A 56,061-nucleotide genomic window follows, 5' to 3' on the forward strand; every position below is an offset into this window, starting at 1 on the left:
GGGGCGGGGGTGGTGTTTGGGGTGTCCCTGCTCCCCGTCTTCCGCGGGCTGCCGGGGGCCGTGCCCACGCACCGCAACGCTTGCCGGCCGGCCCCGGGGGGGGGCCCCCCGCCCCCGGGGGCCCCGCCGCCGTCGTCTCCGCCCCAGGTTTGCGCACCGGCGGGGCGGCAACCCGGAGGCAGACATGGCCAACGCATCAGAAACCCTGCGCCTCGCCTGTGAGCAGCTTTCCCAACTCACGGGGCAGGCCCCCGAGTCCGTGTCCTCCTTCCAGCGCACGGACGACGGCTGGCGGTTGACCGTCGAAGTCGTCGAACTGTCCCGCATCCCCGACACCACCAGTCTGCTCGCCTCGTACGAGGTGGAGCTCGACGAGGAGGGCGAACTCACCGGGTACCGGCGGGTCCGCCGGTACGAGCGGGGCAAGGCCGATGACCGGTCCCGCTGACCACCGATCAGAGACGGAGCAAGCACATGACTGTTGAGGCAAGGACCGCCCCGGGCGGTTCCGGCGGTTCCAGTGGCCTGTACGACGTCCTGGAACTCGTCCTGGACCGCGGGCTCGTCATCGACGCGTTCGTCCGCGTCTCGCTCGTCGGCATCGAGATCCTCAAGATCGACGTGCGCGTCGTGGTCGCCAGTGTCGACACCTACCTGCGCTTCGCCGAGGCCTGCAACCGCCTCGACCTGGAGTCCGGCCCGCGGAAGAACCCGGGCCTGCCCGAACTCGTCGACGGCATGACCGAGTCCGGCGCGCGCGGCAAGACCAAGGGCGCGATACAGGGGGCGGCGCAGTCGCTCTCCGACACGCTCGGCGGCCGGTCGTCGTCCCGGTCCACGTCGTCGTCCCGGTCCACGTCGTCGTCCGGCAAGAAGGAGGAGCAGGAGAAGTGAGCACCTACGTCTACGGCATCACCCGGCGGTCGCACCCCGCGCTCCCGGAGAAGGCCGACGGCATCGGCGAACCGCCCCGCCCCGTGCGCGTCCTCACCCACGGCGAACTGGCGGCCCTCGTCAGCGACGCCCCGGAGGACCTGCGGCCCAAGCGGCGCGACCTGCTCGCCCACCAGGGCGTGCTCGCCGAGGCCGGCTCGGCCGGCACCGTACTGCCGCTGCGGTTCGGCGGGGTGTCCCCCGACGACGACGCCGTCCTCGCCGTGCTGCGCGAACGCGAGTCGCACTACCTGGAGCGGCTGCGGGCGCTCGACGGCAAGGTCGAGTACAACGTGAAGGCCGTCCACGACGAGGAGGCCGTGCTGCACCAGGTCCTCATCGACAACCCGGAGCTGCGCGCCCTCAGCCAGGAGAGCCGGTCCGCCGGCGGCGGCTCCTACGAGCAGAAGCTGGCCCTCGGCGAACGCGTCGCGGCGGCGGTGCGCGCCCGTGAGGCGCACGACTCGGTCCTCGTGCAGGAGGCCCTGCAGGAGGCGGCCGCCGACTGCCGGCCCGCCCCCGACACCGGCCGCCTCGCGAACCTGTCCTTCCTCGTGGAGCGCGACAGGGCCGAGGAGTTCACCGCCGCCGTCGACGCCTTCCGCAAGGAACACGGGCACCTCGTCGTGCAGCTGAACGGGCCGCTCCCGCCGTACAGCTTCGTGGAGTAGCCGCCATGGGCCTGCTCGGAGAGCTGCTCATGCTGCCCGCGGCGCCACTGCGCGGCACCGCCTGGGTACTGCGCCAGGTGGTCGAGGAGGCGGAGCGGCAGTACTACGACCCGGCGGCCGTCCACCGTGAACTCTCCCGCCTGGCCGAGCGGCTGGAGGCCGGCGAGATCGACGAGGCCACCTTCGACCGCCAGGAGGACGAGCTGCTCGACCGACTGGAGAAGGGCACCAGACAGACATGACCACCCCCGGCCGCCTGCCGGCCTCCTACCCGTCCGACAGCGGCGGCGGGGCCAACCTCGCCGACATCCTCGAACGCGTCCTCGACAAGGGCGTCGTCATCGCGGGCGACATCAGGATCAACCTGCTCGACATCGAGCTGCTGACCATCAAGCTGCGGCTCGTCGTCGCCTCCGTGGACCGCGCGAAGGAGATGGGCATCGACTGGTGGGAGAGCGACCCCGCACTCTCCTCGCACGCCCGCCGCGACGAGCTGGCGAGTGAGAACGCGGAACTGCGGCGCCGTCTCACCGAACTGGAGGAGCGCACGTCATGACCACCCCGACGAACCCGCGTCTGCGGTACGTGTACGCCGTGTGCCGGCCCTTCGACGGCGTCCTCCCCGAGGGTGCCGCCGGGATCGCCGGGGACCCTCCCCGGCTGCTCCACCACGACGACCTGGTCGCCGTGGTCGGCTCGGTGCCGGCGGAGGAGTTCGACGAGGGGCCGCTGCGCGCCCGTCTGGAGGACCTGGACTGGCTGGCGGACACGGCTCGCGGCCACGACGCGGTGCTGGCCGCGCTGACCACCGTCACCTCCCCGCTGCCGCTGCGGCTCGCCACGGTGTGCCGCGACGACAGCGGGGTGCGGCGGCTGCTCCAGGAGGGGCACGACCGGTTCGTGCGGGCGCTGGACCGGCTGGACGGGCGGGTCGAGTGGGGGGTGAAGGTGTACGCGGAGCAGGTGGCCGACGCGCCGGCTCCCGCGACGCGGGAGCCGGTGCCGGCGGGCGCCGCGGGTGCGGCCGGCTCCGGCCGCGACTACCTGCGGCGCCGGCTGCGCGAGCGCAACGGCCGGGAGGACGGCATGCGGCGCGCGGACGCGGTCGCGCGCACGCTGCACGAACGGCTCTCCGGCCACGCCGAGGCCGCCGCCCTGCACCAGCCGCAGGACCCGCGCCTGGCAGGCGGCACGGCCGGGGTGAACGTGCTCAACGCGGCGTACCTGGTCGGCCGGGACCGCAGCGAGGCGTTCGTCGGGCTCGTCGGGGAGTCCTCCGGGGACGGGGTGCGCGTCGAGCTGACGGGGCCGTGGGCGCCGTACTCCTTCGCCGGGATCGCGGAGGAGGACCCGGCGTGAGCATCGAGCAGCGCAGGGTCGCCCTGGTCGACCTGTTGGACCGGCTGCTGGCCGGCGGGGTCGTCATCGGGGGCGACCTCACCCTGAGCATCGCCGACGTGGACCTGGTGCGCGTCGACCTGAAGGCCCTGATCAGTTCGGTCAGCGCCGAGGTGCCGTCGCCGTGGGGGCGGCCGCTGTGAGCGGCGGCGAGCCGCGCCGCCGCGTGGAACTCGACCCCGACAGCGTCGAGCGCGACCTGGCCTGCCTGGTCCTCACCGTCGTCGAGCTGCTGCGCCAGCTGATGGAGCGGCAGGCGCTGCGCCGGGTGGAGAGCGGGGAACTGAGCGAGGACCAGGAGGAGCGGATCGGTCTCACGCTGATGCTGCTGGAGGACCGCATGGAGGTCCTCCGCGACAAGTTCGGGCTCACCCCCGAGGACCTGAACATCGACCTGGGACCGCTCGGCCCCCTCCTCTGACCCCCGTTCACCGTCGGTGGCACACCGCCGACCCGCACCTCCGACACGGCGCCGCCGCGGACCCCCGCGCGCGGCGCCGTCGGCGTGCGTGCCAGGCTGGCGCCGGACGACCCGACGAAGAGAACGCGGAGAACGCATCCCGTGCACGTGCCGAGCCTGCCCGAGGACCTGGACCGCCCCGCCCGCGTGTGGGCGCGGGCGGTGACGCTCGCCCTGCTGGAGCGGGCCTGTTCGCGGCGGAGGGAACACGACCTGGACGACGAGGGGGTGTGGTGCCACACCACCGGCGCCGGCGGTTGGTGGCGGGTCACGCTGCTCGACGCCGACCGCGCGGTGATCTGCGGCCAGGACCCCGACGGGAGCCACACCCACGTGGGCGGCGAACAGATCGACTTCCTGGCCGGAGGGCCCGACTGGCTGCCGTGGGAGCGGCTGCGTGACGACGCCGCGGGCAACCTCCTGGGCTTCGTGTACTGGTGGGACGGGGGCGCCTGGCACCGGATCGCGTACCCGGAGGAGCTGTGCGAGGACGGCATGATCGGCACCGCCGCGTGGGCGGGGACCGCGGACGAGTTCCTCGCCACCGCCCTCGGGGAGTGCCGTGACGGGATGGCGCCCGGGCAGGAGGCCGTCTTCACCGAGACCCTGTCCGCGTTCCTGGCACGGGCGGAGGAGGGCGCGGCCGACGGCGGGGCCGTCGCGGCCCTGCTGGCGGCGGCCCGCCCCGGCGGGGTGTCCGACGAGCCCCTGCGGGAGGCCCTGGACCTGGCGGACCGGGCGGGCCTCACCGGCCGCCGCCCGCTCGGGGCGGCCCGCTGACGGGAAGCGGCGTCAGCGGCGGACGCGCGCGGTCCGGTACAGCTCGGCGGTGAGGTCGGCGGCCTCGGTCAGGGAGCCGCCGGGACGGTTCACGAAGGCGACCGTGCTGTGGTCGGCCCGGACGCGGTACACCTCCTCCTCGGTCCTGCGGTGTGCGGGGTCCGTGGCCGTCTCCTTGACGGTGACACGGCGGCAGGTCATGACCGCCCCTGCGAAACCGGGGAGGGGGAAGGACCGCGGCGGGCCCGTCCCGCGCTCCCAAGCGGAACGAGGGGTGCTCGTTCGCGCGCAGGGAGCGGAACATCCGGCCCACGGCCGCGCCGGGGTCGGGAACCTCGCCCTGCAGTCCTCAGCTCAGGTACGACGCGTCCTTCGCGTCCGGCTCGCCCCGCCGGTAGAGGGCTCCGCCGCCCACCGCCCCACGGACGATCCTGCCGGCGGCCCCGGGCGTGATGCCGATGCCCCGGACCTCGGTGGCGTACGGCTCGCAGTCGGTGTCGGAGGGTTGCCCGGAGCAGCGGATCCTGCCGACGTGGGTGTCCCGGAAGACGCGCTCCGCCCGGTAGTCGCCCACCCGGTCGGGGGGTGCGAGCCGGTGACCGCGGGTGTCCGCTTCGGCCTCCGCGGACGTCGCGGTGTGGAGGAGGAGGCCGGCCAGGACGGCGAGCGCCGCGGCGCCCGCGGCCAGCAGCACGCGCGGGCGCCGTACGGCGGTCGCGGACGGCCTCGTGTCGTCGGTCCCCATGGCGGGCCCCTTTCATCGGTCCACGCGCTTCGACCCGCGCGGGCCGGTGATGGTTGCCCTCAGGGGCGCCGCCTGCCCGCTCACCCTTCGCGGTCGTCCTCCCGGGGGTCCTTCTCCACCCCCGCGAGCGCTTCGCCGCCCGCCGTGCCCTCGCCGGGACGGTAGCCCTCCGCGGTGCTCGCCGTGCCGGGCACGTCGCGGCGCCCGGCGTCGCGCTCGGCCCCCGAGCCGGCCCCCGGTGCCTCCGCGGCCCGCTCGCGGGCCCGCTCCGCGGCCCGGTCCGCGGCCCGGTCCGCGGCCCGCCCGCGGGATGCGTCGTCGCGTGCGGCGTCGTGGTCGTTCATGTCGCCTCCCATGTCGGTGTCGGCCCCGCCGGGTACCCGTGGACGGGAGCCGGTACGCCCCCGCCCCCGACACACCCGGGCCGGCGGGCGGGAGACCGGGCGGACACGACCTAACGTCGGTGCCATGACGTGGCTGCGCGCCCTCGGGGCGACCGCCCGCTCGGGCCTCGCCGTACGCCGGGGGCGGCTGGAGCCGCTCGTCGCGCTGCGCGCGGCCGCCGGGCTGGCCCTCGTCGTCGCGGCGAGCCTCGCCCTGGGCGGGCCCGGCATGGCGGCGAGTTCGGCGTTCGGGGCGTTCCAGGCGGCGATGGCCACGTTCCAGCGCAGCTGGCGGCCCCGGCCGACGCTGGCACTGGTGTCCGGGACGAGCCTCGCCGTGTCGACGTTCGCCGGCTACCTGTGCGCCGCTCACCTGGTGGGTTTCCTCGCGTTGCTGGTCGTGTGGACGTTCCTGTCGGGGCTGGCCTGGAGGGCGGGGCCGACGGCCGGGCTGATCGCCTCGTCCAACGTGGCGATCATGCTCGTGACCGTCACCCTGCCCACGTCGGTCGCCGACGCCGCGGTGCACGCCCTGGTCATCGCGGCGGGCGGCCTCGTCCAGGCGGGACTGATCGTGCTGCTGCCCGTCCGCCGCTGGGGCCCGCAGCGCGACGCTCTCGCCGACGCCCTGGCGGCGGAGGCGGACTACGCGCGGCGGCTGCGCCACGACCCGTACGCGCCCTTCGACCCGGTCCCGCTCATGACCGCCCGGAGCGCGGCGGCGGTCACGCCGCGCCAGGCGCGCCGCCGCCCCGCCGAGCTGCACGGCGCCCGGGGGGTGGCCGAGCGCGTCCGGCCCGTCCTCGCCTCGCTCGCCGACCCCGCGGTGGGCGTACCGCCTCAGGGCCCGGCCCGTGCCCGGGTGCGGGAGCTGCTCGACGCGGCGGGGGCCGTGCTCGACGCGGCCGCCCGGTCGATCCGCGCGGGCACCCCGCTCGACGTGCCGCCCGGCGCCCTCGCCGCGCTGCGCACGCCCGACACCGGGGCGCTGCTCGGCACGGCCCCCGCACGGCGGGCCGCGGCGCGGTTGGCGGCGCTCCTGGAGGACGTGGTGGAGGCGGCCGCCCCGACGGGCCGCGGGCCGGGCCCCGACGAGCTGCGCACCCGGCCGAGCCTGGTCAGCCTGGTCCCGGTCGTCGCCCGCGACGTGCGCGACGAGTTGCGGCGGCACGACTCGCCGTACCTGCGGCACGCCGTGCGGCTCACGGCGGTGGCCGCCACCGGGTACCTCCTCGGCACGGCCCTGCCGTTCGGGCACGGCTACTGGGCGCCGCTCGCCGCCGTCATGTCGATGCGGCCGGACTTCGGCCAGACGTACGCCCGTTCGGTGGCCCGGTTCGCCGGGACGCTGGTGGGCGTGGCGCTGGCGACGGCGGTGGTGCGGGTGACCGGCCCCGGCACGTACACGTCGGCCGCGCTCGCCGTGGCCAGCGCGTTCGGGGCGTACCTGCTGATGCGCAGCGGGTACGCCGCCGCGCAGGTGTGCATCTCGGCGTACGTGGTGTTCCTGCTGGGCATGGCGGGCGAGCAGTGGACGCAGACGGTCCCGGAGCGGGTGGTGCTGACGCTGCTGGGCGGGGTGCTCGCGATGCTGGCGTACGCCCTCTACCCGGCCTGGGAGACGCCCCGGTTGCGGGCCCGGCTCGCGGAGTGGCTGGTGGCCGCGGGGCGGTACGGGTCCGAGGTGCTGGAGCGGTACGCGCGTCCGGACCTGCCGCCGCGCGGGGCGGTGCGCGAGGCGCTCCTGGGCGCCCGGGCCGCCCGCCTCTCCTGGCAGGAGGCGGTCGACCGCGCGGCCCACGAACCGGTGCGGCACCGGGGGTTGTCCGACACGGCCGCCGACGCGGCCGGCGCGGCCCTCGCCCGGTTCGCCCGGGCGGCGATGCTCCTGGAGGCCCACCTGCCCGACCCCGCCGCCGCCACCTCACCCGGCGCCGCCGCACTGGCGGAGGCGGTGCGGCGGGCTGCCGAGCACGGTGCCGGCGAGGTCCGCGAGGGGCGGGTGCCGGACTGGGGCGACGTCCGCGCGGCGCTCGACGCGGCGGGACCCGAGGTCGACCCGGTCGTACGGGCAGGTGCCCGTCAGCTGCTGGAGGCGCTGGAGGAACTGGCCGAGGCGCTGGAGACCGCCTCCTGACCGCTCCGCGCCCCGCGTCGGACACCCGGCCCGCGGGCCGGGGAACCTGACGGGCCGTCCGCTCATCCTCCACGGCGAGACGACGTCGACGGAAGCAGCGGGGCGAGGACGATGGAGCGGACGCGGGGGCGCGGGGCAGCCGGCACGGGCCGGGAGGACGGTGGCACGGCCCCGGGGAGCGGTGGGGCGGCCTCCGTGGCCGGCGGGAGCAGCCGGCGGCGGGTGCTGGGCGCGGGTGCCGCGGCCCTGTCGGGGGCGTTCCTCACGGCCGGGATCGTCCCGCCGGGGGCGGGGGGCGGGTCGCCGGCACCCGCGGCGGGACGCGTGGCGCGTCGGCCCGCGCGCACGCCGCGCAGGCCGGCGCGGGCCGCGGACTGGGCTGCCCTGGCGCGGGGTCTGGACGGGTCGCTGGTGCGGCCGGGTGACCGCGCCTACGACGCCGCGCGGACGCTGTTCAACCCGCGTTTCGACGCCGTACGCCCGGCGGGTGTCGCCTACTGCGCGCGGCCCGAGGACGTGCGGACCTGCCTGGAGTTCGCCCGCCGCCACGCGGTGCCGGTGGCGGTGCGCAGCGGCGGCCACTCGTACGCGGGCTGGTCGTCGGGGCCGGGGCTCGTGGTGGACGTGCAGCGGATGGCGTCGGTGACGCTGTCGGGGGGCGAGGCGCGGATCGGCGCGGGGGCGAAGCTGATCGACGTGTACGACCGGCTGACCGCCCGCGGCAGGACCGTACCGGCCGGCTCGTGCCCGACGGTGGGCGTCGCGGGGCTCGCGCTGGGCGGCGGGATCGGCGTGGTCAGCCGGGCGTACGGGCTGACCAGCGACAACGTGACCGCTGCCCGGATCGTCACGGCCGACGGTCGGGTGCGGGACGTCGACGCCCGGCACGACCCCGACCTGTTCTGGGCGCTGCGCGGCGGCGGCAACGCCCGGTTCGGCGTGGTCACGGAGCTGCGGATGCGGACGCACGCGGCCCCGGAGTGCACGACGTTCTTCCTCCGCTGGCCGTGGGCCCGGGCGGCCGCCGTGGTCCGGGAGTGGCAGCGCTGGGCGCCCACCGCGCCGGACGGGATCTGGGCCAATCTCCACCTGTCGGCCCCGGTGGGCGGGCGGCCGGGTGCCGTACGGGTGGGGGGCCTGGCCCTCACGGGCCGCGCGGACCTGGAGAACCGGCTCGACCGGCTCGCCGACGCGGTCGGCACGGCGCCCTCGTCGTCCTCGGTGCGGACACGGCCCTTCATGGACGCGATGAAGGTGATGGGCGGCGTGTCGGGGTGGACGATCGCGCAGGCCCACCAGAAGGGCGACCTGCCCGGCCGCACCGCGCAGGGCAAGGTGGCGCGCGAGTCGTACGCGGCGCGCTCCGACTTCTACACGCGGGCCGTCCCCGCCGACGGGGTCGCGGCGCTCCTGGCGCGCGTGGAGCGGCTGGCCCGGCTGGGTGGGGGCGGGGCGGGCAGCGTGGCCCTGGACGCCATGGGCGGCGCGGTGAACCGGGTCCGGCCGGGTGACACGGCGTTCGTCCACCGGGACGCGCTCTTCCTGGCGCAGTACATCGTCTCGTGGCCCGACCGGGCGGCGGCGGGCACGGTCGCCCGGCACCGGGCGTGGCTGGACGGCACGTACGACGCGATGCGCCCGTGGGCGAGCGGCCGGGCCTACCAGAACTACACCGACCCGGCGCTGCGCGACTGGCGCCGGGCCTACTTCGGCGCGAACGCCGACCGCCTGGCGCGGGTGAAGGCGGCCTACGACCCGGCGCGGCTCTTCCGCCACCCGCACTCCTTCTGACCGCTTCGGCGTCACCGGTTCGTCCGTCACGGGGCGCGGGGGGAGGGCGGCGGTGCGACGCTGGTCCCGTGGGCCCCGCCGCACCCGCGGCCCCTCCCCGCCCGTGACGGAAGGAACCGCGCCGTGATCACCACCGACTTCGTCCCCGGATCCCCCTGCTGGCTCGACCTCGGCGCGCCCGACGTCGGCGCCGCGGCCGCGTTCTACGGGTCCGTCTTCGGCTGGGAGTACCGGTCCTTCGGAGAGGAGGCGGGTGACTACGGCTTCTTCCAGCTGAACGGCAAGACGGTGGCCGGGCTCGGCGCGCTCTCCGAGGAGGGCGCCCGTTCGGCGTGGATGATCTACTTCTGCACGCGGGACGCCGACGCGACGACGGAGGCGGTGCGCCGATCCGGCGGCTCGGTGCGGGTGGAGCCGACGGAGGCCGACGGTGAGGGCCGGATGGCGCAGTACACCGACCCGCAGGGCGGACAGTTCGCCGTGTGGCAGCCCGGGACGCACAAGGGCCTCGACGCGGTGGACGAACCGGGGTCGCTGTCGTGGGTGGAGCTGTACACGACGGACGCGGCCGCCGCGAAGACGTTCTACGGCGACCTGTTCGGCTGGCGGACCCAGGACATGAACCTGCCCGGCGGGGGCGGCACGTACGCGCTGATCACACCGGCCGACCTGCCGGAGGAGCGCATGCACGGCGGTCTGATGGAGCTGCCGGCGGAGCAGCTGCAGCCGACCGGCGGCCGCCCCTACTGGCACCCCGTCTTCGCGAGCGAGGACTGCGACGCCACCGTCGCCCGGGTCACGGCGGCCGGCGGCAGCGTGCAGATGGGCCCCGAGGACGCGGAGGGCGTCGGGCGGCTGGCCGTCTGCCTCGACCCCGCGGGCGCGGACTTCGTCGTCCTGACGCCCTCCCCCAGCTGAGCCGGTGGGGCCGGAAGGAACGGCCCCGCCCGGCACCCGGACCGCGGGCACCCGCCCGCCGGACCCCGGCCGCGAAAGGCCGCGGCCGGCCTCCCGTACGAGGGTGATGGCGATGGACACGCCGCTGCGAACGTTCAGCGAGAGCCCGGAGGACCCCTTCGCGCTGCACCGCGCCGCCACGGCCGTCCTCGACGGGCGGGGCACGGTCGTCGGCTGGAGCCCCCTCGCCGAACGGCTGCTGGGGTACCGGCCCGAGGACGTCATCGGCCGGCGGGCGCTGGAGGTGCTGGTGGACGGGGCGGACCGGACGGCGGCCGTCACGGCGATCGGCGCGTGCGTCGCCGGGGGCGGCTGGTTCGGCGTCCTGCCGGTGCGGCGCCGGGACGGGCGGCGGCTGCGGATGGGGTTCCGGTCCCGGCTCGTCGTCCGCGCCGGGCACGGCGAGGAGTGGTTCCTCGTGGGCGCCCCGGCGGACGACGTCATCCAGTGGGAGACGGACCGCTCCCTGCTCGACGGGATCTTCCGCCGCTGCCCCATCGGGGTCTCGGTGCACGGCCCCGACCTGTCCATCCTGCGGGTCAACCGGGCCATCGCCACGTTCGGTGGCGCGTCCGCGGAGGACATCCGCGGCCTGCGGATGGGCGACTTCCTGGTCGCGCCCGACGCCCTGACCGCCGAACGGGGGCTGCGGTCGGTGCTGGAGACCGGCCGTCCGCTCATCTTCACCGAGCAGCCCTGCCGCCTGCGCACCGATCCGCCCGGCCGGGAGCGGGTCGTCGCCGTGTCGGCCTTCCGCATGGAGGACCCCGCAGGGGAGGTGCTCGGCGTCACCCAGTTCATCGAGGACGTGACCGACCGGGAGCTCGCCCGCCGGCGGCTCGCGCTGCTGAACGACGCCAGCGCGCGGATCGGCACCACCCTCGACATCACCCGGACGGCCGAGGAGCTGGCCCGCGTGGCGGTGCCGGGCCTCGCCGACTGCGTGGCGGTGGACCTCCTGGAGTCGGTGGTGCGGGGCTGGGAGCCCGCGCGCAGCGCCTCGGGGCGGCTGTGCCGGGTGGCGCTGGCCTGCGTCACGTCCGAGCCGCCGCCGGCCGCCCGGCGGGCCGACGGGGAGGACGCCTTCGCGCCCGGTTCGGCCCAGGCGCGCGCCCTGCGCGAACGGCGGCCCGTCCGGGAGGCGGTGGTCGGCGCGACTGCGGCCGGTGGCGCCCCGGAGGCGGCGGGGCACGCCTCGGACGCCCACTCGATGATGGCGGTCCCGCTCACCGCCCGGGGGGTGCTGCTGGGGGTGGTGAGCCTGTGGCGGGCGTACCGGCCCGAGCCGTTCGAGGACGACGACCTGACGCTGGCGGCGGAGTTCGCCGCGCGGGCCGCCGTCTCCATCGACAACGCGCGCCGGTTCACGCAGCAGCGCGAGGCGGCGCTGTCGTTGCAGCGCAGCCTCCTGCCGTCGGACGTGCCGGAGCACCCGGCGGTCGAGGTGGCGCACCGCTACCTGCCGGCGGGCGGCGCCACGGAGGTGGGCGGGGACTGGTTCGACGTGATCCCCCTGTCGGGTTCCCGGGTCGCGCTCGTCGTCGGGGACGTCGTGGGCCACGGCGTGCCGGCGGCGGCGACCATGGGGCGGTTGCGCACGGCCGTGCACACGCTCGCCGGGCTCGACCTGGAGCCGGACGAGGTGCTGTCCCAGCTGGACGACCTCGTCGGCCGGATCGCCCGGGAGCAGGAGGCGACCGGCCCGGTCACCGGGGACCAGATCGTCGGCGCGACCTGCCTGTACGCGGTGTACGACCCGATCTCGCGCCGCTGCGCGCTGGCGCGGGCCGGGCACCCGCCGCCCGTCCTGGTCACTCCGCGCGGGCGGGCGGCCCTCGTCGACCTGCCGGCGGGGCCGCCGCTCGGACTGGGCGGACTGCCCTTCGAGGCGGCGGAGTTCGAGCTGCCGGAGGGCAGCCTCATCGCCCTCTACACGGACGGCCTGATCGAGTCGGGCCGGCACGACGTGGACGAGGGCCTGCGGCTGCTGTACGCGGCGCTCGACGCGGCCGAACCCGACCTGGACGCGCTCTGCGGGCGGGTGACGCGGACCGTGCTGCCGGACCGCCCCACCGACGACGTGGCGGTGCTGCTGGCCCGCACCCGCGTGCTGCCGCCGGAGAACGTCGCCACGTGGACGCTGCCGACGGACCCGACGGCGGCCCAGCTGGCCCGCCGGCTGACGGCGTCCCAACTGGCGGAGTGGGGGCTGGAGGAGTACGCGTTCACGACGGAGCTGGTCGTCAGCGAGCTGGTCACCAACGCCTACCGGTACGCGGCCGGCCCGGTGCAGCTGCGGCTGATCCGGGACTCGGCGCTCGTCTGCGAGGTGTCGGACGCCAGCACGACCGCCCCCCACCTGCGCCGGGCGCGCAGCACCGACGAGGGCGGCCGCGGCCTGTTCCTGGTCGCCCAGCTCACCGACCGCTGGGGTTCCCGGTACACCCGCGACGGCAAGACGGTCTGGACGGAACAGTCCCTGGACGGGCGCGCCGAGGCCCTCGCCGCCCTCCTTGCCGACGCGTGACGGTACGTCAGCGGCCGCTGCGCCGACCGTGGCGAGTCCCGACGTCGTCCGCCTCCGCGCCGTCCGCCCCCGCGCCGTCCGCCGGGTCGGCCGGGGCCGGGTCGGCCGGGGCCGGGTCGGTGTCGTAGGCGCGGGCGAGGGCGCGCACCGTGGCGGCCATCGCCCGGCGCAGCTCGGGGGGCGCGACGACCTCGACGTCGGCCCCGAGTCGGAGCAGTTCCCCGCAGGCGTGCTCGACGCCCTCGGTCGGGACGACCGCCTCCACCCAGCCGTCCTCCCCCACGGGCACGGCCGTGGCGTCGACGGCCCGCACCACCTCCGGCGGGGCGTTGTCCGGCAGCCTCGCCCGGCCGCGCGGGGAGAACCGCACGGTCGCCGTACCGGTGTGGCGGCGCGCCGTGAAGTCCTCCAGGTACGCCGTCCAGTACGCCTCCAGGTCGAAGTCGCCCGGCCGGTCGAAGACCTCCCCGGTCGGTACGGCGTCGAGCACCCGGTCGACCCGGTAGGTCCCGACCCGGCCGCCCGCCGCGACGAGGTACCAGGTGCCCGACTTCAGCACCAGCCCGTAGGGGCGCAGCCGTCGGCTCACCTCCTGCGGGGTGCGCCACCGCCGGTAGCGCACGTCCACCGCCCGGCGGCCGAGGACCGCGTCGACCAGGACCGGCAGGTGCGGGGCGGGTTCGGGCGCGCGGTACCAGCCTGGGGCGTCCAGGTGGAACACCGCCGCGGTCCTCGCCGCCTCCTGCCGGTGCCCCGCCGGCAGGGCGGCGAGGAGCTTCAGACGGGCTGCCGCGACCTCCGCCCCGAGCCCGAGGTCCGCCGCGGGACCGGGCAGCCCGGCGAGGAACAGGGCGCGCGCCTCGCCCTCGCTGAGGCCGGTCAGCCGGGTGCGGTAGCCGTCGACGAGCCCGTACCCGCCACCGGGTCCCGGTTCGGCGTACAGCGGCACCCCGGCCTCGCGCAGGCGGGCGAGGTCGCGGTAGGCGGTGCGGACGGAGACGTCCAGCTCCTGCGCGGCGTCACGGGCCGTCACCCGGCCGCGGGACTGGAGCAGCAGCAACAACGAGAGCAGACGGCCGGCGGACATGCCGGTGATTGTGCCGGGGAACCCTGACAGACCCTGGCACGCCCCTCCCCTACCGTCGGGCCGCACACCGGCGTCGACGAGGAGACCACCGTGCCCGAATCCCCCCTGCCCGCCACCGGGGCGCCGGCGGCGCCCGCCGTCGGGCCCCGCTGTCCGTCGGTGGTCGAGCTGCGCCAGTACACGCTGCGGCCGGGTCGCCGTGACGAGCTGGTCGAGCTGTTCGACCGGGAGTTCGTGGAGCCCCAGGAGGAGGTGGGGATGGCCGTCCTCGGCCAGTTCCGCGACCTGGACGACCCGGACCGGTTCGTCTGGCTGCGCGGCTTCCGCGACATGCAGGAGCGGCACCGGGGGCTGGGCGCCTTCTACGGCGGCCCGGTCTGGGAGCGTCACGGGCCGGCGGCCAACGCCACGATGGTGTCCTCGGACGACGTGCTGCTGTTGCGGCCCCTCGCCGGGGCGGGCCCCACCGCGCGCGTGGCGCCGCGGCCGGCCGTGGGGGCCCCGGACCCGGGCGGTGTGGTGTCGGCCGTGGTGTGGTCCTTCCCGCCCGGTCGGCGCGAGGGCGCCGACCTGGTCCGTGACGGGCTGTTGCCGGCGCTGCGGCGGACCGGCCCGGCGCCGGTTGCCGCGTTGGCCACCGAGCCGGCGGCCAACACCTTCCCCCGGCTCCCGGTCCGGACCGGGGAGAACGTCGTCGTCGCGCTGACCCCCTACCCCGACGAGGCGGCCCGGCGGCGACATCTGGCCCGTCTGCACGGGGACCGGGGCGCGCGGGACGAGGTGCTGGGCCCCCTGGAGCGGGAGCTGACCGCGCCTCCCCAGGTGCTGCGGCTCGGGCCGACGGCCCGCTCGCTCCTGCGCTGACCCCACGCGCGCGTGCCGGCCGGTGGCTCCCCGCCACCGGCCGGCACGCGCCGGCCGGTCCGGCGCGCGGCCCGGCGGTCACGCGCCGGCCGGCCGCGCCGTCAGTCGGTCCTGCGGCGGCGGGTGGAGAGGAAGCAGACGGCCGTGATGCCCACCGCGGCCACGCTGGCCAGGGTCTGGGGCAGGACGGTCCGCTGCTCGCCGGGCAGGTCGCCGCCGTGGCCGTGGTGGCTCACGGTCGACTTGGACAGCCCCGCCTCGATCTGCTTCTCCGTGGGGGCCTGGGGTGCGGCCGCCGCGGCCTTGGCGTAGGTGACGTCCGAGCAGCTGTAGAACGCCTCCGGGCTGTCGTTGCGCTGCCAGATCTTGTACAGCAGGTGGCGGCCGGTGCGGTCGGGGAGCGTCCCGCCGAACTCGTACCAGCCGCTCGGCGCCGTCCTCGCCACGTTGGCCACGGCCACCGGCTTCTCGTCGAGGTCGGACCACTTCAGGGGCTTCGTGGGGTCGTAGCCCTCCTTGGTGATGTAGACGGTCATGGTGCCGGGGTGCGCGGCCGTGACGCGGTACTTGAAGGCGAGCGGGCCGGCGGAGACCGGCGTGGCGGCCCAGTCGGTGCGCGCCCAGTCCAGCGCCTTGTACTTCTCCCGGTTGGCCGAGCAGAGCTTGCCGTCCGGGATCAGCTGGCGGTGCTGGCCGTTGGCGTTGGCGATGTTCACCTCGTTCCAGTCGTAGAGCGGCTGGGTGCCGCTCGTCGCGACGAGGTCCTTGCAGACCTGGGTGTCCGGGTGCTCCGGGCCCTCGGCGTAGCACGTCGCGACCCGGCTGACCGGGCCGTACATGGTGCCGTGGGCGCTCGCCTGAGTGGGGGTCAGGACGACGAGCAGCGGCACCGTGGCCGCTACCGCCGCCAGGCGGGTGAACGTTCTCGCTGTCATGTGGGGGGTCCCTTCTTTTCCCCGGGGGACACAAGTGGGGCGGCTCACCAGCAGCTTGGCATTGGACTAGACCAAGTTCAAGGGGTGGTGCGGCACTCGGACCGTGTCGTCGCCTCCCGCCGGTCGTTGCACATCGCGGCTGGAAGACCACCCATCCCGCCCGTACTTCACGTACCTCACGTACTTCGTGTACCTCACATCAGGAGCGACGCATGAGCATCCGTACCGGCACCCGCCTCCTCACGGTCTGCGCCGGCATCGCCGGTGCGGGAATGGCCGCCGCCGTCCCCGCCACGGCCGCCGAGGCGCCGCCCGCGTCGGTCGGCGCGCCGGTGGTGTCCGACCTCAACGCCACCGGCCTCCTCGGCACCCCCGCGCAGGGCGAGGGCGCCCACGCGGGCAAGCCGGCCGGGCTGCCGATCGGCGGCGGGCTCCTCGGCGGCGGGCTCGGCGGCGGGCTCCTCGGCGGCCTGCCCATCGGCGCCCTGCCCGCCCTCCCCATCGGCTGACCACCCCTGCGGGCGCCCGGGACGGGCCCGCCCGCGGGCCCTCGGCCGAGCCCCCGGGCACCCGTCCGGACCCGTCGTACGCGGCGGCGAGGGGGGTGTAGGGGTGGGCCAGGGGTTTCCCTCTTTCCCGGTGCGGGCGGCGCGCGCTTCACTGGCGGTCATCCCAGCGGGACACGCACCCGTCCCGCCGGCCGGCGTCCGCCGGGCCCCTCCCCGGGGCCTCCCCGCGGCGACGGAGGGCGGCGAACGGGTGAATGCCGGGCCGGCACGCGGTTCTCCGCGTGACGTGCGGCCCGGTCGCCGGTTGGGCAGGGGGACCCGGGGACCGGGTCCCCGACACGAAGGATGAACCATGATCAAGAAGGTGCTGGCCACGGCCGGTCTCGCCGCGGTCGCCGTGGGCGCCTGGGCACCGGCGGCCTCCGCCGTGGGCGACGACCGGGTGAGCACGCAGCTCGGCAACCACTCCGAGCAGTCCTACGGCAACACCGGTACCGACGAGGCCGAGACCCCGCTCCGCACCGCGGAGCCGGCACAGGCCCTCCTGCGGGCGCTGCGGTGAGGAGGGCCGCGCGGGCGGCCGGCGGATGATCCCGCCGCCCTCCGCGCGGACACCGTGAGCGCCGATGCCCGGCCCCGGTCCCCCGTGAGGGGGGCCGGGGCCGTACGCGTACGCGCGGGGGCCCCGGCCGCACGGACGGTGCGGGGGCACCCGGGTGGGTGACCCGGGTGGTGGCGGGCGCGCGGGTGTGCGGCGCTGGTAGCGAGGTGGAGGCAACCTCGGCGGCCCGGCCCGCATCTTCCCCGTGCGGCGGGTACCGGAGGGGCGTCCCGCATCGGCGTGCATGGAGTGGGTCAGCAATGGTGGAGATCTCGGTCGTCGTTCCGTGTTTCGACGAGTGCGAGGTGATCGACGTCTTCCACGAGGCGGTGCTGGCCGCGCTGGAGCCGACGGGGGCGGACTTCGAGCTCTGCTACGTGGACGACGGCAGCCGCGACGCGACCGTCGACCGGCTGCGGGAACTGGCCCGCGCCGACGCGCGCGTCCGGTACACGTCCTTCAGCCGGAACTTCGGCAAGGAGTCGGCGATGCTCGCCGGGATGCGGATGGCGCGGGGCGCCGCCGTGGTGCTGATGGACGCCGACCTCCAGCACCCGCCGGAGCTGCTGCCGCGCATGCTGGAGCTGCACCAGCACGGCTACGACCAGGTGGTGGCCCAGCGCGACCGGTCCGGTGAGGGCGCGGTCCGCAGGGCGTTCAGCCGGACGTACTACCGCCTGGTGCGACGGTTCATGGACGTCGAGGTCGTCGACGGCGCCGGTGACTTCCGGCTCCTGTCGCGCCGCGCCGTCGAGGCGGTCCTGACCCTCCCGGAGAGCAACCGGTTCTCCAAGGGCCTGTTCTCGTGGATCGGCTTCGACACCGTGAGCTTCCGCTACGAGAACGTGGAGCGGGCCGCCGGAGCCTCCAAGTGGGGCGGCAGACGGCTGCTGAACTACGGCATCGACGGGCTGCTGTCGTTCAACAGCCGGCCGCTGCGGCTGGCCATCCACACCGGGCTGTGGCTGTTCCTGTCGGCGTTCGCCTACGCCCTGTGGATCGTGGCGAACGCGCTGCTGGACGGGGTCGACACCCCCGGCTACGCGACGCTGATCACGGCCATCGTGGGGCTGAGCGGGGTGCAGCTGGCGACGCTCGGCGTGATCGGCGAGTACGTCGGGCGGATCTACCACGAGGCCAAACGGCGCCCGCACTACGTGGTGCGTGAGACCGAGCGGGACGCCGGGCGCCGGCCGGGCGCCGGCCGGTCCGCGGCCCGGGCGGGCCGCCCCTGACAGGACGGCCCGCTCCCCGGGGGCCCGCCGGACACCGCCGGCCCGCCGGGTCTTCCCGGACGGGGCCTACGGGGTCGGTCCGCCGTAGGTGACCCGGTCGAGGTGGTAGTAGTCGGCGACGCACCCCGCCGGCCACCGCTTCTTGCCGCCCGCGCCGAACGGCTCCAGCATCCGGGCGACGGAGTTGGGGGTGTACGGGGCGGTCCGGGCGCCGCTCGCGGCCTGTTCCCGCAGGTAGTGGTCCTGCCGGTCCCAGCGCTCGGCGCGCGCCCGCATGTCGTCGCCGAGGTGGTGCAGCGGCACGGCCAGCCCCAGGACGGTCGCGGCGCACACGGCGGCCGAGGCGGCCGCGGCGGCGAGGAGAACGGGCCGCCGGGCGCGGCGCACGGACCGGCCCAGGGCGGCGCCCGCGGCGACGAGCAGCAGCACGTACAGCAGCAGGTAGTCGTTCCAGGTGCGTTCCGTGGTGAGGACCCGGGTGCCGAAGACCGGGTAGGTGATCACGGTGCACAGGTACCCGCAGACGAGGACGACCAGGGCGCCGAGGGAGAGCAGCCGCACCGGCCGCCAGGGCAGCAGGACGCCGGGGCCCGCGCCCGGGCGGCGCCGCACGAGCAGCCCCAGCAGGACGCCCGCGGCGACGGCCCCCGCGTACTGCCAGGTCGTCAGGACGGTCTCCGCGATCCGGGCGAACAGCTTCAGCGAGGTGACGAGGGAGTCGGGGGCGAGCATGGACACGGTCTCGGCGTCGTAGCGCTCCCTGCGGTTGCGCGACCCGGGCGAGGTGACCAGCAGCAACGTGCCGACCGCGACACCCGCCATCCCGGTCAGCGCCCAGACGCGGAACGGGCGCCGGACACGCTCGACGAGGACGAGGGGGGCGAGGACGACGGCGGCGGCCAGGACGACGAGGGCGACGACCGAGGCCTCCTCCGACAGGGTGCCCATGAAGACCCCCGCGAACAGGACGGTCACGAGCGCCGCGATCCGGCCGCGACGGCCTCGGGCGCGCAGCAGCGGCAGGGCGGCCGCGGCGGCCAGGACCGGGGCGAGGGTGTGCGAGACGGAGGCGGCGGGCCAGTAGAAGGTCTTGTACGTGTTGGGGGTCGCGAAGAGGAACACCGCGGTGGTCATCCCGGCCACCGCGAGCGCCGTGCCGCGCGGGGCGGCGAGCCCGGCGCGGCGCAGGAGCAGGGCCGTGAGCGCCCACAGCAGGCCGAGCATCAGGGCGCCGCTGACGGGGCCGTACCACTGGTGCCCCGCCACGGGGAACTCGGCGTAGAGGCCGACGAGCAGGCCGTTGGCGAGGCGGCCGTTGTCGGTGACGTAGAACTGTTCGACGAGGCCGGCGATGCCGTGGTCGCGGACCACGGGCAGGAAGCACCACTCGTCCGCTCCCGGGCGCACGTGGCGGCCGAGGACGGAGGCCATCACCAGCAGCCCCAGGGGCAATGCGGCGAGGGCGAGGACCGCCGCCGGCACCGCGCGCCCGGTGGGCGGCGGGCCGTCCCCCCGCCCCGTGTCCTCGTCGTCGCGGTCGGTGACGCGGGGCGCGCCGACGGCCATTCTCACCACTGCCTTTCGGGGGGAAACACTGATCCGCCACCGTAGAGGGCATTTGCCGCGCTCCCGTTCCGTCCTGGCGCGGCACGCCGCTTCGCCGGTGCGTCGGTGCGTCGGTGCGTCGGTGCGTCGGTGCGATGAAAGGAGGCGAAAGGGGCATTCGGCGTGTAAACGGTGGAAGGATGGAGTGCGGACGCGACGCGCGAGGCGACACCGGGACGGTTGGCACCACATGACGACAGAACCCACACCTGCCGCGACAGAGGCGGCGACATCCAGCAGCACGGTCTACGGCGCGCCGTGCTGGGTCACGCTCATGACCCGGGACCTGCGCGCGGCGCACGACTTCTACGGGGCCGTCATGGGGTGGGAGTTCCGCCCCGCGCGGCTCGGCGAGGGGTTCAGCGTCGCGCTCTCCGGCGGCCGGGCCGTCGCCGGGATCGGCGCGCTGGCGTCCGCCTTCCACGTGGCGGTGGCCTGGACGCCGTACTTCGCCGTGCGGGACGCGGACGAGACCGCGGCTCGCATCCGGGAGCGCAGCGCGACGGTCGCGGTCGGTCCCGTCGCGTTCGTCCTGGGCCGCGGGGCGCTGGCGGCGGACCGCGACGGGGCGGTGTTCGGCATCTGGGAGGGCGAGCTGCCCACCGGGTGGGAGGCGTGGCGGTCGGCGGCGCCCGCGTGGGTGCGGCTGCACACCCGGGACGCGTTCGACGCGGCGATCTTCTACGGGGAGATCCTCGACTGGGCGTGCGGGCGGCCCGGCTGCTGCGACGTGGAGTACGTCGGCGACGAGGTCGTGCTGCGCAGCGGCGACCGGGCGGTGGCGCGGCTGTCGTCCGGCGCGCTGGGCGAGGCGCCCGACCCGGCCATCCGGCCGCGCTGGCAGGTGCACTTCCCCGTGGCGGACGTGGAGCGGGGCGTCACGGTCGCCCTGCGGCACGGCGGCACGGTGATCACCCACGAGCCGGGGGTGCAGGCGACCCTGCGCGACCCGGACGGCGGGCTGTTCACCCTGACGGACGCCGCGGCGGCCGACGGCTGACGCTGACGGCCGACCGCCGGTGACGCGCGGTTCTCGTCCCGGCGGCCGGCGCGCCGCCGGGGCACAGGGCCGAGCGGTCAGCGGCCCCCGCGTCCGTGCAGGGGCGCGGTCGGCATGCCGGCCCCTTCGCGCAGGCCCCGGAGCAGTTCCCCGACCGCTTCCAGGGCGGTGTACCGGGGCCGCCAGCCCAGCTCGTCGCGGGCACGGGAGGCGTCCATGAGCGGCAGCCGCAGGAAGGCGTCGAACAGCTGCGGCGAGGACCGCGCCAGGCGGAGCCGCCAGGCGGCGCTCAGCGCGGCGCGGACGGCGGGGCGCGGCAGGCGGACCACGCGGGCGTCGAGGAGGGCGGCGAGCTCCTCCGGGCCGACGGGGGGCTCCGCCGCGAGGTTGTACGCGCCGCGGGCGTCGTCGTCGAGGGCCGCGCGGCGGTAGGCGTCGGCGGCGTCGTCGGTGTGCAGGGCCTGGAAGCGCAGGCCCTCGATGTCGGGCACGACCGGCAGGAACCGGGGGCTCGCGAGGCGGCCGGGCACCCACGGCCCCGCGAAGATGCGCAGCTGTTCGAGGGCGGCCGCCTCCTTGAAGAGGAAGGCGGGGCGGAGGCGGACCACGCGGATCTCCGGGTGGCGCGCCTCGAAGCCGTCCAGCACGCGCTCCAGGTACGCCTTCTCGCGGCTGTACGCGGCCTCCGGCCAGCCGTGGGTGGGCCAGGACTCGTCGACGTACCGGTCCTTCGGCCCCGGCGAGTAGGCCCCGACGGACGAGGCGTGGACCAGCACGGGCACGCCCGCCTCGGCGACCGCGCGGAAGACGCGCATGCCGCCCAGGACGTTGGTGCGCCAGGTGGCCAGCGGGTCGTGGGTGGGCTGGAACGCCCACGCCAGGTGGACCACCGCGTCGGCGCCGGCGAGGAGTTCGGCGAGCTCCCGGTCCCCGTCCTTCTCGATGTCGGCCCGCGCCCATTCGGTGCGGGGCGGTGACCAGTCGGGGCTCCGGCGGGCGAGCCCGAGGACGGACGCGACCCGGTCGTCCGCGGTGAGCGCGGTGACGACGCTCGTCCCGACGTTCCCGGTGGCACCGGTGACGACGATCCTCTTGCCCTGGGGTGCGGTCACGGCTGCGTCCCTCCGTCCTGGTCCCCGGGGCGCGCGGACGCGCGCCCCGGGGGTGTTGAGTACCCGGTTCGCGCCGGTTCACCTCCGGTGGCACGACGGGTCGCGGCCGGGCCCCGGAGCGCCGGTCCGGCGGGTGCGTCACAAGGGATCCGGCCAGGGTGGCCGGAAGCCCGTCGGCCGCAGGCATATGCCGTGAGCACCACCGGATCGAGTGTGGCGAAATCCCTTACGACCGGTCCTGAGCTGTGTCAAAGTCGATAGCCGGTCCTTGCTCTCCAGGCCCCGGCCACCGCGCCCGTATCGGAGTACCAGATGCCGTCCCCCCTCTTCGCGGACCGTCCCCACCCGCAGCCGCCGCAGCGCGGCGCGGTGGACGCCCTCATCTCGCAGACGCGCCGTCTGCGCGGCGAGGTGGACGCCGTGCGGCGGGACGCCGGGGCCGACGAGGACGACCCCCGGCTCCGCTGGCGGCGCGCCCTGTGCGACCTGGCCGTCCACCAGCTCGACGACCTGCGGGCCCACCTCGGCCAGCTCAGGGACGGCGCCCCCGAGCACCTCACGCCCCAGGGCGTGGCGGGGGCCCACGGCTCGGGGGCGAGCGCCCGGGACGGCCGCCCGTCGGGGGAGGCGGCCACCGGCTCCCTGCTGAGCCGTGTCGGCAGCGCCGAGTGGAACCTCCTCACGGACGAGGTCAGGTGGTCCGACGAGCTGTTCGCCATCTTCGGGCGCCCGCCCGCGGCGGGCCCGATGTCGCTCGACGAGCTGCCGTCGGTGGTGTTCGCGGAGGACCAGCCGGGGCTCACCCAGCTGGTGACGGGCTGCCTGGTCGACGGCAAGCCCATCGACGGGGAGTTCCGCGTCGTACGGGCCGACGGCCGGGTGCGCACGCTGCACATGGTCGGTGAGCCGGTGCTCGACGGCGACGGTCGCACGGCGTCCATGTGGGCCGTCCTGCGGGACGTGAGCGAACTGCGCCGCAGCGAGCGCGCCGTCCGCGAGTCGGGGGACTCGCTGCGCCGCCGGCGCGAGGTCGAACACGCCGAGCACCGCGCGGCGGTGGAGCTCCAGGAGGCGGTCCTGCCGCCGTGGCGCGGCCTCCTGCCGCTCGCCGGGGACACCTCCGCACCACTGGACCTCGCCGGGCGCTACCTCCCCTCCGCCAGCAGCACGCGCATCGGCGGCGACTGGTACGACGCGCTGGAGCTCCCCGACGGGGACGTGCTCCTCTCCGTCGGCGACCTCACGGGCCACGGGGTCCTCGCGACGTCCGCCATGGCCATGCTCCTCGGCGCGCTGCGGGGGCTCGCCGTCGCCGGCATCGAGCCGGGGGCGCTCCTGGGCCACCTGAACCGGCTGATGGAGTCCTCGGCCCAGCCCGCGCTCGCCGGCGCCCTGTGCTGCCGCTACGCACCGGGGACGCGGACGCTGCGCTGGGCGCAGGCCGGGCACCCCGCCCCGCTGCTCTTCCGCGACGGGACGGGGTGCGCGCTGACCGCCCCGAAGGGCGTCCTGCTGGGCGCGACGTCGGGCTCCGCCTACGAGCAGGCCGAGGCCCGGCTGCGCCCCGGTGACGTGCTGCTGCTCCACACGGACGGGCTCACCCGCGGCGCGGCCGGACCCGGACAGGACACGCCGGGTACGGAGCGCCTGCTGGGACTGGCCCCGCGGTTCGCCCGGGCACGCGACGCGCAGGAGTGCGTGCGGGCGGTGGTCGAGGAGTTCGGCGACGGGGAGCGCGTGGACGACGCCTGCGTCGTGGTCGCCAGGATCGGCGACCCGTCGTAAGCCGGCCGCGCCTCCGTCTGTGGGGGACGGCGGGCGTGCGTGGGGATGGCTGTGGTGGTGGGCGTGCGGGTGGGTGCCGGGAGCGGGCCGGTGGCCGTCCCGGCTAGACGGAGCGCGGACCGAGCTTCCTGGCCTGGTCCTTCGGCAGGGCCACCTCGATGCGCTCCCGCAGGTCCTTGATCTTGGCGTAGTCCGCGTACCGGGCCGTGAGCCGGTACATCTCGCGCAGCCGGTCCCAGGTGCGCTGGGAGGAGTTGGCGCCCATCGCCGACAGGGCGAGGCGGGCGTACCGGTCGGCCTGCTCCGGGTCGTCGGCGATGAAGCAGGCGGAGGCCATGGACAGGTGGTCGAAGATGAGCGACCGTTTGCGGTGGTCGACGCGCAGTTCCATGGCCTTCTGGGCGTAGTACTGCGCCTGTTTCGCCGCGGCCGGCTCGTGCTCGGCGAGCGTCCGGTAGGCGAGCGCCTGCATGCCGTACAGGTCCTCGTTCTTGAAGGTCTGCATCCAGCTGGGCAGCGGGACGTCCCCGCGGTCGGAGACGAACAGGTCCTCCGCCTCGCCGAGGGTGCGCCGCATGGCCTGGCCGCGGCCCATGGCGGCCTGGGCCCACGCCTCGATGGTGTGCAGCATCGCCTGCGTGCGGGGCAGGACCTGCTCGCCCGAACCGGACTTGGCGAGCTGCATCAGGTCCAGCGCCTCGTCGGGGCGGCCGAGGTGGACCATCTGGCGGGCCGCGCGGGACAGGGCCTCGCCCGCGCGGGGGAGGTCGCCTCCCTCGCGGGCCGCGTGCGCGGCGATGATGAAGTACTTCTGCGCCGTCGGTTCCAGGCCGACGTCGTGGGACATCCAGCCCGCCAGGACGGCCAGGTTGGCGGCGACGCCCCACAGGCGCCGCTGGATGGGCTCGGAGTGGCGGTAGGCGAGCATCCCGCCCACCTCGTTGAGCTGGCCGACGACGGCCTTGCGCTGGAGGCCGCCGCCCCTGGCCGCGTCCCAGGCGCGGAACACCTCGACGGACGTCTCCAGTTCGTCGATCTCCTGCCACCCGATGGGAGCGGCCTCGTAGCGGTCGTGTCCGGCGGGGTCGGCGTGCAGGGGGTCGGACAGGTGGTGGCCGGGGGTGTCGGTCTTCCGGGGGTCGGTACGGAGCCAGTCGTGCAGGGAGCTGGCGATGGCGGAGCCCGCGGTGAGTGCGGCACCCGCGCCCACCAAGCCGCGTCGGTTGAGCATGAGGTCCATTCCCGTGAATTCGGTGAGGACCGTGGCCGTGCGTTCGGGCGCCCAGGGCAGCTCGTCAGGGTTGTCGGTCTGCCTGACGTCCCGCCGTTTCCCGGCGCGCCCGTGCCGTACGAAACCGAGGTCCTCGATGGTCACGACACGGCCGAGTCGCTCGGTGAACAGGGCCGCCAGCACCCTCGGCACCGGATCGCGCGGGATCTCCCCCATGTCGATCCAGCGCCGCACCCGCGAGGTGTCCGTCGCCAGCTGCGGGTGGCCCATGGCCGCCGCCTGCCGGTTCACCAGCCGCGCGAGTTCGCCCTTGGACCAGCCGGCGAGGCCGAACAGGTCGCAGAGGCGGGCGTTGGGTTGTCCTGTCACGTCAAGCCCCCAGGTTCTCGGCTGAGTTGACAGTAGCCCGCCGCCATGGGGGTGGCGACTATTCGCCAGGGTTCGCCAGGGTGCGCAAGATGGTTAGCCACCCGCGGACGGGTGTCAGGTAGGAAAGCGCCACCCCGTCCCGGCGACGGCCCTCATTCCCCAGGGTGTCGACCGGCGACGGGACGGGGCAGCGTACGCAGTCGTCGGCACACGAAGGGATCTGTTCCGCCCATGTACACAGCATCGTCCTCCGTGTCCGCCCCGCCCCGGCCCCGCACCGTCCCGGTCGGCGGCGGACCGTACCCGGGCCCCGCCCAGGCGGGCCGGGCCAGGCGCTGGGCGGGGACGGTGACCGGCCCGCTCAGCGGCAGGATCGACCTGTCCGGTCCGCAGGGGGCCCAGTTGCGGAAGGCCATCGCGTCGGTCCACCGCATCTGCCCGGAGTTCAACCCGGTGCAGGTGATGCGGCGCAGCGGGCGCTCCGTCCTGTTGGTCGGCACGACCGGTCGGGCCACGGCGGTCGCGAAGTGCCTGCTGGACCACTCCCCCGTGTGGGTCGAGCGCTTCCAGCACGAGATCGCCGCCTACCGGACCTTCGTGCGGCACCGTCCGCCGGTGCGCGTGCCCCGGCTGATCGCGGCGGACCCGGAGAACGGAACACTCGTCATCGAGCGGATGCCGGGACGGGCGGCGGCGCTGAGCCGCCACCCGGTCGAGGCGCCGCCGCGGGCGGACGTCCGCGCCGTCCTCGGCGCGGTCGCCCGGCTCAACGCGTGGCGGCCGCCGGCCGGGACGTTCGACGCGCCCCTCGACTACGCGTCGCGGATCTCGCGCTACCACGAGCTGGGGCTCTTCACCGATCGGGACCGCGACGACCTGCAGAAACTGCTCCACGGCCTGGCGCAGGCCGGCGGCCGACAGGGCATGGGCCAGTTCTGCCACGGCGACGCGCTGCTGTCGAACATGCTGCTGTCGCCGGCCGGCCTCGTGCTCGTCGACTGGGAGCACGCGGGCTGGTACCTGCCGGGGTACGACCTGGCGACCCTGTGGGCCGTGCTCGGGGACGCGCCGGTGGCGCGGCGGCAGATCAGCCAGCACGCCCAGGCGGCCGGGCCCGCGGCGCGCGACGCGTTCCTGGTGAACCTGATGCTCGTGCTGACGCGGGAAATACGGACGTACGAGACGGCGGTGCAGCGCACCATGCGGGAGGCACCGCCGGCCGGCTCGATCCCGATCCAGCCCGGGGCGGTGTCCCCCGGGGAGGAACAGCGGCTGCTGCTGCGGCGGCTGCACGACGACTGCGCCCTGGCGCGGCGGGCCGTGCGGGCGGCGGTGGGCACGCGCTGAGACCGCACCGCGCGGATGGCGCGCCGTGCGCCCGGTGACCCCCCACCACCGGGCGCACGGCGCGCCGCCGTGCGCGGGCGCCGATCCGGGGCGGAGGGGAGGCGGGGGCGGAGAGCCGTGTCCCGCGGGCGGTGGCGCTCCGCGGGTCCGCGCCGGCCCCCGCGGGATCGTGACCCGCACCCCGATGTCGGCGTTCATACGACTAACGCGCGCTTCGCGTGGGTCTCCCGTGCCACGGGTAGGGGCTCGCGCGGTAGGGCTACGTACATCGAAAGGCATGACACGCATGGCACAGCCGTTCGCACTCCCGGAGTTCTACGTGCCGTACCCGGCACGCCTCAACCCCCATGTGGACGCGGCCCGCGTGCACACCCGGGAGTGGGCCCGCCACATGGGGATGCTGGAGGGATCCGGGATCTGGGACCAGGACGACCTGGACTCCCACGACTACGCGCTGCTGTGCGCGTACACCCACCCGGACTGTGACGCGGAGGCGTTGTCGCTGGTCACGGACTGGTACGTGTGGGTGTTCTTCTTCGACGACCACTTCCTGGAGACGTTCAAGCGGACCCTGGACCGCGCGGGCGGCAAGGCGTACCTGGACCGGCTGCCGGCGTTCATGCCGACGGACCCGTCGGCGCCGGTGCCGGAGCCGGAGAACCCGGTCGAGGCGGGCCTCGCCGACCTGTGGGCGCGGACGGTGCCGGCGATGTCGTCGGCGTGGCGGGAGCGGTTCGCGGTGGCGACCGAGAACCTCCTCAACGAGTCCCTGTGGGAGCTGTCGAACATCGACGAGGGGCGGATCGCCAACCCCGTCGAGTACATCGAGATGCGCCGCAAGGTGGGGGGTGCCCCCTGGTCCGCGGGGCTGGTCGAGTACGCGGCGGGGGCCGAGGTGCCGGCCTCCGTGGCGGGGTCCCGGCCCCTGCGGGTGCTGCGGGACGCCTTCTCCGACGCCGTGCACCTGCGCAACGACCTGTTCTCGTACCAGCGCGAGGTGGAGGACGAGGGCGAGAACAGCAACGGCGTGCTGGTGCTCGAACGGTTCCTCGGCTGCTCGACGCAGGAGGCGGCGGACGCCGTCAACGACCTGCTGACGTCGCGGCTCCAGCAGTTCGAGCACACGGCGCTCACCGAGGTCGCCCCGCTCTGCGCCGAGAAGGGGCTCGACCCGCGGGAGACGGCGGCGGTGCTGGCGTACGCGAAGGGGCTCCAGGACTGGCAGTCCGGCGGCCACGAGTGGCACATGCGCTCCAGCCGGTACATGAACGAGGGAGCCGTCGGCGCCGACCCGGGCGGCGGCGCGTTCGGCATGGCGGCCGCGTCGATCCGGCTGACGCCGCGTGCGGAGGCCGCGCGGTGGCGCGGCTTCTCCCACGTGCCGTTCCAGCGCGTCGGGCCGTCCCTGCTGCCGCACATCGAGATGCCGTTCCCGGTGACGCACAACCGGCACCTGGAGGGCGCGCGGGGACGGTGCGTGGAGTGGGGCCGTGCCATGGGCTTCCTGCGGGAGCAGCCGGGGCAGCCGGGATCGGGCGTCTGGAACGAGCGGAAGATCGCCGGGTACGACCTGCCGCTGTGCGCGGCCGGGCTGCACCCGACGGCGAGCGCCGACGACCTGGACCTCGCGTCGCACTGGCTGGCCTGGGGCACGTACGGCGACGACCTGTACCCGGTGGTGTACGGCAGGACCCGGGACCTGGCCGCGGCCCGGGCGCAGAACGACCGTTTGAAGTCCCTCATGCCGCTGGACGCCGCGGCGGCCGACGTGCCGGCCCCGGCGAACGCGCTGGAGCGGGGGCTCGCGGACCTGTGGCCGCGGACGGTCGGCCCCATGGCGGAGCGGGACCGGGCGGCGTTCCGTGACGCCGTCTGCGTCATGATCGACAGCTGGGAGTGGGAACTGGTCAACCAGGCCCACCACCGGATCCCGGACCCGGTCGACTACATCGAGATGCGGCGGGCCACCTTCGGCTCCGACATGACGATCGCGCTGTGCCGGATCGGCCACGGCAACCGCGTGCCGCCGGAGGTGTACCTCAGCGGCCCGGTGCGGTCGCTGGAGAACGCGGCGATCGACTTCGCGACGCTGCTGAACGACCTCTACTCGTACCAGAAGGAGATCGAGTTCGAGGGCGAGGTCCACAACTGCGTGCTGGTCGTCCAGCGGTTCTTCGACGTCGACCACCCGACGGCGGTGGCGATGACCGGGGAGCTGATGAACTCCCGGATGCGTCAGTTCCAGCACGTCGCCGCGCACGAGTTCCCCGTGCTGTACGAGGACTTCGGGCTGGACCGGGAGACGCGCGCCGTCCTGGACGGGTACGTGCGGGAGCTGGAGAACTGGATGGCCGGCATCCACACCTGGCACCGGGACTGCAAGCGGTACCAGGAGGAGGTCCTGCTCCAGGACCGGGCCGAGGCCCTGGCGGGGGCGCCCTCCCTGGGCGGGCCGACGGGCCTCGGCACCTCCGCGGCCCGCGTCGCGGCGCTGCTCGCCCCCTAGTCGGGGCGGGCTCCGGGCGGCCGGTCCGTGCTGGCGGCCGGCTGAGCTTCGGGCGGCGGGCCGCCTCCGGGTGGCCGGGGTGGTTGCGCCGCCTTCGGGTGGCCGGCCGTCTACGGGCGGCCTGGTTGCGGGCTGCCGGGCTGTCCACGGGCCGCTCGGCCGTTCACGGGCGGCGGGCGCCGCGCAGCTGGTCCAGTTCGCGGCGCTCGCGCTTCGTGGGGCGGCCGGCGCCCCGCTCGCGGACGGCGGCGAGGGCGACGTGCTCACGGGGCGGCGGGGCAGGGGTGCGGTCGGTGTACGCCTCGGCCGCCACGGGGGCGCCCACCCGCTTGGCGAGGGCCCGCCGGACCTCGACGACGCGCTCGCGGCCGGCGTGGAACACGCGGACCTCGTCGCCCGGCTTGACCGTCTGGGCGGGCTTGGCGCGGTCGCCGTTGACCCGGACGTGGCCGGCACGACAGGCGGTGGCCGCCTGCGAGCGGGTCTTGGTGAGGCGCACCGCCCAGATCCAGCTGTCGACGCGCACGCCGGCGTTCGCCTGGGCCTCGTCCGTCACTGCCATGGGTTCGGTCCCCCGTGGGGTCAGCCCTGCTGGAAGAGTTCCGCGGGGAGGGGCTTGAGGAGCGCGTACAGGTCGTCGGTGATCGGGCGGTCCCAGCTCGCGATGGTCACGAGGACGTTGTCGCTGCGGTCGAACTGCACGCAGGAGATCCGGCTCTCGGTGAGCTTCAGCCGGCGCACGATGAGGAGGTTGTCGCCCTGCATCACCGGGACGTCCTCCGTCTCGGCGACCTCGACGTGGTCGTCCATGTCCAGTGCCGCGAGGAGCTGGGCCACCTCGAAGGGGATCTGCCCGTCGGCGATGTCCCGGGCCGGGGAGCCCTCCGGGAGGTTGCCGATGATCATCGCGGGGCCGCGACCGCCGAAGAGGTCGTAGCGGAGGAAGACGCCCTGGCAGCTGCCGTCGGGGGCGGGCAACAGGCCGGCGCCGAGATTCCCGGGCCAGTCGCCCGGATCCATGGCCAGGACGTCGAAGTCCGGGCCCGCGGGTGTGGCGGGGCTGCGGCGGCGGAGGAAGGACATGGAGCCATGGTACGTGGCCGGGACCGGCGCGCGGCGGGTGGGGCGGCGGCGGGGGCGGGGCGCCGTACCGCCCGGACGGCCTGTCGCCGCCGGGTGGTTCACCGGTTCGGGGGACGGCGTGCAGGGCCGGGCGGGGGGGCCGGGGGCGGCCGGACGGCGGCCCGTGCGGCCCGCGGGTCGTGCCCCGGGTCGGCGGGTGGGGTCCGGCCGCCGTGAAGTGCCGGAGCGTGGTCGTGGGGACGTGGGTCCGTGTGGCTTCCTCGGGTCCGGGGGCTTGCCGCTGCGGGGGGCGGCGGGGTAGGTGGAGGTGTGGCGACCGAACGGTCGGTTGCCCGGACGGAGGGACGGCACATGGTGGAGGACCTGCGCGACGCCGGGGAGCGGATGGGCCGTGACGAGCTCGCCGCGGTGCAGCGGGAGCGGCTGCGCGCCACCCTGCGGCACGCGTACGAGAACGTGCCGTTCTACCGGCGGGCGTTCGACGCGGCGGGGGTGCGGCCGGAGGACTGCGCGTCACCGGCGGACCTCGCCCGGTTCCCGTTCACCACCAAGGCGGACCTGCGGGACCAGTACCCGTTCGGGATGTTCGCGGTGGAGCGGTCCCGGGTGCGACGCCTCCACGCGTCGAGCGGCACCACCGGGCAGCCGACGGTGGTCGGATACACCGAGCGGGACCTCGACGTGTGGGCGGACGTGGTGGCCCGCTCGATCCGCGCCGCCGGTGGCCGCCCGGGGCAGGTGGTGCACGTGGCGTACGGGTACGGCCTCTTCACCGGCGGGCTGGGCGCGCACGGCGGGGCCGAGCGGCTGGGCTGCACGGTGGTTCCGGCGTCCGGGGGGATGACGGCCCGCCAGGTGCGTCTGGTCCAGGACTTCCGGCCAGAAGTGATCATGGTGACGCCGTCGTACATGCTGACGCTGCTGGACGAGTTCGAGCGGCAGGGTGTCGATCCGCGCTCGACGTCGCTGCGGGTCGGGATCTTCGGGGCGGAACCGTGGACCGAGGAGATGCGACGGGAGATCGAGGAGCGGTGCGCGATCGACGCGGTCGACATATACGGGCTGTCCGAGGTGATCGGGCCGGGCGTCGCCCAGGAGTGCGTGGAGACGAAGGACGGGCTGCACGTGTGGGAGGACCACTTCTACCCCGAGGTCGTCGACCCGGTGACGGGTGAGGTGCTGCCGGACGGCGAGCGGGGCGAGCTGGTGTTCACCTCCCTCACCAAGGAGGCCATGCCACTGGTGCGGTACCGGACCCGCGACCTGACGCGGCTGCTGCCGGGGACGGCCCGGCCGGCGTTCCGACGGATGGAGAAGGTCACGGGCCGCAGCGACGACATGGTGATCCTGCGGGGCGTGAACCTCTTCCCGACGCAGATCGAGGAGGTCGTCCTGCGCACCCCCGGGCTGGCGCCGCACTTCCAGCTGCGACTGACGCGCGAGGGCCGGCTCGACGCGCTGACGGTGCGGGTCGAGGCCCGTCCCGGCACGGCGCCGCACCGGCGGGTCGAGGCCGCCCGCGAGGTCGAGGCGGCGGTGAAGGACGGCGTCGGAGTGACGGTGGCGGTGGACGTGGTCGACCCGGAGACGTTGGAGCGCTCGGTGGGGAAGATCAAGCGGATCGTGGACCTCCGTACCCGGGGATGATCGCGTATCCGTCCCAGGGAGGATGACACCGGGCCGTCACGGATGAGTGCATGGATCAACTGACCTCGTCCGCAGTTCTGTTGGGAGGCACGGTGCTCCTCCGCACCCATCTGAGACGTCTGCTGCCGGCCGCCGTCGCGTTACTGGCGACCGCCGCGACCACGCTTCCGGCCACCGCGGCCGGACCGCCCGCCGAGGGGAGGAACCCCTCGGCGGGCGGCCTGTCGGCCACGATCCGCTACACCGAGTACGGCATCCCGCACATCCTGGCCCGGGACTACGCCGGGCTCGGCTTCGGCACGGGCTGGGCGCAGGCCGCCGACCAGGCGTGCGTCCTCGCCGACGGGTTCGTCACCGTGCGGGGTGAGCGGTCGCGGTACTTCGGGCCGGACGCCGTACCGGACGGATCGCTGTCGTCGGCCCGCAAGAACCTCTCCAGCGACCTGTACTTCACCGGGGTGCGGGACGCGCGGACCGTCGAGCGGCTGCTGGAGCTGCCCGCGCCGGCCGGTCCGAGCAGGGCGCAGAAGGAGCTGATGCGCGGCTGGGCGGCCGGGTACAACGCCTGGCTGGCGAAGAACCGGGTGACCGACCCGACGTGCGCGGGCAAGCCGTGGGTCCGCCCGGTGACCGCGCTGGACGTCGCACGGCGGACCTACGCCCTCGCGGTGATCGGCGGCCAGGGGGCCGCCGTGGAGGCCATCACCGCCGCCGCCCCGCCCGCCGCGGGCCCGGCCGCGGACCGGACGCCCGACGCGCGGCGCCTCGCCGAGGCGGCCCGCGAGATGTTCGACGAGCGGAACGCGACGATGGGCTCCAACGCCGTCGCGTTCGCCGGCGGCACCACGGCGAACGGCCGGGGCCTGCTGCTGGGCAATCCGCACTACCCGTGGCACGGCGGGCGGCGGTTCTGGCAGTCGCAGCAGACGATCCCGGGCGAGCTGAACGTCCAGGGCGCCTCCCTGCTCGGCGCGCCGCTGGTGCAGATCGGCTTCAGCGACAAGGTGGCGTGGAGCCACACCGTCTCGACCGGCCGCACCTTCAACCTCCACCAGCTGTCCCTCGACCCCGCCGACCCCACGGCGTACGTGGTGGACGGCCGGTCGGAGCGGATGGTGCGCCGCACCGTCACGGTGCCGGTCGCGGGCGGTGATCCGGTGACGCGCACGCAGTGGTGGACCCGGTACGGGCCGGTCGTCACGGCCTTCGCGGGCGACCCGCTGCCGTGGACGGCGACCACCGCGTACGCGCTGCACGACCCGAACGCCGAGAACCTCCGCATGGCGGACACCTCGCTCGGTCTGGCCAAGGCCCGCTCCACGCGGGACGTCGAGCGGGCGCTGCGCCGCACGCAGGGCCTGCCGTGGGTCAACACCGTGGCGGCCGACCGGAACGGCGGCACGCTGTTCGCGCAGGCCCAGGTACTGCCCCGGATCACCGACGAACTGGCCGGGCGCTGCTCGACGCCGCTCGGGCGGGCCCTCTACCCGGCGGCGGGCATCGCCGTGCTCGACGGGTCGCGCGGCGCGTGCGCCCTCGGCAGGGACCGGGACGCGGTCCAGCCGGGCATCATGGGCCCGTCCCGCTGGCCGGTGCTGAGGGACGCGGCGTACGCCGAGAACTCCAACGACAGCGCCTGGCTGGCCAACGCGGACCGGCCGTTCACCCGGTACGAGCGGGTCTTCGGCGACATCGGGACGGAGCGGTCGCTGCGGACGCGCGGCGCGATCGAGGACGTCGCGGGGATGGCGGACCGGGGCGGGCTGACGGTGGCCGACCTCCAGCGCCAGCAGTTCGCCAACCGCGTGCCGGCCGCCGACCTCACGGCCGACGACGTCGTACGGGCGTGCCCGGCGGCCTTGCCGGACGAGCCCGCGGCGTGCGGGGCCCTCGCCCGCTGGGACCGCCGGATGGACACCACGAGCCGGGGCGCATTGCTCTTCGACCGGTTCTGGCTGCGCCTGCAGCGGGAGGTCCCGGGGCCCGACCGCTGGAAGGTGCCGTTCTCCGCGGCCGACCCCGTGGGCACGCCCCGGTCGCTGAACACCGCGGCCCCCGGCTTCGCCACGGCGCTGCGGAGCGCGGTCGCCGACCTGCGGACGGCGGGCGTCCCGTTCGACGCGCCCCTCGGCGAGCACCAGTACGTGGTGCGCGGCGGGGAGCGGATCCCGGTGCACGGAGGTACGGGGACGGGCGTGTGGAACATGACGGTGCCCGTGTGGGACGCCGCGCGCGGCGCCTACACCGAGGTGCAGCACGGCACGAGCCACGTCCAGGCGGTGGGCTGGGACGGCGGCCGCTGCCCGGTGGCCCGGACGCTGCTGTCCTACGCGCAGTCGTCGGACCCTGGCTCGCCGCACCACGCCGACCAGACGCGGCTGTACTCCCAGGAGCGGTGGGTGACGGCGCGGTTCTGCGAGGAGGACATCCTGAGCGATCCCGCACTGCGGGTGGTGCGGGTGGCCCAGTGACCGTCAGGGGCTGAGCGACAGGAAGACGAAGGCGGCGAACAGCACCAGGTGGACGCCGCTCTGCAGGAGTGTGGCGCGTCCGGGCACCACGGTCAGGGCGCTCACCACCGCGGTGAGCGCCAGCAGCACCAGGTGGACGGGGCCCAGCCCCAGCACCAGGGGCCCGGACAGCCACAGGGAGGCGAGCGCGATCACCGGCACGGTCAGGCCGATGCTGGCGATCGCCGAGCCGTAGGCGAGGTTCAGGCTGGTCTGGACGCGTTCCCCGCGGGCCGCCCGCACGGCCGCCAGGGTCTCCGGCAGCAGCACCATGAGAGCGATGGCGACGCCGACGACGGCCGTGGGCAGGCCGGCCGTCTCCACGCCGGACTCGATCGTCGGTGAGACGACCTTGGCGAGGCCGACGACGGCCACCAGGGCCACCGCGAGCAGCCCGAGGCTCCACCAGGTGGCGGCGCGGGTGGGCGGCACGGCGTGGGCGACCGCGTCGAGCGGCTCCCCGGTACGGGCGACCGGCAGGAAGTAGTCGCGGTGCCGGACCGTCTGCACGGTGACGAAGAGCCCGTACAGGCAGAGCGAGGCCACGGCGGCGAAGGCGAGCTGCGCCCCGGTGAACTCCGGGCCACGATTGCCGATGGTGAAGGTGGGGAGCACGAGCGTCGTGGTGGCGAGGGTGGTCACCGTGGCGAGGGCCCCGCCGGACCCCTCGGCGTTGAAGACGGCCACGCGGCGGCCCCGGAGGGTCGCCACGAGCAGGGACGCGCCGACGATGCCGTTGCAGGTGATCATCACGGCGGCGAAGACGGTGTCGCGGGCGTACGTGGCCGCGCTGTCGCCGCCCGAGGCCATCAGCATGACGATGAGGCCCACCTCGATGACCGTCACGGCAACCGCGAGGACGAGGGAGCCGAACGGTTCGCCGACCCGGTGCGCGACCACCTCGGCGTGGTGGACGGCGGACAGCACGGCCCCGGCGAGGCAGAGCCCGACGACCGCGACGAGCGCGCCGGGCAGGTCGCGGCCCCAGCACAGCGCGAGGACGAGCACCGCCACGACCGGGGCCCAGGTGGTCCGTTCCCGCCAGGGGCGCGGCGCGGCGGTCCCGCCGCCGGTGTCGTCGGCGCCGCCGGGGCGGCCCCGGTCCGCGTCCGTCTGCTTGCCCATGCGGCCACGCTGCCAGAGCGGTGCGCGGGCCGCACCCGGTCGGCGGGGCGGCTGCTCCGGTCGGTGGCGACGTCCGCCGCGCCGGTTCCGGCGGCGGGCCTCCGGTGGGCCCCGGGCGGGTGCGGTGGCGAGGTCGTCCCGCCCGCCTCCTTGACGGGTGGGTGCGGCGGTAAGAACGTTTCACCCGGTACGCGCGTGGGTCGGGGTTTCCTTCAGGCGGGGAGGGCGGGACATGGGGCGGGAACCGGCGGGCGGGCACGGCATCGGACGGCGGGCGTTCGGCGGCGGGGTTCTGGCACTGGGAGGTGCGCTGGTGATCGGTCCGGTACCGGGGGTCCGGGCGGCGGGGCCGGAGCTGCCCGGTGGCGGCCCGCACGGGGCCGGGCACGGGGCGGGACCGGTGCTGCGGCGCGGGACGGCCGAGCGGGCCGGACTGCTGCCGGACCACCTCGACCGGCTCGTCGACGACGCGGAGCGGTTCCTCGGCCCCTCCCCCACGCACCCCTGGTACGCGGGCGCGGTGGTCCTGGCCGGGCGCGGCACCACCGTGGCCCTGCACCGGGCGGTCGGGTACGCGCTGCGGTACGCGGGGTACGACGAGACGACGGACCGGGGCGTGGAGCTGCCACCCGAACGGCGCATCCCCATGCACGAGGACACCGTCTTCGACCTGGCGTCCCTCACCAAGCTCTTCACCTCGCTCCTCGTCGTGCAGCTGCTGGAGCGCGGCGAACTGGAGCTGGAGGGCCGGGTCGCGGAGCGGCTGCCGGAGTTCGGGGGCGGCGGGAAGGGCGGCGTGACGGTCCGCCAGCTGCTGACGCACACGTCGGGGTTGCGGGCCTGGCTGCCGCTGTACCGGGAACCGACCCGCGAGGGCAGGCTGCGGATGCTGTGGGAGGAGCGGCCGACCGACGCCCCGGGCACGCTGTACCGCTACTCGGACCTCAACCTGATCGCCCTGCAGCTGCTGCTGGAGGAGGTGACCGGGCGGTCGTTGGACGTCCTGCTGCGGGAGCGGATCACCGGACCGCTCGGCATGCGCCGCACCCGGTTCGCCCCGCCGGCCTCCTGGCGGCCGCGCATCGCCGCGACCGAGGACGCCCGGCCGCCGTGGTCGGGGCTCGACCGGGGGCTGGTGTGGGGCGAGGTGCACGACGAGAACGCCCACGCCTTCGGCGGGGTCGCCGGGCACGCGGGGGTGTTCTCCCGCGCGTGGGACCTGGCCGTCCTCGCCCGCACGCTGCTGAACGGCGGGGCGTACGGCCGCGCCCGGATCCTGCGGCCGGACTCCGTCGAGCTGCTGTTCACCGACTTCAACACCGCGTTCCCCGGGGACGAGCACGGGCTCGGCTTCGAGCTGTACCAGCACTGGTACATGGGGGCCATGGCGACACCCCGCTCGGCGGGGCACACCGGGTTCACCGGGACGAGCCTGGTCCTGGACCCGACGACCGACGCGTTCCTGGTGCTGCTGGGCAACTCGGTGCACCCGGTGCGGACGTGGCGCTCGGGGTCGGCGCCGAGGGTCGCGGTGGCCGACCGGCTGGCGCGGGCGGTACCGGTGCGGGCGGCACACGGCCGTACCGCCTGGTTCTCCGGCATGGCGTCCGCGACGACGGCGACGCTCACCCTGCCCGCGGTGCGGCCGGCCACGGCGCGGGCGAGGCTGCGGTGCGCCCTGTGGTGGGACACCGAACCCGGCACGGACGCCCTGGTGCTGGAGGGGTCGGCGCCGGACGACCCGCAGGGGACGGTGTGGCGGCCGGTGCCCTTCACCACCGTGCCGCCGGGCGGCGGGCCCGCGGCGCACCCGGGCGGCGCGGTGTCGGGCTGGTCGGGGCGGGTGTGGCACCGGGCGGAGGCGGACCTGTCGGCCTTCTCCGGCTCAGGCCGGGTGCGGCTGCGCTGGCGGTACACGACCGACGGCCGGTACGTCGGGCGGGGCGCGTACGTCGACCGGCTGCGCGTCCTGGACGGGGACGACGCGCTCTTCGACGAGGCCCGGCCGGCGGACGCCGCGCGTGTCGAGGCACGGGGCTGGGTGCCGTCGGCCGACTGACCGGGTCGCGATCGCCGGGCGGCCGGTCGCGTCCACCGTTCGGCGGCGGCCGGGGCCGACGGCCCGCGGGATGGGCGCGCGGATGCGCGGGGCGGGACGGGCGGGGAGACTGGAGCCCAGGGGGTCACTCGGCGAGAGGACGACCCATGGCCATGATGGACAAGCTCAAGAGCATGCTCAAGGGGCACGAGGGGCAGAGCAGCAGGGGCGTCGACAAGGTGGGCGACATGGTCGACCGCCGCACCCGCGGCAAGCACAGCCGCCACGTCGGCACCGCCCAGGAACGGCTCAAGGACCAGCTGAGCCGGCGCCGGGGCGGGCACGGCGGCGAGCCGCCGCGGCACTGACCCACCTCGCGCCACCACGTCCGGGTCCCCGGTCCGCCGTCACGGACGGACCGGGGACCTCCGTGCGTGCGCTGCGCCCGCACCACCCGGACGAGCGTCCCGGCGTGCGGTGCGCCCACGGCTGATGGAGAGTCGTGCCGAGTCCCCACACTCGAAGGAGAGAAACATGCTTCGGCGCATCTCGATCGCTCTGGCCGGTCTGCTCGCTGTCGGCTTCCTCACCGCCTCCCCCGCCGCCGCCGACTCGGGCGACGTCAAGGGCTGCTGGGTGTCCGGCGGCCACGTCTCGGCGGGCGACGTCCACGTCGCCGGATTCGAGGGCACCTGCTGGCACGTCGGCTGACACGGCTGTCGGACGGTCACGGGTGGGCACCCCACGGGGGGTGCCCACCCGAACCGTTTCCCCGGCCCGCGCCGCGCGGTCGACGTGCCGTCGGCCCGGGGGCTCGGACGGCGGCCCTCAGCCCGGCGTGCGCCGGCGGTGGGCGGCCGCCACCCGCCGGTGCAGCTCCACCGCCTCGGTGTGCCGGCCCAGCTGCTCCAGGCACTGGGCCTCGTCGTTCCGGCTGGCGAGCGTGTCCGGGTGGTCCGGCCCGATCACCCGCTCGCGGGCCTCGGACACGTGCCGGTAGCCGGTGAGCGCCTCGCCCCAGCGGCCCAACCAGCCCAGGCACACGGCGACCTCCCGGCCGCTGACCAGCGTGTCCGGGTGGTCGGGGCCCAGGACGCGGGCGCGGGTCGCCGCGACGTCGCGGGCCTCGCGCAGGGCCTCCTCCCAGCGGCCGAGCCGGCCGAGGTTGACGCCCAGGCCGTGCCGGGCGCGCAGCGTCTCGGGGTGCTCCGGTCCCTGCGCCCGGCTGCGGGCCGCCGTCAGGTCCCGGTACAGCTCCAGCGCCTCGTGGCCCCGGTCCAGGCGACCGAGGGCGATGCCGACCTCGTACCGGGCGGCGAGCGTGTCGGGGTGGTCCGCGCCCCGCGCGCGGGCGCGCGCGTCGGCGACCTCACGGCAGGTGCGCAGCGCCTCCTCCCAGCGGCCCAGCCGGCCGAGCGCGTGGGCGACCTCCTGGAGCGCGGCCACGGTGTCCGGGTGGCCGGCGCCCAGGACGCGGGCGCGGGCGGCGAGGACGGCTGCGTGCACCCGGTGGGCGTCGGCGTGGCGGCCGAGCCGGGTGAGGACGTACGCCGACTCCTGACGGGTCGCCACGGTGTCGGGGTGGTCCGGGCCGAGGACACGGTCCCGGGCCTCCGCGACGCGGTCCAGCTCGCGCAGCGCCGCGGCGACCCGACCGGCGCGGCTGAGGGCGACGCCGCGTTCGTGGCGGCTGGCCAGGGTGTCGGGGTGGTCCGCGCCCAGGACCCGTTCGCGTTCGGCGGCGACGGCGCGGTGCGCCTCGCCCGCCTCGGCCCAGCGGCCGAGCCGGGCGAGGCGCAGCGCGGCGCCGTGCCGGTCGGCCAGGGCGGCCTGCGGCTCCGATCCCCGGGGCGGCCGGCCGGGCGGCGGCGGGAGCGTGAACCGGTGCGTGCCGGAGTCCGTCTCCGCGCCGGGCGCGTCGGGAGCGGCTGCCCGGGGCCGCCACGGACCGCCACCCGTGCCGAGGGCGCCCGGACCGGTGCCGCCCGTGCCCGTACGCGCGCCGGTCCCCGCGCCCGCGCCGGTACCGCGGTGGGACGTACCCGCGCCCGTGGTCCACGTGCCGGTGAGCGTCGTCGCCGGATCGTCGTCGTGCGGCGGGGGCACGGGGCCCGGGTGGTGCGTGCCGACCGCCTTGCGGCCGGTGGTCATGGTGCGCGTCCACGCCGGGGCTCGGGGCGCGGGCACGGCGGACGGCGGCGGGTCGGTCCGCCGCGCGGCACGCGCCTGGGCGCCCGTGTCCGGGCCGGGCGGTGCCGCCGGGGGGACGGGCGCGCCGTGCGGCGGCGTCGCCGGGTGCGGTGGCGCCGTCGGCAGCGCAGTGGCGCCGGCCGGTACGGCCCCGCGGGCGCCGCTGATGCGGCGCCGCACGTCCCCCGCGTCGGCCGGTCGGGCGTCAGGTGTCTTGGCGAGCAGGTCCAGCACGATCCGCTCGAACGGCGCGGGCAGCTCCGCGCGGTGCGTGCGGGGCGGCTCCGGAGGGGTGTCGCGGTGGCCGACGAGGATCCCCCACGCGTCGTCCTGGTCGAACGGCGGGACGCCGGTGGAGATCTCGTACAGCACGCAGCCCAGCGAGTAGAGGTCGCTGCGGTGGTCGACGCGGCCGCCGCCGATCTGCTCGGGTGACATGTAGTGCGGCGTGCCGAGGGTGATCTCGCCGCTGGTCAGGCGGGAGGAGTGGCCGGGGCCCGCGTCGAGGCGCGCGATCCCGAAGTCGCAGATCTTCACCGTGCCGTCGGCGAGCCGCATGATGTTCGCCGGCTTCAGGTCGCGGTGGACGATGCCCTGCCGGTGGGTGTAGGCGAGGGCGTCGGCGACCTGCTCGGCGATGTCGACGACGTCGTCCACGGGCAGCGGGTGCTGCTTGTTGTCCTCCAGCAGCTGGCTGAGGTTGCGGCCCTCGAGGTGCTCCATGACGAGGAAGGGCGTGCCGTCGGACTCGCCGAAGTCGTGGACCACCGTCACGCCCCGGTGCTGGAGCGACGCGGCGACGCGGGCCTCGCGGCGGAAGCGCTCGCGCAGGACGCGGACGGAGCCCGGGTCGTGCTGCGGGCCCAGGGGCTTGAGGCACTTGACGGCCACCCGCCGCCCGAGCGACTCGTCGGTGGCGCGCCACACCTCGCCCATGCCGCCCCGCCCGATCACCTCCAGCAACCGGTAGCGGCCGTGGATCAGCCTGGTGTCCGCCATCGCCCGCTGTCGCCCCCGTCGGTCCGCTCCGCCCTCCCCGGCCCGTCCAGTATGGCGCCCTGTCTGCGAAGTTCGTACGGGGCCGGGCGGGTGTCGGCCCCTCGGGCCGGGCGCGCGCCCCGACGGGGCGGCGCCGCCGGGGCGCCGGCCCCGACGTCCCCTGCGGTCGGTGGCGGTCGGGGGCGCCGCCCGCGCGGAGGCGTGGCCGTCAGGGGTGCCCGGCCCCTGGAGTGCGGGCCGCGCGGTCACATCGCGATCATGATCGCCATCACCGCGAAGAGCGCCGCGACCAGGACGACGATGACCAGGATCATGGCGAGCGGGGCCTTGGCCCAGCCCGTCGGCGGGTTGTAGGTCTCCCGGGGGCCCGCCCCCGGCGTGCTGCCCTCGGCGGGCGGGGTCTCACCGGGCGGTACGCCGCCGCCGGCGTCCAGGCCGGTCGTGCGGTCCGGGTCGGGGTCGGGGTTGCTGTACGTCATGGGGTACGAGTGCGCAGCTCCGGGGGTTTCATGCGCGATCTCCGGGTACCTCGGATCTCTCCGGGACCGCGTGGCGGTCCGGCCGTCGACGAGGAGTGCGCTCATGGCCTACGACGCCCTTACCGGTTCGCTGTGGTTGGAGTACGCGCCGGGACCGCCGCGTCCCGCGCTCGACGGGGCCGTGGAGACCGAGGTCGCCGTCGTGGGCGGTGGCATCGCCGGTATCTGCACGGCGTGGGAGCTGGCCCGGGCGGGGCACTCGGTGGTCCTGCTGGAGGCCGACCGGATCGCCACCGGCGTGACCGGCCACACCACGGCGAAGCTGTCGGCCCTGCACGGCCAGGTGTACGCCGAGGTCAAGAAGGTGCACGGGGCGCGCGGCGCCCGGTTGTACGCCCACTCGCAGCAGCTGGCCGTCGAGCGGGTCGCCGAGGTCAGCGAGGAGCTGGGCATCGACTGCGACCTGGAGCGCCTCCCCGCGTACACCTGGACGGAGGACCCCGGGCGGACCGACGAGCTGCGGGCGGAGGCGGACGCCGCGCTGGAGGCGGGGCTGCCCGCCTCGTACGTGACGGAGACGTCGCTGCCGTTCCCGGTGGCCGGCGCGGTGCGGCTGGAGAGCCAGGCCCAGTTCCATCCGCGCAAGTACCTGCTGGGGCTCGCGGCGCACATGGAGCGGCTCGGCGCGCGCATCTACGAGCGGACGCGCGTGACGCGGCTCAAGGAGGGCTCGCCGTGCGAGCTGACCACCGAGCGGGGGCACACGATCGTGGCCCAGTACGTCGTGGTCGCGACGCACTACCCGGTGTTCGACCGGTCGCTGCTCTTCACCCGTCTGGAGCCGAAGCGCGAGCTGGTGGTGGCGGGTCCCATCGCGGCCGACCGGGATCCGGGCGGCGTGTTCCTGACCTCCGAGGGCGGCACGCGGTCGGTGCGGACCGCGCCCTCGGGGCGTGAGGGGACGCGCACGCTGATCGTGACCGGTGAGCAGTTCCCGCCGGGCACCACCGAGGAGGGCGAGGTCGGCGAGCGGTACGCCCGGCTGGAGCGGTGGGCGCGGGAGCGGTTCGGCGAGGTGGAGTTCAGCCACCGGTGGGCGGCGCAGGACAACTCGACGACGGACCGGGTGCCGTACGTGGGCCGGCTGCACGCCGGGACGCGGCACGTGTTCGTGGCGACCGGGTTCGCCGGGTGGGGCATGAGCAGCGGCGTGATGGCGGGATCGCTGCTGGCGGCCCGCATCCGGGGCAGGGAACCGGCGTGGACGTCGCTGTACGACCCGGTGCGGCTGCACCCGACCCGGGACGTCCCGGCGATGCTGAAGCTCCAGGCGCACGTGGCCAAGCACTTCGTCGGCGACCGGACGCCCGGCGCGTACGTCGACTCGGTCGACGAGGTGGGACCGGGCCAGGGCGCGGTGGTGCGGGTCGGCGGGCGGCTGCTCGCGGTGCACCGGGACGAGGCGGGGGCACTGCACGCGGTGTCGGCGCGCTGCACGCACCTGGGGTGCGTGGTGCACTTCAACGACGAGGAGACGTCCTGGGAGTGCCCGTGCCACGGATCGCGCTTCGCCGTGGACGGGCGGGTCGTCGAGGGCCCGGCGACGCGCCCGCTGGAGCGGACGCGCGTGGACGACGGTGAGGGACGGCAGGCGGAGGACGGCGGGCGGTGACGCGGACGTCCTGACGGGCGGGCCGGACGGACGGCGGCCCCGGTACCGGGCGCGGTGGACGCGCCGGTACCGGGGCCGCCGTCGTGCGGGCGCCGTCGTGCGGGCGCCGTCGTGCGGGCGGGGCGGGGTGGGGCGTCCGGTGGGCGGGCGGGCCGCCGTCACGTGGGCGCGGGGGCTGGTCCCTGGTCGGGGGTTGGTCCCTGGTGGGGACGTGGCTGCCCCAGGGGCAGCGGGCGCGCACGGGTCGGCGGACCCGGTACGCGTGCCCCGCCGGGACGCGGGCGGGAAGGAAGGGGCCGTCGGCCGGCGACGCGGGCGGGAGACAAGGGGCTGTGGGCCGGCGCGCCACGGCGCGGTCCGCCCGGGACGGCCCCCGTGGCACGGGCGGGGAAGAAGGGGCCGTGCCGCGGCGGTGCCGCGGCGCGGCCCCGGGGGGCGGAAGGGGTCAGGGGAGCAGTTCGTCGAGCGCGGCCCTGCCCTTCTCGGCGAGCCTGCGCTCGGCCCAGGCCATGTTCTTCGGGTTCACGTCGCGCCCGGAGGCGAGGACCAGGTCCTCGGCGGTGAACTCGCCTTCGGCGCCGCTGTGCAGGATGGCGTCCGGGGAGACGCCACCCTGCCGGGGCCTGGAGGTCGTTTCGGGCTCTTCTTTCATGCCGCCTCCTTGTTCGTCCGGCACTCGCCATTGTCGTCCCCGCCCCGCGCTGACGCATCCCCTCGCCGGCCGCGCGGCGGTCTCGGCGAGGGGATCCGGGCCCGTCGGGTCACCGCGAGCCGCGCGGGGCGCCGGTGGCGGGGGTGACGCCGCCGGTCACGGAGGCGCGGCCGCCGCCGGTGGAGGTCGCGGTGACCGTGTACCGGTCGTCCCCGGCGTCGCGGGCGCCCTCGGCGTGGTTGTACTGGGCGGCGAAGACGTGCTGCCCGGCCGGGACGCCCCGGCCGGGCCGCAGGGTCCAGGTGTAGACCAGGGCGCCGGCCTCCTCGCGGGTGGAGACGGCGAAGTCGTCGGCGGGCAGGGTGCGCCAGTTGCCGGTCGGGGCCACCCGGCCGGTCTGGGCGACCCGCAGCTCCACGGTGAGCTCCCGCAGGGCCGTGGCGGTGCTGAAGGTGATGTTGGACTGGGCCCAGTAGCGGTTGCTGTGCGGGTCGACGACGGCCGCGCCCCGCAGGAAGCCGTCCACGGCGCGCCCGGCGGGCGGGGAGGTGGGGTCGGGCGCCGGGACGGCGACGTGCGCGGGGGCCGGGTCCTCGTGCAGGACGGCCCGCGCGGTGAGTCCGCCGGCGGCGAGGACCGCGGCGACGGCGGCCGTGGCCACGGCGATCCGGGCCCACCGGGGGCCGGCCGGGCGCCGGCGGACGGGTACGGGGGGCGGGGCGGCCATCCCGCGCTCGATCCGCGCGAGGATGCGGGCGCGGTCGGGCCGGTGGGTCCGCGCGGCCTCCTTGAGGGCCCGCTGGAGCTCGTCCACTACTTCCTTCCTCCGACCAGTTCCGAGGCGGCGGCCCTGTGGCCGAGCAGCTGTTCCAGCTGTGCCACGGCCTTCGACGTCTGGCTCTTCACCGTACCCACCGAGATGCCGAGGGTCAGCGCGGTTTCCCGCTCGGACAGGTCGAAGGCGTGCCGCAGGACCACGCAGGCCCGCTTGCGGAAGGGCAGCCGGCGCAGGGCGCTGCGGACGTCCAGGACGGCCGGGACGTCGGGGGCGTCGACGTGCTCGGCGCGCTGCGACCAGAACAGGGCGACGCGGCGGCGCTCGCGCACGGCGCTGCGGATGCGGGTCCGGGCGAGGTTGGCGACGACACCCCGCGCGTAGGCGACGGGGTGCTGCGCGGCGCGGACGCGGTCCCAGCGGTGCCAGAGGGCGAGCAGGGCGTCGGCGGCGAGGTCGTCGGCGGCGTCCGCCTCGCCGGTGAGGAGGTGGGCGAAGCGGGCCAGTTCGGCGTGGTGGCGCTCGAAGAAGTCGTGAAACTCCGTGGCGGCGTCATCGGCGGATGTGCCCACGGGCGCCCTCTCCCCGCGCTTCGACGCGCGTGTTTCGTCGCGGTGCTGCCACGGTGCCGCCGTCGGCGGCGTGGCCGGTGTGCACCCCGGTCGGTCGTCGGTCGGACCGCGGCGCGGATCGTCCGCCCCGGTGATCACCGGGGATGGCGGAGGATGTTAGCGCAGGCGGCGGTCACCCGGCGAACGCGTGTGCCTCCCGCCCCTGTCCGGCATCGGGGAGGACGAGCAGGGAGCCGGAGAGCGGGTGCGGGTCGGCGAGGCCGGTGCGGGCGGTCGTGACGTACAGGTCGCGCAGGCCCGGGCCGCCGAACGCGCAGGCGGTCGGACGCCGTACGGGCAGGGTCACGATCCGGTCCAGCCGCCCGTCGGGGGTGTAGCGGCGGACGGCCGCGCCGTCCCAGAGGGCGACCCAGACGCAGCCGTCGGCGTCGACGGTGAGCCCGTCGGGGAAGCCGGCGCCGGGTTCGACGGTCGCCAGGGTGCGCCGCTCGACGAGGTGCCCGCCGTCGGCGCGCAGGACGTCGACGCGGCGGGTGGGGCTGTCGACGTAGTAGACGAGGCGGCCGTCGGGGCTCCAGTCCGTGCCGTTGCTGACGGTGACCCGGGGCAGGACGGTGGTGGTGGTGCCGTCGGGGGCGACGCGGGTGAGGGCGCCGCCGCCGTCCGCCTCGTCGTAGCGCATGGTGCCGGCCCACAGGGATCCGTCGGGGGCGACGGCGGCGTCGTTGCCGCGGCGCCCGGGGACCGGCGCGTGGACGAGCCAGCGGAAGGCGCCGTCGGGGTCGTAGAGCCCTATGCCGTCGCGGAGGTTGACGACGAGTCCGCCGCCGGCGCGGGGCTTGGCCGCGCCGACGTGCTGGCCGGTGAGCAGCACGCCGCGCCGGCCGTCGGCGGGGGTGTGGGTGTGCACGCGGGAGCCGAGGACGTCGACCCAGACGAGCCGTCCGGTGGCCGGGTCCCACGTCGGCCCCTCGCCGAGGGCCGCGGTCTCCCGGACGGCCACCTCGGCGCGGGGCGCGCTCACCGGCCGCCCCGGTGGCCGAGGCTGGCGGAGAGGTCGGCGGCGCCCTTGGCGGCCAGCTCGGCGAGTTCCGCCTCGCGCTCCTCGCTCCAGCGGATCATGGGGACGGAGATGGACAGGGCGGCGACGACCCGGCCGGCGCCGTCGCGGACCGGGGCCGCGACGCAGCTGACGTCCGGGTTGGACTCGCTGTGCTCGGTGGCGACGCCGCGCTCGCGGACGGTGGCGAGCACGGCGCGCAGCCGGTCGTGGTCGGTGATGCTGTTCGGGGTCATCGCGACGAGCTCGCGCCCGTCGACGCGGGCGTCGAAGTCGTCCTGCGGGAGCGAGGCGAGCAGCATCTTCCCGACCGAGGTGCAGTGGGCGGGGAGCCGGCGGCCGGCGGCGGAGACCATGCGCACGGCGTGCGTGGAGTCGACCTTGGCGATGTAGATGACGTCCAGGTCCTCCAGGACGGCGACGTGGACGGTCTCGTCGCAGGTCTCCGCGACCTCGCGGGCCACGCGCTGCCCCTCGGCGGCGAGGTCGAGCTGCTCGGCGTACCGGCTGCCGAGCTGGTAGGCGCGCACGCCGAGGCGGTAGCGGCCGGGCCGGCCGGAGGCGGGGACGAGGTAGGACCGGGCGGCGAGCGTGGTGACCAGCTCGTGCACGGTGGTGCGGGGCAGGCCCAGCCTTCGGGTGATCTCGGGTGCGGAGAGCGTGCCGTCCCCGTCGAGGAAGAGCTCCAGTATGTCGAGCGCCCTGGTCACTGCGGGAACCAGACGTCCCATGACGCCACCCACCCCTTCGTTCGAAACCCCGGCCAGTGACCGGTATGACGAACACAGGCTACTCACGGCAGCGTTCGCGGGCAATGGCCGGACCGGCACGGGCACCGCCGCCCCGACCCGGCGGCTCGCACCGCCCCGACACCGCGCCGCCACCAGGAGTCGAACGACAGGGTGTGCGCGGCCCATTGACACCCCGTGCGGGGGCTGATTACGGTCACGCCACGATTTCGAACGTGTGACGAAATACCGAACACACGCAACGTACCGAACGGACCCTAGGGGCAAATACCGTGCGCATCACGGGAATCACCACTCATGTCGTCGGGACCCCCTGGCGCAACCTCACCTACGTACTCGTCCACACCGACGAGGGGCTGACCGGCGTCGGCGAGACGCGCATGCTCGGCCACACGGACGCCCTGCTCGGCTACCTGCGCGAGGCGGAGGTCAACCACATCGCGGGGTCGGACCCCTTCGCGGTGGAGGACCTCGTCCGGCGGATGAAGTACGGCGACTACGGCCGCGCCGGCGAGATCGTGATGTCCGGCATCGCGGTCATCGAGATGGCCTGCTGGGACATCAAGGGCAAGGCCCTCGGCGTCCCGGTGTGGCAGCTGCTGGGCGGCAAGGTCACCGACCGCGTCAAGGCGTACGCGAACGGCTGGTACACCACCGAGCGCACCCCGGAGGCGTACCACAAGGCCGCCGGGGAGGTCATGGCCCGCGGCTACCGGGCGCTGAAGATCGACCCGTTCGGCACCGGCCACCTCGAACTCGACGCCGAGCAGACCCGCTACGCGGTGTCGCTGATCGAGGCGGTGCGGGACGCGATCGGTCCCGACGCCGAGCTGATGGTGGAGATGCACGGCCGGTTCAGCCCGGCCACCGCCGTACGGCTCGCCAGGGAGCTGGCGCCGTACCACCCGGCCTGGCTGGAGGAGCCGGTCCCGCCGGAGAACCTCAAGGCGCTGGCGAAGTTCGCCGACAAGGTCGACGTGCCCGTGGCGACCGGCGAGCGGATCCACGACCGGATCGAGTTCCGGGAGCTGTTCGAGTCGCAGGCCGTCGACGTCATCCAGCCGGACCTGGGGCACATCGGCGGGATCCTGGAGACCCGCAAGCTCGCGGCGACCGCCGAGACGCACTACATGCTGGTCGCGCCGCACAACGTCGGCGGCAGCGTCCTCACCGCGGCGTCGCTCCAGCTCGCCGCCTGCACGCCCAACTTCAAGATCCTCGAGCACTTCAACGACTTCGCCGACGCGGAGATCAAGAAGGTCGTCAAGGGCGCGCCGCAGGTGGACCCGGAGACGGGCTGCTTCGAGGTGTCGCACGCACCGGGGTTGGGCGTCGAGCTGGACGTGGACGCGGCCGCCGAGTTCCCGCAGCAGCAGGCCCGGTTCGACCTGTGGGCCGAGGGCTGGGAGAAGCGCGCCCCCAAGGGCGGCAGGTGACCACGGAGGACCCCGCCGGTGGTGGGGACGCCGCCAGCAGGGCCGTCGTCGTCGACCGGCCGGGCGTCCACCGCCTGGTGCGGCGGGAGGTGCCCGTGCCGGGCCCGGGCGAGGTGCTGGTGCGCGTCGCCGCGGCCGGGATCTGCCTGAGCGACCGGGAGGTGCTCGACGGCCACCGCGCCGCCGGGTACGTCCGGTACCCCGTGACCCCCGGTCACGAGTGGGCCGGGACCGTGCTCGCCGTGGGCGACGGGGTCGACCCGGCGCTGGTGGGCCGGCGCACGGTGGCCGAGGGGTTCCGGGCGTGCGGCGCCTGCGAGCGGTGCCGGTGCGGCGAGACGAGCCTGTGCCTGGGCGGGTACGCCGAGACCGGGTTCACCGAGCCGGGCGCCTTCGCCGACCACCTGGTGGTGCCCGCGCGGCTGCTGCACCCGCTGCCCGACGACGCCGACCTGCGCGCCGCGGCCCTCCTGGAGCCGGCCGCGGTGGTCGCCGCGGCGGTGCGGGCGGGGCGGCCGCGGCCCGCGGAGCGGATCGCGGTGGTGGGCGCGGGCACCCTCGGGCTGCTCGCCGTGCAGCTGCTGGCCGCGACCTCCCCCGCCGAACTCGCCGTGATCGACCCGCGGGCGGCGCGCGCCGACGCGGCCCTGCGGTTCGGGGCCACGCGGTCGCTCGGGCCGGCCGGCGCCGACGCGCTGCACGGCCGGTACGACCTGGTGGTGGAGACCGCGGGCGCGCCCTCCACGGCGGCGTCCTCGTGCCTGCTGGCGCGGCGGGGCGGGCGGGTGGTGCTGACCGGGATGTTCACGGCCGGCGCGACCGGGATCGACCCGGTGCACCTGTCGGTGAGCCAGCTGGAGGTCCGCAGCGTCTTCGGCGCGTCCTCCGCAGCGTGGTCGGACGCGGTGCGCGCCTTCGCCCTCGGACTGCTGGATCCGGCGCCGCTCGTCACGCACGAGTTCCCGTTGGAGCGGTTCGGGGACGCGGTCGCCCTGGTGGGCGGCGGCGACCCCGCGACCGGGAAGGTGCTGTTGCGCCCCTGACCGGCACCCCGAACGCGTGGCGGTACGGGCGGCGCCCGGCCCCCGTACCGCCGCGTACCCATCGATCCGAATGACGTCCGACATACCGAACCGACCTGCCGGACGGCCCGCCCCGAACCGGCCCGCCGAACGACCCCCGCACCGGCCCGTCCGACGACCCGGTGCCGAACCGACCTGTCGCACGACCCGACCCCGAGGAGACCCGTGACTCCCCCGTCCGCCCCCCGCCGACCGGGCGCCGACGCGCTCGCCCGCATCGGCCACCCCTCCCCCGGCCCCGACCCGGCCGACGCCTCCCCGCACACCTTCCCCGACGGCGGGACGTGGCGCACCGAGATCCCCTCGGTGGAGGGGCCCGAGGCGCTCGCCGTGGTCCTGAAGGAGAGCGCGCGCCTCGACGTCCCCGTCCACCGGGTCAGCCAGGGCAGCGGCGTGTGGATGCTCACCGACGCCGAGATCACCGACATGGTCGAGTCCTGCGCGGCCCGCGACGTGGAGCTGTGCCTGTTCACCGGCCCGCGCGGCACCTGGGACATCGGCGCCGGCACACGCACCGACTCGGGCGGCGCGGGGCTGCGCGCCCGCGGCCACGACGCGCTGGCCGGCTGCGTCGAGGACGCCCTGCGGGCCACCGCGCTCGGCGTGCGCTGCCTGCTCGTCGCCGACGAGGGCGTGCTGTGGACACTGCACCGGCTGCGTGCCTCCGGCGGGCTGCCGGCCGACACCACCTTCAAGCTGTCCGCGCTCACCGGGCCCGTCAACCCGGCCGCGTACGCCGTGTACGAGCGGCTCGGCGCCGACTCCCTCAACGTGCCCTCCGACCTGACCCTCGACCACCTCACCGAGATCCGCCGGGTCAGCGGGGCGCCCATGGACATGTACGTGGAGGCCCCGGACGACCTCGGCGGCTACGTCCGCATGTACGAGGTGGCCGAACTGATCCGGCGGGGCGCGCCCCTGTACCTCAAGTTCGGGCTGAGCCGGTCGCCCGGCATCTACCCGTACGGTGCCCAGCTGCGCGACACCGCGCTCGCCACCGCGCGGGAGCGGGTCCGGCGCGGGCGCCTCGCCCTCGACCTGCTGGCCCGGCACGGCGCGGACGGCGGCATGTCGCCGCTCGGCGCCCGGCTGCCGGGCGAACTCCGGCGTTTCGCCGTCCCGGAAGGTGACTGACCCATGCGCACCCGCACAGCCCGCCTCGCGGGCGCCGCCCTCGCGGCGGCCCTGCTCTCCGTCTCCCTCACCGCCTGCGGCCAGGAGGCCCGGGGCGGCAGCCGCTACCAGCCGCCGGCCGGTGGGGGCGGCACCATCGGCCTGGCCATGCCGACGAAGGCGTCGGAGCGGTGGATCGCCGACGGCGAGAACATGGCGGAACAGTTCCGCAAGGCCGGTTACGCCACCGACCTGCAGTACGGCGACGACAAGGTCGAGAACCAGATCGCCCAGATCGAGAACATGATCACCAAGGGGCGGACGCTGCTGGTGGTCGCCGCGATCGACGGTTCCGCCCTCACCGAGGTGCTCCGGCGTGCCGAGGACGCGGGCATCCCGGTGATCGCCTACGACCGCCTCATCATGGGCACCGAACACGTCGACTACTACGCCTCGTTCGACAACGAACGCGTCGGCGAGCTGGAGGCGCGGTACATCGTCGACAAGCTGGAGCTCGGCCCGCCGGGCTCCGCCGGCAAGGCGTACAACATCGAGCTCTTCGCGGGCTCCCCGGACGACAACAACACCCGGTACTTCTGGAACGGCGCCATGAAGGTCCTCCAGCCGTACCTCACGAGCGGCCGGCTCGTCGTGCGCAGCGGGCAGACCCGCATGAACCAGGCGACCACCCTGCGCTGGGACGGCGGCACCGCCCAGAAGCGCATGGACGACCTGATCAGCAAGAACTACGGCGCGCAGCGGGTCGACGCGGTCCTCTCCCCTTACGACGGCATCTCGATCGGCGTCATCTCGGCCCTCAAGAGCGCCGGTTACGGCACGAAGAGCCGGCCGCTGCCCGTCGTCACGGGACAGGACGCCGAGCTGGCCTCCGTGAAGTCGATCATCCGGGGCGAGCAGACGCAGACCGTGTTCAAGGACACGCGCAAGCTGGCCGCGCAGGCGGTGAAGATGGGCGACGCCGTGCTCAACGGGAAGAAGCCCGAGGTCAACAACGTCAAGGACTACGACAACGGCAAGAAGATCGTGCCGTCGTTCCTGCTGAACCCCGTCAGCATCGACAAGTCCAACACCCGGCTCCTCGTCGACGAGGGGTACTTCACCGCCGGGCAGCTGAAGTGAGGCCGGGGACGGACGGGGCGGCGCCGCCCGTGCTGGAGATGCGCGGGATCACAAAGAGGTTCCCCGGCGTCACGGCCCTCTCGGGTGTGGACCTCACGGTGCGCGCCGGGGAGGTCCACGCGATCTGCGGAGAGAACGGCGCGGGCAAGTCGACGCTGATGAAGGTGGTCAGCGGCGTCCACCCGCACGGCTCGTACGAGGGTGAGATCCGCTTCGAGGGCGAGCCGGTGGCCTTCCGGGACATCCGGGCAAGTGAGCGCCACGGCATCGTGATCATCCACCAGGAACTGGCGCTCGTGCCCTACCTGTCGATCGCCGAGAACATCTTCCTCGGCAACGAGCGGGCCACGCGCGGCGTGATCGACTGGAACGGGACGCTGCGCCGGGCGGGCGCCCTGTTGCAGCGGGTGGGTCTGCGGGAGAAGCCGCAGACGCCCGTGGCGGAGATCGGCGTGGGCAAGCAGCAGCTCGTGGAGATCGCCAAGGCGCTGGCGAAGGAGGTGAAGCTGCTCGTCCTCGACGAGCCGACGGCCGCGCTCAACGACGAGGACAGCGCGAAGCTTCTCGACCTGGTCCTGGAGCTGCGCGACCAGGGCATCGCCTGCATCGTCATCTCGCACAAGCTGAACGAGGTCCGGCGCGTCGCCGACACGGTGACGATCCTGCGCGACGGACGCACCATCGAGACCCTGCCGGTGCGCGGGACGCCCGACGGCGGGTCCGGCCTCTCGGAGGACCGGATCATCCGGGGCATGGTCGGCCGCGACCTCGACCAGCGCTTCCCCGACCGCACGCCCTACGAGGGCGAGGACGCGGCCCGGGTCGCGCTGGACGTGCGGGGCTGGACGGTCCGCCACCCGGTGGACCACGAGCGCACGGTCGTCGACGACGTGTCGCTGACCGTGCGGCGCGGCGAGATCGTCGGCGTCGCGGGGCTGATGGGCGCGGGCCGCACGGAGCTCGCGATGTCCCTCTTCGGGCGCTCCTACGGCCGGTACGTTGCCGGCACGGTCGAGGTGGGCGGGCGCGAGGTGGTGGCGCGCAACGTGCCGGCCGCGATCGCGGCGGGCCTGGCGTACGTCACCGAGGACCGCAAGCAGTACGGCCTGAACCTCATCGACACCGTCAACCGGAACATCTCCCTCGCGTCCCTGCCCGGGATGCGGCGGCGCGGCGTCGTGGACGAGCACCACGAGCGGCAGGTCGCCGAGCGGTACCGCACCACCATGAACATCAAGGCTCCGACCGTCTTCGAGCAGGTGGGCCGGCTGTCCGGCGGCAACCAGCAGAAGGTCGTCCTCAGCAGGTGGATCCACGCCGACCCAGAGGTGCTGATCCTCGACGAGCCGACGCGCGGCATCGACGTCGGCGCCAAGTACGAGATCTACACCGTCATCGACCGGCTGGCGGCGCAGGGCAAGGCGGTGCTCCTGATCTCCTCCGAGCTCCCCGAGCTGCTCGGCATGTGCGACCGGATCTACACGATGGCCGAGGGCCGGCTGACCGGCGAGGTCGACCGCGCCGACGCCACCCAGGAAGTCCTGATGCGTCAGATGACCATGAACAGAAGCTGAGGCCCCGCCATGACCACCACGACCACCCCACCGAAGGACGCGGCGCCCGGCGCGGCGCCCGGCCAACCGTCGGCGCGCGAGGTCCTGTTGCGCGGGCTGCGCGGCAACATGCGCCAGTACGGCATGCTCATCGCCCTGGCCTCCATCGTCCTGCTGTTCCAGATCTGGACCGACGGCACGCTGCTGCTGCCGAACAACGTCTCCAACCTGGTCCAGCAGAACAGCTACATCCTCATCCTCGCCATGGGCATGATGATCGTCATCATCTCCGGGCACATCGACCTCTCCGTCGGCTCGCTCGTCGCCTTCGTCGGCGCCATGTCGGCCGTGATGATGGTCAAGCACGACATCCCCTGGGTGCCGGCCCTGCTCCTCGCGCTGCTCATCGGCGCGGTCGCGGGGGCCTGGCAGGGGTACTTCATCGCCTACCTCGGCATCCCGTCCTTCATCGTGACGCTCGCGGGCATGCTGCTCTTCCGCGGCCTGACCCAGATCGTGCTGGAGGGCCAGTCGATCGCGCCCTTCCCCGAGGGCTTCCAGAACCTCGCCAAGGGGTTCCTCCCGGAGATGGGGCCGTACACCCAGTACCACAACCCGACGCTGCTGCTGGGACTGGCCGCCGTCGTCGTCCTGCTGCTGCGCGAGTGGCGGGACCGCCGCCGGCAGCTCGCCTACGCGCTGGACGTGCCGCCGACCGGCGTGTGGATCCTCAAGTGCGTGGCGATCACCGCGGCGGTGGTGGCGTTCACCCTCACGCTGGCGTCCTTCCACGGCGTGCCCGTGGTGATGCTCATCATGTGCGCGCTGCTGATCGGCCTCGGCTTCGTGATGCGCAACGCCGTCGTCGGCCGCCACGTGTACGCCCTCGGCGGCAACAAGGCCGCCGCCAAGCTGTCCGGCGTCAAGGACAAGCGGGTCACCTTCCTCGTCTTCGTCAACATGGGCGTGCTGGCCGCCCTCGCGGGGTGCGTGTACGCGGCCCGGCTCAACGCCGGCACCCCGCAGGCGGGCCTCAACTTCGAACTGGAGGCCATCGCCGCGGCGTTCATCGGCGGCGCGTCCATGAGCGGCGGCGTCGGCACCGTGATGGGCGCCGTCATCGGCGGGCTCGTCCTCGGCGTGCTCAACAACGGCATGTCCCTGGTCGGCATCGGCACCGACTACCAGCAGGTCATCAAGGGCCTGGTGCTGCTGGCCGCCGTCGGTTTCGACGTGTGGAACAAGCGCAAGGCCGGCACGTGAGGCGCACCCCCGGTCCGGCCCCGCACGCCTCGTCCACCCCTTTCCCCTCTCCCTCCCCCTCTTCCTCGTCTGGAGCCGTGATGGACACGAACAGGCGCACCCTCCTGGCGGCCGCCGCCGCCGGCCTCACCGCGGTCGCCGCCCCCGGCACCGCCCACGCCCAGGCTCACGCCCAAGGCGACGGCGCCGGGGGCCGGCGGCCCGTGCGGGAGGTCTTCGGCACGCTCGCCGACGGCACGGTCGTCCACCGCTGGACGCTGGCCAACGGCGGCACCCGCATGCGCGTGCTGTCGTACGGCGGCATCGTCCAGTCGCTGGAACTGCCCGACCGGCACGGCCGGTACGCCAACGTCTCCCTGGGCTTCGACCGCCTGGAGGACTACGTGACCGCCAGCCCCTACTTCGGGGCGCTCATCGGCCGCTACGGCAACCGCGTCGCCGGCGGGCGCTTCACGCTCGACGGCCGCGAGCACCGGCTGTCGGTGAACGACGGGCCGAACAGCCTGCACGGCGGCGAGGCCGGCTTCGACAAGCGGGTGTGGGACGTCTCGCCGTTCAGCGGCCCGAACGGCGTCGGCCTGGTGCTGCGGTACGTGAGCGCGGACGGCGAGATGGGCTACCCGGGCCGGCTCGACACCACCGTCACGTACACCCTGACCGGTGACGGCGACTGGCGGATCGACTACGCGGCCACCACGGACCGGCCGACCGTCGTCAACCTGACCAACCACACCTACTTCAACCTGGCCGGCGAGGGCAGCGGGGACGTCCTCGGCCACGAGCTGCGGCTCGCCGCGTCCCGGTACACGCCGACCGACGCGACGCTGATCCCCACCGGGGAGCTGGCGCCGGTGGCGGGCACGCCGTTCGACTTCCGGCGCGCGGAGCGGATCGGCCGGCGGATACGCGAGGCGCACCCGCAGCTCGTGACGGCCAAGGGGTACGACCACAACTGGGTCCTCGACAAGGGGGCCACGCGCACCCCCGGGTACGCGGCGACCCTGCGCGACCCGGGGTCCGGGCGGACCATGCGGATCTCCACGACGGAGCCGGGGACGCAGTTCTACTCGGGGAACTTCCTGGACGGCACACTCGCCGGGCCCTCGGGACGCACCTACCGGCAGGGCGACGGGCTGTGCCTGGAGACCCAGCACTTCCCGGACTCGCCCAACAAGCCGCACTTCCCCTCGACGGTGCTCCGTCCGGGCGAGACGTACCGGTCGACGACGGTGCACGGCTTCTCGGCCCGGTGACGGTCGGCCGGTGACGGTCCGGCGTGCGGCGGCACGGCCCCCGGCGGGGCCGTGCCGCCGCGCCTGTGTGCGCGTGCGGGCGAGGACGGGGCGGGGGGGCCGTCACGGGTGCGTGCGCAGCAGGACCAGGGCCATGTCGTCGTTGCGCGGGGCGGTCCTGCAGGCGTGTTCCACGACCGCGTCGGCGAGGGCGTCCAGGTCCGTGGGGTCGCCGCGGCTGATCCGGGCGGCGAGGTCGGCGGTGGTCGTGTCGAAGTGCACGCCGGGGACCTCCACCAGCCCGTCCGTGAACAGGGCGAGCAGGGTGCCGGGCGGCAGGGGGACCTCCGTCTCGGGGTACGTGGCGGTGGCGTCGATGCCGAGGAGCAGGCCGGGCGGGACGTCCAGGCTCGCGGTGCGGCCGTCCGGGTGGCGGCACAGGGGCGGCGGGTGGCCCGCGGTGGCGAGGACGGCGCTGTGCCGGGCGAGGTCCAGGTGGGCGTAGAGGCAGCTGGTGAAGAGGCCCGGGTCCAGGTCGAGGAGGAGCCGGTTCGTGCGGGCGAGCACCTCGCCGGGCGGTGCCCCGGCGGTGGCGTGGACGGCGGTGCGGACCTGCCCCATGAGGGCGGCGGCGTCGACGTTGTGGCCCTGGACGTCCCCGATGGTCACCGCGCAGGTGGTGTCGCCGAGCCGGATGACGTCGTAGAAGTCGCCGCCGACGTC

At 75.3% G+C, this 56,061-nt stretch carries 52 protein-coding genes and 1 pseudogene (1 of these 53 only partly in view); 34 read left to right on the forward strand and 19 right to left on the reverse strand.

The features are described 5' to 3' along the window. Positions 1-166 precede the first annotated feature (166 nt). The 9 genes and pseudogenes from ACF053_RS21795 to ACF053_RS21835 form a co-directional block, all read left to right on the forward strand. Positions 167-448, forward strand: a pseudogene (locus tag ACF053_RS21795) (gas vesicle protein GvpO); the annotation flags it as partial. A gap of 26 nt (positions 449-474) precedes the next feature. After that, a complete protein-coding gene (gene gvpJ / locus ACF053_RS21800) occupies positions 475-894 on the forward strand; it encodes a gas vesicle protein GvpJ (RefSeq protein ID WP_391955435.1) in 420 nt (139 codons plus the stop codon). Next, entirely contained in the window at positions 891-1,604 is a 714-nt protein-coding gene (locus ACF053_RS21805) for a GvpL/GvpF family gas vesicle protein (protein WP_391955436.1), read from the forward strand. The genes gvpJ and ACF053_RS21805 overlap by 4 nt, the downstream gene beginning before the upstream one ends. A gap of 5 nt (positions 1,605-1,609) precedes the next feature. Beyond that, positions 1,610-1,846, forward strand: coding sequence for a gas vesicle protein GvpG (locus tag ACF053_RS21810; RefSeq protein ID WP_391955437.1), 237 nt, complete (start codon positions 1,610-1,612; stop codon positions 1,844-1,846). After that, entirely contained in the window at positions 1,843-2,160 is a 318-nt protein-coding gene (locus tag ACF053_RS21815) for a gas vesicle protein (protein WP_391955438.1), read from the forward strand. The genes ACF053_RS21810 and ACF053_RS21815 overlap by 4 nt, the downstream gene beginning before the upstream one ends. Further along, entirely contained in the window at positions 2,157-2,963 is an 807-nt protein-coding gene (locus ACF053_RS21820; protein ID WP_391955439.1) for a GvpL/GvpF family gas vesicle protein, read from the forward strand. The genes ACF053_RS21815 and ACF053_RS21820 overlap by 4 nt, the downstream gene beginning before the upstream one ends. After that, positions 2,960-3,145, forward strand: a complete 186-nt coding sequence (locus ACF053_RS21825) for a gas vesicle protein (protein ID WP_058940743.1) — start codon at positions 2,960-2,962, stop codon at positions 3,143-3,145. The genes ACF053_RS21820 and ACF053_RS21825 overlap by 4 nt, the downstream gene beginning before the upstream one ends. Next, positions 3,127-3,423, forward strand: a complete 297-nt coding sequence (locus ACF053_RS21830) for a gas vesicle protein K (RefSeq protein ID WP_391955440.1) — start codon at positions 3,127-3,129, stop codon at positions 3,421-3,423. Before ACF053_RS21825 ends, ACF053_RS21830 begins: the two co-directional genes overlap by 19 nt. Before the next feature lie 141 nt (positions 3,424-3,564). After that, a complete protein-coding gene (locus tag ACF053_RS21835) occupies positions 3,565-4,242 on the forward strand; it encodes a hypothetical protein (protein WP_391955441.1) in 678 nt (225 codons plus the stop codon). A gap of 12 nt (positions 4,243-4,254) precedes the next feature. Here ACF053_RS21835 and ACF053_RS21840 read toward each other — a convergent pair whose 3' ends face one another. The 3 genes from ACF053_RS21840 to ACF053_RS21850 all read right to left on the reverse strand — a co-directional run bounded on the left by ACF053_RS21840 (position 4,255) and on the right by ACF053_RS21850 (position 5,331). Beyond that, complete coding sequence (locus tag ACF053_RS21840) at positions 4,255-4,443, reverse strand: hypothetical protein (RefSeq protein ID WP_391955442.1); 189 nt, start codon at positions 4,441-4,443, stop codon at positions 4,255-4,257. Between the two features lie 148 nt (positions 4,444-4,591). Then, entirely contained in the window at positions 4,592-4,987 is a 396-nt protein-coding gene (locus tag ACF053_RS21845) for a hypothetical protein (protein WP_391955443.1), read from the reverse strand. Positions 4,988-5,067: 80 nt separating this feature from the next. After that, entirely contained in the window at positions 5,068-5,331 is a 264-nt protein-coding gene (locus tag ACF053_RS21850) for a hypothetical protein (RefSeq protein WP_391955444.1), read from the reverse strand. Between the two features lie 124 nt (positions 5,332-5,455). On the opposite strand from ACF053_RS21850, the gene ACF053_RS21855 reads away from it, so the two are divergent. From ACF053_RS21855 to ACF053_RS21870, 4 genes are all read left to right on the forward strand, one after another. Beyond that, the gene (locus ACF053_RS21855; RefSeq protein ID WP_391955445.1) at positions 5,456-7,507 is read left to right on the forward strand and encodes an FUSC family protein; all 2,052 of its coding nucleotides are present in this window, start codon (positions 5,456-5,458) and stop codon (positions 7,505-7,507) included. A gap of 324 nt (positions 7,508-7,831) precedes the next feature. Further along, on the forward strand, positions 7,832-9,298 hold the full coding sequence (locus tag ACF053_RS21860; protein WP_391955446.1) for an FAD-binding oxidoreductase: 1,467 nt from the start codon (positions 7,832-7,834) through the stop codon (positions 9,296-9,298). A gap of 123 nt (positions 9,299-9,421) precedes the next feature. After that, positions 9,422-10,216 carry a VOC family protein gene (locus ACF053_RS21865; RefSeq protein ID WP_391955447.1) on the forward strand — a complete coding sequence of 265 codons (795 nt, stop codon included), beginning with the start codon at positions 9,422-9,424 and terminating at the stop codon, positions 10,214-10,216. A gap of 112 nt (positions 10,217-10,328) precedes the next feature. Next, a complete protein-coding gene (locus tag ACF053_RS21870) occupies positions 10,329-12,782 on the forward strand; it encodes a SpoIIE family protein phosphatase (RefSeq protein WP_391955448.1) in 2,454 nt (817 codons plus the stop codon). A 7-nt stretch (positions 12,783-12,789) separates the two neighbouring features. On the opposite strand, the gene ACF053_RS21875 is transcribed toward ACF053_RS21870, so the two are convergent. Then, the gene (locus tag ACF053_RS21875; protein ID WP_391955449.1) at positions 12,790-13,869 is read right to left on the reverse strand and encodes a helix-turn-helix transcriptional regulator; all 1,080 of its coding nucleotides are present in this window, start codon (positions 13,867-13,869) and stop codon (positions 12,790-12,792) included. 90 nt (positions 13,870-13,959) lie between these two features. Between ACF053_RS21875 and ACF053_RS21880 the strand changes: the two genes are divergently transcribed. Beyond that, positions 13,960-14,733 carry an NIPSNAP family protein gene (locus tag ACF053_RS21880; protein ID WP_391955450.1) on the forward strand — a complete coding sequence of 258 codons (774 nt, stop codon included), beginning with the start codon at positions 13,960-13,962 and terminating at the stop codon, positions 14,731-14,733. Between the two features lie 101 nt (positions 14,734-14,834). Here the strand turns inward: ACF053_RS21880 and ACF053_RS21885 are convergent, their stop codons facing one another. After that, a complete protein-coding gene (locus ACF053_RS21885; RefSeq protein WP_391955451.1) occupies positions 14,835-15,668 on the reverse strand; it encodes a lytic polysaccharide monooxygenase auxiliary activity family 9 protein in 834 nt (277 codons plus the stop codon). A 212-nt stretch (positions 15,669-15,880) separates the two neighbouring features. On the opposite strand from ACF053_RS21885, the gene ACF053_RS21890 reads away from it, so the two are divergent. From ACF053_RS21890 to ACF053_RS21900, 3 genes are all read left to right on the forward strand, one after another. Further along, a complete protein-coding gene (locus ACF053_RS21890) occupies positions 15,881-16,177 on the forward strand; it encodes a hypothetical protein (RefSeq protein WP_391955452.1) in 297 nt (98 codons plus the stop codon). A 352-nt stretch (positions 16,178-16,529) separates the two neighbouring features. Further along, positions 16,530-16,739, forward strand: coding sequence for a hypothetical protein (locus ACF053_RS21895; RefSeq protein WP_391955453.1), 210 nt, complete (start codon positions 16,530-16,532; stop codon positions 16,737-16,739). Positions 16,740-17,038: 299 nt separating this feature from the next. Continuing rightward, positions 17,039-18,013, forward strand: coding sequence for a glycosyltransferase family 2 protein (locus tag ACF053_RS21900; RefSeq protein WP_391955454.1), 975 nt, complete (start codon positions 17,039-17,041; stop codon positions 18,011-18,013). A gap of 66 nt (positions 18,014-18,079) precedes the next feature. Here the strand turns inward: ACF053_RS21900 and ACF053_RS21905 are convergent, their stop codons facing one another. Continuing rightward, entirely contained in the window at positions 18,080-19,579 is a 1,500-nt protein-coding gene (locus ACF053_RS21905) for a DUF6056 family protein (RefSeq protein WP_391955455.1), read from the reverse strand. Between the two features lie 229 nt (positions 19,580-19,808). Here ACF053_RS21905 and ACF053_RS21910 point away from each other — a divergent pair, with 229 nt between their 5' ends. Beyond that, positions 19,809-20,618 carry a VOC family protein gene (locus ACF053_RS21910; RefSeq protein WP_391955456.1) on the forward strand — a complete coding sequence of 270 codons (810 nt, stop codon included), beginning with the start codon at positions 19,809-19,811 and terminating at the stop codon, positions 20,616-20,618. Positions 20,619-20,695: 77 nt separating this feature from the next. On the opposite strand, the gene ACF053_RS21915 is transcribed toward ACF053_RS21910, so the two are convergent. Continuing rightward, a complete protein-coding gene (locus ACF053_RS21915; RefSeq protein ID WP_391955457.1) occupies positions 20,696-21,730 on the reverse strand; it encodes an NAD-dependent epimerase/dehydratase family protein in 1,035 nt (344 codons plus the stop codon). A 312-nt stretch (positions 21,731-22,042) separates the two neighbouring features. Here ACF053_RS21915 and ACF053_RS21920 point away from each other — a divergent pair, with 312 nt between their 5' ends. Next, complete coding sequence (locus ACF053_RS21920) at positions 22,043-23,515, forward strand: PP2C family protein-serine/threonine phosphatase (protein WP_391955458.1); 1,473 nt, start codon at positions 22,043-22,045, stop codon at positions 23,513-23,515. A 103-nt stretch (positions 23,516-23,618) separates the two neighbouring features. Here the strand turns inward: ACF053_RS21920 and ACF053_RS21925 are convergent, their stop codons facing one another. Continuing rightward, complete coding sequence (locus ACF053_RS21925) at positions 23,619-25,115, reverse strand: DNA-binding protein NsdB (RefSeq protein WP_391955459.1); 1,497 nt, start codon at positions 25,113-25,115, stop codon at positions 23,619-23,621. Between the two features lie 231 nt (positions 25,116-25,346). On the opposite strand from ACF053_RS21925, the gene ACF053_RS21930 reads away from it, so the two are divergent. Then, positions 25,347-26,462, forward strand: a complete 1,116-nt coding sequence (locus ACF053_RS21930) for an aminoglycoside phosphotransferase family protein (RefSeq protein ID WP_391955460.1) — start codon at positions 25,347-25,349, stop codon at positions 26,460-26,462. A 286-nt stretch (positions 26,463-26,748) separates the two neighbouring features. Continuing rightward, entirely contained in the window at positions 26,749-28,968 is a 2,220-nt protein-coding gene (locus ACF053_RS21935; RefSeq protein ID WP_391955735.1) for a terpene synthase family protein, read from the forward strand. A 163-nt stretch (positions 28,969-29,131) separates the two neighbouring features. On the opposite strand, the gene ACF053_RS21940 is transcribed toward ACF053_RS21935, so the two are convergent. Together ACF053_RS21940 and ACF053_RS21945 are read right to left on the reverse strand one after the other, a co-directional pair. Next, positions 29,132-29,530, reverse strand: a complete 399-nt coding sequence (locus ACF053_RS21940) for an RNA-binding S4 domain-containing protein (RefSeq protein WP_058940727.1) — start codon at positions 29,528-29,530, stop codon at positions 29,132-29,134. Between the two features lie 20 nt (positions 29,531-29,550). Beyond that, positions 29,551-30,051 (reverse strand): hypothetical protein, encoded by a 501-nt coding sequence (locus ACF053_RS21945; RefSeq protein WP_391955461.1) that lies wholly within the window; start codon positions 30,049-30,051, stop codon positions 29,551-29,553. Positions 30,052-30,402: 351 nt separating this feature from the next. Here ACF053_RS21945 and paaK point away from each other — a divergent pair, with 351 nt between their 5' ends. Both paaK and ACF053_RS21955 read left to right on the forward strand, forming a co-directional pair. Beyond that, positions 30,403-31,698 carry a phenylacetate--CoA ligase PaaK gene (gene paaK, locus ACF053_RS21950; RefSeq protein WP_391955462.1) on the forward strand — a complete coding sequence of 432 codons (1,296 nt, stop codon included), beginning with the start codon at positions 30,403-30,405 and terminating at the stop codon, positions 31,696-31,698. Between the two features lie 50 nt (positions 31,699-31,748). Then, positions 31,749-34,169, forward strand: a complete 2,421-nt coding sequence (locus ACF053_RS21955; RefSeq protein WP_391955463.1) for a penicillin acylase family protein — start codon at positions 31,749-31,751, stop codon at positions 34,167-34,169. Positions 34,170-34,172: 3 nt separating this feature from the next. Here ACF053_RS21955 and ACF053_RS21960 read toward each other — a convergent pair whose 3' ends face one another. Then, positions 34,173-35,333 carry a calcium:proton antiporter gene (locus ACF053_RS21960; protein WP_391955464.1) on the reverse strand — a complete coding sequence of 387 codons (1,161 nt, stop codon included), beginning with the start codon at positions 35,331-35,333 and terminating at the stop codon, positions 34,173-34,175. Positions 35,334-35,565: 232 nt separating this feature from the next. Here ACF053_RS21960 and ACF053_RS21965 point away from each other — a divergent pair, with 232 nt between their 5' ends. The 3 genes from ACF053_RS21965 to ACF053_RS21975 all read left to right on the forward strand — a co-directional run bounded on the left by ACF053_RS21965 (position 35,566) and on the right by ACF053_RS21975 (position 38,082). Continuing rightward, positions 35,566-37,392: a serine hydrolase gene (locus ACF053_RS21965; protein WP_391955465.1), complete on the forward strand. Its 1,827-nt coding sequence runs from the start codon at positions 35,566-35,568 to the stop codon at positions 37,390-37,392. Between the two features lie 146 nt (positions 37,393-37,538). Further along, a complete protein-coding gene (locus tag ACF053_RS21970; RefSeq protein ID WP_391955466.1) occupies positions 37,539-37,739 on the forward strand; it encodes an antitoxin in 201 nt (66 codons plus the stop codon). Positions 37,740-37,905: 166 nt separating this feature from the next. Further along, on the forward strand, positions 37,906-38,082 hold the full coding sequence (locus ACF053_RS21975) for a hypothetical protein (RefSeq protein ID WP_391955467.1): 177 nt from the start codon (positions 37,906-37,908) through the stop codon (positions 38,080-38,082). Positions 38,083-38,199: 117 nt separating this feature from the next. Here ACF053_RS21975 and ACF053_RS21980 read toward each other — a convergent pair whose 3' ends face one another. Further along, positions 38,200-40,560, reverse strand: a complete 2,361-nt coding sequence (locus tag ACF053_RS21980) for a serine/threonine-protein kinase (protein ID WP_391955468.1) — start codon at positions 40,558-40,560, stop codon at positions 38,200-38,202. 245 nt (positions 40,561-40,805) lie between these two features. Next, positions 40,806-41,039 carry a DUF6480 family protein gene (locus ACF053_RS21985; protein WP_391955469.1) on the reverse strand — a complete coding sequence of 78 codons (234 nt, stop codon included), beginning with the start codon at positions 41,037-41,039 and terminating at the stop codon, positions 40,806-40,808. Positions 41,040-41,142: 103 nt separating this feature from the next. On the opposite strand from ACF053_RS21985, the gene ACF053_RS21990 reads away from it, so the two are divergent. Continuing rightward, positions 41,143-42,711: an FAD-dependent oxidoreductase gene (locus tag ACF053_RS21990; RefSeq protein WP_391955470.1), complete on the forward strand. Its 1,569-nt coding sequence runs from the start codon at positions 41,143-41,145 to the stop codon at positions 42,709-42,711. Positions 42,712-43,156: 445 nt separating this feature from the next. Here the strand turns inward: ACF053_RS21990 and ACF053_RS21995 are convergent, their stop codons facing one another. From ACF053_RS21995 to ACF053_RS22015, 5 genes are all read right to left on the reverse strand, one after another. Next, a complete protein-coding gene (locus ACF053_RS21995; RefSeq protein ID WP_058940719.1) occupies positions 43,157-43,363 on the reverse strand; it encodes a hypothetical protein in 207 nt (68 codons plus the stop codon). Between the two features lie 109 nt (positions 43,364-43,472). Beyond that, the gene (locus ACF053_RS22000) at positions 43,473-44,177 is read right to left on the reverse strand and encodes a hypothetical protein (RefSeq protein WP_391955471.1); all 705 of its coding nucleotides are present in this window, start codon (positions 44,175-44,177) and stop codon (positions 43,473-43,475) included. After that, a complete protein-coding gene (locus ACF053_RS22005; RefSeq protein ID WP_391955472.1) occupies positions 44,177-44,710 on the reverse strand; it encodes a SigE family RNA polymerase sigma factor in 534 nt (177 codons plus the stop codon). The genes ACF053_RS22000 and ACF053_RS22005 overlap by 1 nt, the downstream gene beginning before the upstream one ends. A gap of 172 nt (positions 44,711-44,882) precedes the next feature. Further along, on the reverse strand, positions 44,883-45,734 hold the full coding sequence (locus tag ACF053_RS22010) for an SMP-30/gluconolactonase/LRE family protein (protein ID WP_391955473.1): 852 nt from the start codon (positions 45,732-45,734) through the stop codon (positions 44,883-44,885). Continuing rightward, positions 45,731-46,501: an IclR family transcriptional regulator gene (locus ACF053_RS22015; RefSeq protein ID WP_391955474.1), complete on the reverse strand. Its 771-nt coding sequence runs from the start codon at positions 46,499-46,501 to the stop codon at positions 45,731-45,733. The genes ACF053_RS22010 and ACF053_RS22015 overlap by 4 nt, the downstream gene beginning before the upstream one ends. 290 nt (positions 46,502-46,791) lie before the next feature. Between ACF053_RS22015 and ACF053_RS22020 the strand changes: the two genes are divergently transcribed. From ACF053_RS22020 to ACF053_RS22050, 7 genes are all read left to right on the forward strand, one after another. Then, the gene (locus ACF053_RS22020; protein WP_391955475.1) at positions 46,792-47,955 is read left to right on the forward strand and encodes a mandelate racemase/muconate lactonizing enzyme family protein; all 1,164 of its coding nucleotides are present in this window, start codon (positions 46,792-46,794) and stop codon (positions 47,953-47,955) included. Next, positions 47,952-48,998: a zinc-dependent alcohol dehydrogenase gene (locus ACF053_RS22025; RefSeq protein WP_391955476.1), complete on the forward strand. Its 1,047-nt coding sequence runs from the start codon at positions 47,952-47,954 to the stop codon at positions 48,996-48,998. Before ACF053_RS22020 ends, ACF053_RS22025 begins: the two co-directional genes overlap by 4 nt. Before the next feature lie 204 nt (positions 48,999-49,202). Continuing rightward, positions 49,203-50,171 carry a hypothetical protein gene (locus ACF053_RS22030; RefSeq protein ID WP_391955477.1) on the forward strand — a complete coding sequence of 323 codons (969 nt, stop codon included), beginning with the start codon at positions 49,203-49,205 and terminating at the stop codon, positions 50,169-50,171. 3 nt (positions 50,172-50,174) lie between these two features. Next, on the forward strand, positions 50,175-51,290 hold the full coding sequence (gene chvE, locus ACF053_RS22035; RefSeq protein ID WP_391955478.1) for a multiple monosaccharide ABC transporter substrate-binding protein: 1,116 nt from the start codon (positions 50,175-50,177) through the stop codon (positions 51,288-51,290). Positions 51,291-51,328: 38 nt separating this feature from the next. Further along, a complete protein-coding gene (mmsA, locus tag ACF053_RS22040; protein ID WP_391955479.1) occupies positions 51,329-52,864 on the forward strand; it encodes a multiple monosaccharide ABC transporter ATP-binding protein in 1,536 nt (511 codons plus the stop codon). 9 nt (positions 52,865-52,873) lie between these two features. Next, positions 52,874-54,106 (forward strand): multiple monosaccharide ABC transporter permease, encoded by a 1,233-nt coding sequence (mmsB, locus tag ACF053_RS22045; RefSeq protein WP_391955480.1) that lies wholly within the window; start codon positions 52,874-52,876, stop codon positions 54,104-54,106. Positions 54,107-54,186: 80 nt separating this feature from the next. Beyond that, complete coding sequence (locus ACF053_RS22050) at positions 54,187-55,359, forward strand: aldose epimerase family protein (RefSeq protein ID WP_391955481.1); 1,173 nt, start codon at positions 54,187-54,189, stop codon at positions 55,357-55,359. Between the two features lie 102 nt (positions 55,360-55,461). On the opposite strand, the gene ACF053_RS22055 is transcribed toward ACF053_RS22050, so the two are convergent. Next, positions 55,462-56,061: the end of a SpoIIE family protein phosphatase gene (locus ACF053_RS22055; RefSeq protein ID WP_449336539.1), read on the reverse strand. Its footprint extends 1,464 nt past the window's final position; the window shows 600 of its 2,064 coding nt (coding positions 1,465-2,064); its start codon lies beyond the right edge, outside the window; it ends in the stop codon at positions 55,462-55,464.

Source organism: Streptomyces kanasensis (assembly GCF_043077165.1).
GTDB lineage: Bacteria > Actinomycetota > Actinomycetes > Streptomycetales > Streptomycetaceae > Streptomyces > Streptomyces changanensis.

What these genes read in the sequence shown, in the direction of transcription:
- ACF053_RS22015 (WP_391955474.1), bottom strand. Translation starts at nt 46,501, where the DNA reads ATGGGACGTCTGGTTCCCGCAGTGACCAGGGCGCTCGACATACTGGAG.
- ACF053_RS21890 (WP_391955452.1), top strand. Translation starts at nt 15,881, where the DNA reads ATGAGCATCCGTACCGGCACCCGCCTCCTCACGGTCTGCGCCGGCATC.
- mmsA (WP_391955479.1), top strand. Translation starts at nt 51,329, where the DNA reads ATGCGCGGGATCACAAAGAGGTTCCCCGGCGTCACGGCCCTCTCGGGT.
- mmsB (WP_391955480.1), top strand. Translation starts at nt 52,874, where the DNA reads ATGACCACCACGACCACCCCACCGAAGGACGCGGCGCCCGGCGCGGCG.
- ACF053_RS21930 (WP_391955460.1), top strand. Translation starts at nt 25,347, where the DNA reads ATGTACACAGCATCGTCCTCCGTGTCCGCCCCGCCCCGGCCCCGCACC.
- ACF053_RS21895 (WP_391955453.1), top strand. Translation starts at nt 16,530, where the DNA reads ATGATCAAGAAGGTGCTGGCCACGGCCGGTCTCGCCGCGGTCGCCGTG.
- ACF053_RS21910 (WP_391955456.1), top strand. Translation starts at nt 19,809, where the DNA reads ATGACGACAGAACCCACACCTGCCGCGACAGAGGCGGCGACATCCAGC.
- ACF053_RS21855 (WP_391955445.1), top strand. Translation starts at nt 5,456, where the DNA reads ATGACGTGGCTGCGCGCCCTCGGGGCGACCGCCCGCTCGGGCCTCGCC.
- ACF053_RS21900 (WP_391955454.1), top strand. Translation starts at nt 17,039, where the DNA reads ATGGTGGAGATCTCGGTCGTCGTTCCGTGTTTCGACGAGTGCGAGGTG.
- ACF053_RS21920 (WP_391955458.1), top strand. Translation starts at nt 22,043, where the DNA reads ATGCCGTCCCCCCTCTTCGCGGACCGTCCCCACCCGCAGCCGCCGCAG.
- ACF053_RS21975 (WP_391955467.1), top strand. Translation starts at nt 37,906, where the DNA reads ATGCTTCGGCGCATCTCGATCGCTCTGGCCGGTCTGCTCGCTGTCGGC.
- ACF053_RS21990 (WP_391955470.1), top strand. Translation starts at nt 41,143, where the DNA reads ATGGCCTACGACGCCCTTACCGGTTCGCTGTGGTTGGAGTACGCGCCG.
- ACF053_RS21815 (WP_391955438.1), top strand. Translation starts at nt 1,843, where the DNA reads ATGACCACCCCCGGCCGCCTGCCGGCCTCCTACCCGTCCGACAGCGGC.
- ACF053_RS21935 (WP_391955735.1), top strand. Translation starts at nt 26,749, where the DNA reads ATGGCACAGCCGTTCGCACTCCCGGAGTTCTACGTGCCGTACCCGGCA.
- gvpJ (WP_391955435.1), top strand. Translation starts at nt 475, where the DNA reads ATGACTGTTGAGGCAAGGACCGCCCCGGGCGGTTCCGGCGGTTCCAGT.
- ACF053_RS21875 (WP_391955449.1), bottom strand. Translation starts at nt 13,869, where the DNA reads ATGTCCGCCGGCCGTCTGCTCTCGTTGTTGCTGCTGCTCCAGTCCCGC.
- ACF053_RS22050 (WP_391955481.1), top strand. Translation starts at nt 54,187, where the DNA reads ATGGACACGAACAGGCGCACCCTCCTGGCGGCCGCCGCCGCCGGCCTC.
- ACF053_RS21820 (WP_391955439.1), top strand. Translation starts at nt 2,157, where the DNA reads ATGACCACCCCGACGAACCCGCGTCTGCGGTACGTGTACGCCGTGTGC.
- ACF053_RS21960 (WP_391955464.1), bottom strand. Translation starts at nt 35,333, where the DNA reads ATGGGCAAGCAGACGGACGCGGACCGGGGCCGCCCCGGCGGCGCCGAC.
- paaK (WP_391955462.1), top strand. Translation starts at nt 30,403, where the DNA reads ATGGTGGAGGACCTGCGCGACGCCGGGGAGCGGATGGGCCGTGACGAG.
- ACF053_RS21845 (WP_391955443.1), bottom strand. Translation starts at nt 4,987, where the DNA reads ATGGGGACCGACGACACGAGGCCGTCCGCGACCGCCGTACGGCGCCCG.
- ACF053_RS21985 (WP_391955469.1), bottom strand. Translation starts at nt 41,039, where the DNA reads ATGACGTACAGCAACCCCGACCCCGACCCGGACCGCACGACCGGCCTG.
- ACF053_RS21980 (WP_391955468.1), bottom strand. Translation starts at nt 40,560, where the DNA reads ATGGCGGACACCAGGCTGATCCACGGCCGCTACCGGTTGCTGGAGGTG.
- ACF053_RS21965 (WP_391955465.1), top strand. Translation starts at nt 35,566, where the DNA reads ATGGGGCGGGAACCGGCGGGCGGGCACGGCATCGGACGGCGGGCGTTC.
- ACF053_RS21995 (WP_058940719.1), bottom strand. Translation starts at nt 43,363, where the DNA reads ATGAAAGAAGAGCCCGAAACGACCTCCAGGCCCCGGCAGGGTGGCGTC.
- chvE (WP_391955478.1), top strand. Translation starts at nt 50,175, where the DNA reads ATGCGCACCCGCACAGCCCGCCTCGCGGGCGCCGCCCTCGCGGCGGCC.
- ACF053_RS21970 (WP_391955466.1), top strand. Translation starts at nt 37,539, where the DNA reads ATGGCCATGATGGACAAGCTCAAGAGCATGCTCAAGGGGCACGAGGGG.
- ACF053_RS21885 (WP_391955451.1), bottom strand. Translation starts at nt 15,668, where the DNA reads ATGACAGCGAGAACGTTCACCCGCCTGGCGGCGGTAGCGGCCACGGTG.
- ACF053_RS21945 (WP_391955461.1), bottom strand. Translation starts at nt 30,051, where the DNA reads ATGTCCTTCCTCCGCCGCCGCAGCCCCGCCACACCCGCGGGCCCGGAC.
- ACF053_RS21850 (WP_391955444.1), bottom strand. Translation starts at nt 5,331, where the DNA reads ATGAACGACCACGACGCCGCACGCGACGACGCATCCCGCGGGCGGGCC.
- ACF053_RS21955 (WP_391955463.1), top strand. Translation starts at nt 31,749, where the DNA reads ATGGATCAACTGACCTCGTCCGCAGTTCTGTTGGGAGGCACGGTGCTC.
- ACF053_RS21870 (WP_391955448.1), top strand. Translation starts at nt 10,329, where the DNA reads ATGGACACGCCGCTGCGAACGTTCAGCGAGAGCCCGGAGGACCCCTTC.
- ACF053_RS21905 (WP_391955455.1), bottom strand. Translation starts at nt 19,579, where the DNA reads ATGGCCGTCGGCGCGCCCCGCGTCACCGACCGCGACGACGAGGACACG.
- ACF053_RS21940 (WP_058940727.1), bottom strand. Translation starts at nt 29,530, where the DNA reads ATGGCAGTGACGGACGAGGCCCAGGCGAACGCCGGCGTGCGCGTCGAC.
- ACF053_RS21810 (WP_391955437.1), top strand. Translation starts at nt 1,610, where the DNA reads ATGGGCCTGCTCGGAGAGCTGCTCATGCTGCCCGCGGCGCCACTGCGC.
- ACF053_RS21840 (WP_391955442.1), bottom strand. Translation starts at nt 4,443, where the DNA reads ATGACCTGCCGCCGTGTCACCGTCAAGGAGACGGCCACGGACCCCGCA.